Below are 53,240 nucleotides of genomic sequence, written 5' to 3' on the forward strand. Positions count from 1 at the left end.
TGAATTTGAACATTTACTAAAAATAGAAAAGAAACGTTACGAAACACTATCTTATCCATATTCCTATTTTGAGTTCAATGCTCCACAAGATTATTTAGGAATGATAAATTCTATTTTAAAAGATCATTTGCGAGATATCGATATATTCGGTTATAGTACGACCGAGCAGAAAATCATGATTTTATTACCTGGCACTGAAAAACAGTTTTGTATACAAGTTCAAACTCGTATACAAAACGCTCTTTCTTCTAAAGGAGTGATAGTCTAATGATTTTACTCCTTCTTTATTTTATTTATGTTATTTTGGTTTTTCTTTTATTTCGATTTACGAAAAGTTTGATTACTAAAGATAAAAAAGGAATTATTGAATTTTGCTTGATTCTATCTCTTCTTTTCCCGCTTATCGGACTTATTGTATCAGCAATCATGTTATTACTTAATATAAGACGTTCCAAAACCGAGTGGTTACAGCAATACTCTGATTATGTTGCCTTTCACGTTGATAATTACGAAGATATTTTGGAATCAGCAAAACAAGATATGGACTTAATTTCATTTTCTTCTGGATTAGAACTAGATAAGCCTGAATTACATAAACAACTCATTGTACAGTTAAGCTCCTCCTCTATTGCTAATGAAGGAGGCTTATTGAAAGAAGCCATTCACCATAAAGATCCTGAAACTGTGCATTACGCAGCGACTACTATTAATTTACTAAATGAACGGTACGAAAAACAAATCGAATACTTAAATAAGCAATTTCTACAAAATCCACAAAATGAAATTGCAAAAGAATTGGTTTCTAACTATTTAAGATATATAAACAGTGGTCTTCTTTCTAATCAGCAAAAAGAAAAAATAATCGCTGAATTTATGAATTTTATTACACAAGGTGTAGAACTATTCCCTAACGAACCTCTTTACCCTTTCCATCTTGGAAATCTGTTTCTACACACAAAACAATATGCAAAGTCTGAAGAACAATTTTTAAATCTTATTCATTTCTATCCTGAATCATATTACGGTTACGTTGGTTTACTTGAAATATATTATGAGCAACAGTTATGGGACGAGCTCTATAACTTAATCAATAATCTAACAGATGCAAAAAGAGTTCATATACTACCGCGTAAATATCAATTATTTGTAAGGCAGTTTGGAGGCGCACACATTGAAAAAGGGGATTAATATATATATCGGGATTATTAGTATCATTTTATTTCTCTTAATTTTATCCATCCTTATATATCGAACAGAAAATTTTTATCAAAAGTTTTCTGTTCCTAAAACTAAAGAAACAGATACTGTTAAAACACTCAAAGCAAAAGATGTAGCTCAAAATGGACAAAAAATGCAATTATACGTTTTAAAAACGGATAATACCTTAGGGCAACAAGTCGAATTTAATACGAAGAAAGCAATGGATTACGCACACCTACACTATAAAGATATTACAGCTAATGAAATTAAGGGACTTACTCCCTCTCCCTATACAGGGATTATTATTACAGGTGAAATAATGGAGCAACTTCCACAAGCTGATATTCAAAATTTTGTACAAATGGGCGGAAGAATTATTATCGCAAACCGATTTGATTCAGATCCTTCCTGGAACACATTATTTGGTATTACCAAAAAAGAAGGTTTCAAAGATGCGAAAGGATTAACCTTTGAAGAAGTTTTATTCCCTGGTTATCCAGATCTCTCAAGTTCTTCTCCACTGTTTACTCATAGCTCACTGAATATTACGCTAGATGAGAATACAACTAATACTTGGATTACAGCAGAAGATACTCCCATCCTTTGGACCAATGACTACGGTGAAGGAAAAGTCTTATATTGGAATACAACAGCATTGAACGATAAATTAGGTAGAGGTATGTTCGTTCAATCACTGGGTACTATTTTCCCAAATTTCGCTACAGCACAACTTGGAGCGGAGATTATGTATATCGATGACTTCCCATCTCCGATTCCAAGTGGAGAACTAAAAAACTTAACGAAAGAAAAAATTTCTGTTGAAGAATTTTATAAAAAACATTGGTGGAAAAATATGAAGGATATCTCTGAAGATCTTGATATTAAATATACGGGTGTTGCCATTGGGACGTACCAAAATAAAGTAACGCCACCCTTTGAAGATTTCACAGGTAAAAATAGAAATACCTATTTATTATTTGGGAGAGAATTACTAAGTCACGGCGGGGAAATAGGCATTCATGGCTATAACCATCAACCTTTATTATTACCACCAGATCCAGTAGATAAAGCACTTGAATATGTTCCATGGAATTCAAAAGAGGATATGGAGAGCTCCTTAGATGCTCTGCAAAAACTCGTGTATAACTTCTTTCCAAACGAAAAATTAAAAACCTATGTACCACCATCCAATATTATAAATACAACTGGATTAAGTGCATTAAACGACGCGGTTCCAACTATGGAAACAGTTGCTTCTCTATATATGGGAAGTAAAAGTAACGGTAGTTTAATTCAAGAATTTGGACCAGATGAACATAATAAAAACATTTATCACTGCCCGCGCATTACGAGCGGCTATGCTATAACAGATGAAGAGCAATTTATCTTAACTGATGTTACCGCAAATTTAGGGGTTATCTCACATTTCGTCCATCCAGATGATATCCTTGATGAAAAACGCTCAGGTAATTTAACATGGGAAGAATTATTTAAAGCTTATAAAAAGACAATTAAAGAAATACGAGAAAGATATCCTTATATAAAAAGTATGACCCAAAGTGAAGCAACTGCTTCTATGAAAATTTATCAAACTGGTGACCTAGATGTTTCTTATGAAGATGATGCTGTTCACATTGCATATAAAGGGTTACCAAACCATACTTCAACAATTATACGTGTAGAAGAAGGTAAGAAAATACAACCTGGCTCATTCTCTTACGGTACAGTTAAAAAGCTTGATTCCCAAATTTATAGCGTTACGTTAACGAAAGCCAGCGCTACGATTCCAATTAAAGGAGCATAACAGATGAGAATAGGTTTGGTCGTTGAAGGCAGCTATCCCTTTGTAAGTGGAGGGGTAGCAAGCTGGGTTCAAATGATTATCCAGCAGTTTAAAGAACATGAATTTACGATTTTCGCGATAGTCCCTCAAGTAAAAACAGAAGATGAATATCAATATGAAATTCCAAGCAATGTAAAAGACATCATTCTGATTCCTTTGCAATCAGAAAATGAAGCAAAATATATAAAAACCAATTTAACTAAACAAGAAGTACAGACACTTCAAAAATGGTTTACATTTCAAGCTAACGATACAACAGCATTACAAATATTAGGAAATAAACAAAAGCTAGGAACACTCCATTCCTTCTTCGAAAGCCGTGAGTTTTATGCAATCGTTAAAGAAAGCTATTTATATGAAGAAAGTAGTGGATCCTTCTTAAATTACTTTTGGATGTGGAGATCTATGTTCACACCAATCATTCAAATTTTACAAATTGATTTTCCTGAATTAGATCTTATTCATTCTGTATCGACAGGGTATGGTGGATTGCTTGGTGCTGCAATTAGTGCCAAGTCCGATATACCATTTATTCTAACTGAACACGGTATTTATTCTCGGGAGCGTGAAGAAGAAATACTACAATCTACTTGGATACCAATTGAATATAAAAAAAGATGGGTTTCTTTCTTTCATCACTTGTCTCATCAAGCATATGAACAAGCCGCTGATGTAATTACGTTGTTCGGCCGAAATAGTGCATATCAAAAAGAATTAGGTGCTCCGGCCCATAAACTAAAAATCGTTCCAAATGGCGTTACTTTATCTGACTATAAAGGGTTACGTAAACCAAAATACAATTCGGATAAACTCATCATTTCCACTATTATACGAGTTGTGCCAATTAAAGATGTAAAAACAATGATTTATGCAGCTAAATTATTATTAGAAAAAGATATTCCATTTATATTTTACTTACTAGGTCCTGATACGGAAGAAGCAGAATATGCTCAGGAATGTCGTGATTTAATTCAACAATTAGGATTAGAAGAGCATGTAATAATGACCGGCAAAGTAAATATTAAAGATTACTTAAAACAAACAGATATTCTCGTATTAACAAGTATATCTGAAGGACAACCATTAGCTATGTTAGAAGGAATGGCAGCAGGATTACCATGGGTTGTTACAGATGTCGGCTCTTGTAAGGAATTAATTTACGGACAAGATGAAGATCCTTACGGACAATGTGGATTTGTTGTACCACCTGTATCTCCTGAACAAGTTGCCATTCATTTAGAGTGGTATTATCGTCACCCTGAATCCATTCAACAATTTGGGGATAACGGGCGCAATCGTATTGAAGCGCACTATCAATTATCAGGTGTCGTTGATAGTTATCGTAAGCTTTACTTAGAAAGAGGTAAAAAAACATGGCAGGGATAGGATTTCGTTTACAAAAATTATTCCAAGAAGACTACTATTCTTCCAGAATAAAAGCGTACGGATTTTCATTATTTGTTACAGCTGGTCCTTGGTTAGTCGTTATTTTAGCAGTAACAGCTATTCGATACATTTTAAGTTTGTTCCATTCTATTTCAATTGAGGAACAGCGCCTTTTTACAATTTCAATTTCATACTGCTTCATTTTTTCTCAAATCATATATGGTGCCTTGCAGCTCATCGTAACTAGATATGTGGCCGACCTTTTATATGAGCAAAAAGCTGATAAAGTATTTTCTTCCTTTTTAGGAATGACGAAAATCACACTTTTTTTAGCTATTATCTTATGGCTTTTGTTTGCAATTTTTACGCCATTAGCCTTGTATTATAAAATCGTGATGCTATTTTTATTTTTAGCTTTAAACATCATTTGGATTCAATCCATTTATTTAACAGCAGCTAAAGATTATCAGTCCATCGCTCTTGCATTTTTAATTGGTTCCATTTTCTCCTTATCTGGAATTGCGCTTATCGCTTACTGGCATCCAACACTTGGAATAGAACACGGATTGGCCCTATTACTTTTAATTTCTTTTACAATCGGGACTTTCATTACATTAGTGTGGTTAAGTATAGTTATTGTACGAATGTTTCCAAATAGTGATGCTACTGAACAATTTACCTTTCTTTCTTATTTAGATAAATATCCAGAACTATTTTGGTCAAGCTTACTTTACAATATTGGCATTTGGGTATGTAACTTTGTTATTTGGTTCGGAGAAGGGCGAGGAAATATTGAAAACACGTTTATTTATCATCAAATTTATGATACATCTGTTTTCTGGGCTTATTTAAGCATTATCCCAACCTATATTTTCTTCGTAGTATCCATTGAAACAAGGTTTTATGAACGGTATAAGAAGTTCTTCGGTTCAGTTAACAATGGGGCGACATTAAATACAATTTTACAATTAAAAGAATCAATGAACTTTGTCCTAAAGCAAGAAATGGAACGAATACTTCGTAATCAAGGTATTTTTTCTTTACTTATTATTTTTATAATATGGATGTTTAGTTCACAATCTGGGAACGTAACACTTGAATACTCTATTTTGCAGCTGACTATAATTGGTGCTTATGCAAACGGGATGGTCCTTGTTATCACGTTACTACTCTTATATTTTGAAGATCATAAAGGGGCATTTCGAACATCAGCCCTGTTCTTTTCTGCAAATTTGTTATTAAGTCTTCTTCTACTTCCATTTGGGTTCAATGGTTACGGTATTAGTTTTGCACTTGGATCTTCTATTACATTCTTATATGCTATTTCTAGACTCTTTACTTACATTAAAGATATTGATTACTATACGTTTTGTCAGTCAAATACTCCTATAAAACGGCGAACTTTCTTTACTAAATTTGCTAATAAACTTAATGGAAATAAATAAATAAATAAAAATGACCTTTTGCTCCCGCAAAAGGTCATTTTTTTATCTGTTTATTAAACTTCTAGATAGCCATTTTTGTTATTTGATTGCCATCTCCAAGAGTCTGCACACATCTCTTCTAATCCGCGTTTTGCTTCCCATCCTAATTCACGCTTCGCTTTCGATGCATCTGCAAAACATACTGCCACATCACCAGGTCGACGCTCCGTAATTTTATAAGGAACTTCTTTGCCCGAAACCTTTTCAAATGCTTCAACCATTTCCAACACACTATAACCAGTACCTGTACCGAGATTGTATGCATCTATCCCAGTAGTGCCAAGTACCTTTTCAAGCGCCTTTACATGGCCATTTGCTAAGTCTACAACATGAATATAATCACGGACACCCGTGCCATCTTTTGTTGGATAGTCATTTCCAAATACACTTAATTCCTTTAACTTCCCTACTGCTACTTGTGTTACATATGGCATTAAGTTATTTGGAATTCCGTTTGGATCTTCTCCAATACGTCCACTTTCATGTGCACCAAATGGGTTGAAATAACGAAGTAATGTGATACTCCATTCTGCATCCGCAAATGCTACATCACGCATAATTTGCTCAATCATTAATTTCGTTTGACCATATGGATTTGTTGCACTTAATGGAAACTCCTCCGTAATTGGTGATATTTCTGGAATACCATACACTGTTGCAGATGAACTGAAGATCATCTTCTTCACATTATGCTTCTGCATCACTTCACATAGCACTAGTGTGCTTGTAATGTTGTTATGATAATACGTTAACGGAATTTCTACTGATTCCCCTACAGCCTTAAAGCCTGCAAAGTGAATAACAGCTTCAATTGTATTTTCTTCAAAAATCGTATCAAGTGCTTCTCGATTTAAAATATCTTCTTTATAAAATTTAAACTGTTTTCCTGTTATCTCTGTCACTCGATTTATAGACTCTACTGAGCTATTCGAAAGATTATCTACTACTATAATTTCGTAACCGTTTTTTAGTAATTCTACGCATGTATGACTACCAATATATCCTGCTCCACCTGTTACAAGTATTGCCATAATTATAGTCCTCCATATTTCATTCATTATAAACTTCTCAAAGTATATCACATATTTCTTATCATATGTTTATTATGCGAACACAGAAACTTACATTTTATCCCATGATTTTTAGTACAATACACGATTCAAATCAGGTAATAAAAAAACGCCACATAACAGACATCGCGTGGCGTTTTTTGATCAAATTACGTAACAATATACACTTAGAAAATGTGCAAGACTACCTAACAATACAAAAACATGAAAAATTTCATGGTGTCCCATATATTTAAACTCCAACCATTTTGGCTTCGCACCGTAAATAAACCCACCAATTGTATAAAAAATGCCTCCAAGTACTAAGAAAATAATACCTCCTGTACTTAGATTCTCAGCTAGCGGTGCAAAGAATAGAACAATTAACCAACCCATCAGAAGATAAATTGCTGTCGATAACCATCTTGGACAATTAAACCAAAACATTTTAAAAGCAATACCACAAATTGCCGTTGCATAAACTAAACAAAATAATAGTAAACCATTTGCCGAATTTAATGTAATTAAGCAAAAGGGTGCATATGTACCTGCAATTAATATGAAAATCATAGAATGATCTAGCTTCCTAAAGAAATAAATAACACGTTCACTGGCTACGACACTATGATACACAGCTGATGCCATATAAAGGACCATCATCCCGATACCGAATAAAATAACAGCTGTAATTGCAGCAACAGATGGCATCTTAACAGAAACTTTCACAAGCATAGCTAATAATGCAATAAATGATAATACAGCTCCTCCTAAGTGAGTAAATGCATTAACCGGTTCTCTTACATAAACATTCATATAAACACCCCTCATATAATTACATGTAGTTTTCATAACTACATGTAATTATATACATATTATCCGTGCGGGTCAACATTTACAATTCATTTGTTTCGTAATACCATATTTAAAGATATACTAAACATTAAGTTCCACTAAGTTATAAAAGTGAGGGGTTCTACGTGGAAAATATAAATAAATTACTTGAATCATTACATTTAGAAAAAAGTATTAAACTTGAGGACATCCCAAATGTCGACTTATATGTAGACCAAGTTGTCCAACTATTTGAGAATACTTATGCGGATACAACGAGAACTGATGATGAAAAAGTATTAACAAAAACAATGATTAACAATTACGCAAAAGGGAAATTATTCATCCCTATCAAAAATAAAAAGTATTCAAAAGAACATATGATTTTAATCAGCTTAATTTATCAATTAAAAGGAGCTCTTTCCATTAATGATATAAAAAGCTCCTTAGAAAATATAAATGCACCGTTAATAAACGATGCTACATTCGAATTAAACACTCTATATAAAGATTACCTTTCTCTTACTGACACCAATGTGGAAAGCTTTAAGCAAGACGTGAATAACCGTGTTAAGGAAGTAAACGAGGTTTCTTCCTTAGAAGATCCAAAGCTAGAAAAGTTTTTATTACTAACATCCTTCGTGACTATGAGTAATATGTATAGACGTTTAGCAGAGAAACTAGTTGATGACCTCAAAGAAACTTAAACAAAAAAACTATCCACGTTGATGACCTCAAAGAAACTTAAACAAAAAAACTATCCACCTGTTAGAGGTGGATAGTTTTTTTGTTTACTTAATTGCTTCATGAACCTTTAATTGTTTCCCTTTAATCGTTGTGTTTTTCATATTTTTTAAAACAAGTGGTCCTTTTCCATTTAATATTTCAACGTAAGAAACATTGTCTTGTATTGTAATAATTCCTATATCTTCTGCTATAACACCTTTAATTTTAGCAATTGTACCGACGAAATCTACCGCCCTAATTTTCTTTTTCTTCCCGCCATTAAAGTACAATTTCATAATTCCTTTGTTTAGGTCTGCATTTTTATCTTTCTTTATAATTGGTTTAGCATGTATCTTTTCCTCAAATACTGCTTTCCCTTTCATAACTTCTTCTTTTGAAGGTGCAAGTGCCTTTGGAATTTCAAAGCCAATGTACTCCTCAATCTCTTCTAAAAATCTATTTTCATACGGCGTCATGAATGTAATAGCTTTCCCGTTATTACCAGCTCGTCCCGTTCTTCCCGTACGATGTACATAACTTTCTTTTTCTAATGGAATATCATAGTTAATAACATGTGTAATATTATCAATATCAATTCCTCTAGCAGCTACGTCTGTCGCTACTAAATAACGGAACTTTCCTTTTCTAAAATCGTCCATAACTTCAAAACGATCTTCTTGTACCATACCACCATGTATTTTGTCACAAGGATAGTTAACCCGCTTTAACTGCTGAAATACGTGATCTACATTTTCTTGCGTACGGCAAAAAATAATACAACTATCTGGATTCTCAATCGTTGTTACATCTTTAAGAAGTGAAAGCTTCTCCTCTTCTCTCATCTCAAAAAGTGTATGTTCAATTTTATCTGTTGTAATCCCGGTAGCCTTAATTTCAATATGCGTTGGCGAATCCATATACGTACGAGATAACTTTTCAACATCTTTTGGAAGTGTTGCTGAAAATAGCATTGTCATTCGTTTTTTAGGTAATTCGTCAATAATTGCCTCTACTTGATCGATAAAACCCATATTCAGCATTTCATCCGCTTCATCAATAACTAAATACTTCAAACACTCTAAAGAAAGGGTACCTTTTTCAATATGATCTAACACACGGCCAGGAGTCCCAACTACAATATGTGTTTTTTGCTTTAACTCTAATTTTTGACGTGCAAATGGAGATTTACCATAAACTGCAGCGGCCTTAATTCTTTTGAAACGACCTATATTCGTAATATCTTCTTTTACTTGCACCGCAAGCTCTCTCGTCGGTGTTAAAACTAAAGCTTGTGGCTTATTCTCTTCCCACTCCACCATTTCACAAAGTGGTATGCCAAATGAAGCGGTTTTTCCACTTCCAGTCTGTGATTTCACGACAAGGTCTTTCTTTTGCAAGGCAACTGGAATAACCTCTCCTTGCACTTCCGTTGGATGTTCATATCCTAAACCAGTAAGTGCTCTTACAATTTCTTTACTTAATGCATAATCGGTAAAACTTCTTTTACTCATGTAATAACCTCATTTTATTCTGTATTTAATAATTATATTTTTTATTCCCCTACATTTAATTATACTAAGAGGATATATCAAACTAATATTTTTAATTCGCTAAAATATCAACTTAACCTAAGTATAACTCTTTTTATATTGTTTTTTAAAACAACATAATAAAGGACAGTCTTAATAATAAGCCTGTCCACCTACATAACGAAAAATATTTTATTTTCAGATTTTTCCTTTACGGAACTAGCCTTTTTACAACCGGTATTCTTTGCAATACTAAAGTTATTAACATACTAAGGACAAGTGTAATAATTACATTTATAGGTATTGCCAATATTGCATGTACATGTGCATTCACCTTTGGAATGACTATGTATAGATAATTATTTAATAAGAAAAAGTGAAGAATATAAATCCCAAGACTTGCTTGGTTTATGCCACGTAATAAAAATGGCAATTGCCTTTCTGAATTTTGGAAAGCATATTTAAAAAAGACAAATAACCCAATTGCCATAAGTACAACACCTGGCGCAAAATATTCATACCAATATTGATCCAGCTGTCCATTTGCTTTCAATGTATAATGGTATGTCATAAAGAATGTACCAATACATCCTACAACTCCCCCAATATAAGAAATATTCCGCCATTTTTTCGCAATATCATAATTTGATAAGTAATAACCAAGTAGAAAATATCCTACATAATTTGTAACATAAAATAATTCAATATTAAAGTTGATAGGATAATAATAGTTTACTAGTTTAACTATTACAGATGCATATAGCCATAAAATTAAAAAATATTCTATCTCTCTCTTCTTAGCATTCTTCACAAATACTTTCAGTAAAGGTGCGATTAAATATATTCCTACAATCATATATAAGAACCATAGATGTAACCCGATACTATTTGTTAAAAAGTACTTTATCCCTTGCTTTAAAGAAGCCGGAAAATATCCTACGCAAGCCCCATAGATGTAAAATATAGCACTCCAACCTATAAAAGGTATAATCACTTTACTTGCACGTTTCTTTAAAAATTCCCCAATAGAAGTATCTTTTGTTCCCTTTAATAATAGGGCTCCACTAATCATTACAAAAATTGGTACACTAGCACGCGAAAGTGAGTCGTAAAAATTACCAGCCAGCCAACGCGACACGTTATTTGAATCTAACGTAGAAACATAACCAGCAGCAACGTGAATTGTAACGACCGCAATTGTCGCTAATACACGTAGCCAATCCATATACACTAATCGTCCCATAAAATCTCCCCTAAATTAATATATTTCTCTATTATTCTCCCTACATAATTCTACAATAATCGATTACACATTAAAATACATTGTAGCCATATAAATCCAAAAATATTAAATAAGCTTTATTTTTTAAAATTAAACATTAAAACCTTTGACTTATTACTAAAAATACTGTAAATTATCATTTGGACGAACGTTCTTGAGTGAACTATGTAAAATATTCGTATTTTAGGGGTGTAAATGATGGAAAACGTATTTGACTATGAAGATATTCAATTAATTCCTGCAAAATGTATTGTAAATAGCCGATCTGAATGTGATACAACTGTCACTTTAGGAAAACATAAATTTAAATTACCTGTCGTACCTGCAAATATGCAAACGATTATTGATGAAAGAATCGCAACTTATTTAGCTGAAAATAATTACTTCTATATCATGCATCGTTTCCAACCAGAGAAACGAATTTCATTCATTAGAGATATGCAATCACGTGGATTAATTGCTTCAATCAGCGTTGGTGTTAAAGAAGACGAATACGAATTCGTACAACAATTAGCTGCTGAGCAACTTTCACCTGAATACATTACAATCGATATCGCACATGGTCACTCTAACGCTGTGATCAACATGATTCAACATATTAAAAAACATTTACCAGAAAGCTTCGTTATCGCTGGAAACGTTGGAACTCCAGAAGCGGTAAGAGAATTAGAAAACGCTGGTGCTGATGCAACAAAAGTTGGCATTGGACCTGGTAAAGTTTGTATTACTAAAATTAAAACAGGCTTTGGAACTGGCGGTTGGCAGCTAGCTGCACTTCGCTGGTGTGCAAAAGCTGCAAGTAAGCCAATTATCGCTGACGGTGGTATTCGTACACATGGCGACGTAGCTAAATCAATTCGATTTGGAGCAACTATGGTTATGGTCGGTTCTCTATTCGCAGGTCATGAAGAGTCTCCAGGGGAAACAATCGAAAAAGATGGCAAACTTTATAAAGAGTACTTCGGTTCAGCTTCTGAATTCCAAAAAGGTGAGAAGAAAAACGTTGAAGGTAAGAAAATGTTCGTTGAGCATAAAGGTTCTTTAGAAGACACTTTAATCGAAATGGAACAAGATCTTCAATCTTCTATCTCTTACGCTGGTGGAACAAAATTAGACGCAATTCGTACTGTAGATTATGTAGTCGTGAAAAACTCTATTTTCAACGGTGACAAAGTATATTAATTTATAAATTTAACTAGAAGGACAAGCATTTTTTATGCTTGTCCTTCTTTTTCATGTATAAAAATGTAAAATATTTTCATTTCACTGAATTTTCTAGTATCATGTTTTTAGATACTTATAATAAGGGGGATATAACAAATGAAAAATGTAATTGAGAAACGCCTTATTCGCGCGGAAGTCTCTACTGAATTGACATGGGACCTTTCTGATTTATACGAATCTGATAAAGAGTGGGAAACTGCATTACTTGTATTAACAGACGATATAAAAAAACTTGATGCATTTAAAGGACAATTACACACTAGCCCCGCTACCTTATTAAATTGCCTACTTTTAGAAGAAGAGCTTTTAATGAAGTTAACAAAACTCGGCGCATATGCAAACTTAAAAGAATCCGTTGATCGTACAGATTCAGTTATTCAAGCGAACTCTTCCAAAATTTCCGCTCTAGGAACGAATGTACATACCGCACTTTCCTTTATTCATAACGAAATTCTCTCATTTGAGGAGGGAATAATTGAAAAATATTTAACTGAGGAAATAAAACTTGAACCTTTCCGTAAATCATTACTAGAGATACTCAAAAAGAGGCAGTACACTCTCTCTCCTGAAACAGAAGAAGCTCTTGCTGCACTCGGCGAAGTTCATAGTTCACCCTACAAAATTTACGGCATGACTAAATTAGCCGATATGGATTTCCCTTCTATACAAGATGAACAGGGAAATGATTTGCCTGTATCGTTTGCATTATTCGAAAGCAAATATGAATTTTCTCCAAGCGCATATATACGTAAAAAAGCATATTCATCATTTGTTTCCACATTGAAACGATATAAAAATACAGTTGCAACAACATATGCTACTGAAGTAAAAAAACAAGTGGCGCTTTCTCGTTTGCGCAAGTACGAGTCCGTTACCCATATGCTTTTAGAGCCTCAAAAAGTTCCACTTGAAATGTATAACAACCAACTAGATATTATTTATAACGAATTAGCGCCTCATATGCGCCGTTTTGCAGATTTAAAAAAGAATGTATTAGGGCTTGATCAAATGCTTTTCTGTGACTTACATGCACCGTTAGATCCTGAATTTAATCCAACAATCACTTACGAAGAAGCTGGCAAACTCATTCAAGATTCTTTAAAAGTATTAGGAAATGAATATAGTTCCATTATCGAAAAGGGCTTCAAAGAAAGATGGGTAGACCTTGCAGATAACGTAGGAAAATCAACAGGTGCCTTCTGCTCTAGCCCATACGGTTCTCACCCTTATATTTTAATTACATGGCAGGGTACGATGCGCGGGTGTTTCACATTAGCTCATGAATTTGGACATGCTGGTCATTTTTATTTAGCAAATAAAAATCAGCGTATTATGAATGTGCGTCCATCTATGTACTTCGTTGAAGCTCCATCAACAATGAATGAATTACTATTAGCCCAGCATTTACTTGCGACTACTGAAGATAAGAGAATGCGCAGATGGGTTATTCTGCAACTACTCGGCACATATTACCACAACTTCGTTACCCATCTACTTGAGGGAGAATATCAAAGAAGAATATACGCTCTAGCAGAAGAAGGGCAAGCACTCACAGCTACAACTTTAACTGAAATAAAAACGAAGGTCCTTTCGACATTCTGGGGAGATTCCGTAGAAATTGATGAAGGCGCCGGTTTAACATGGATGCGTCAACCTCACTATTATATGGGCTTATATTCTTACACATATTCTGCGGGACTAACTGCTTCTACCGCTGTAGCTCAAATGATTAAAGAAGAGGGACAACCTGCTGTTGATCGCTGGCTTGATGTACTCCGTGCAGGCGGTACAATGAAACCACTGGAATTAATGAAACACGCTGGAGTAGACATGTCAAAACCAGATGCAATCCGTAAAGCCGTTTCTTACGTCGGTTCCTTAATTGATGAATTAGAACGTTCTTATCAAGAATAAAAATAAGCCCTCGCTTTATGAGGGCTTATTCTATATTTACTTTCCAAATCTTTTGCGGTATCCGCACTTTCTACATAGTTCTTCTACTGCAACCCTTTTTGAAAATCCATCTACAATATTGTTTGCTCTTTCACCTTCAATAATATTAGAGAATGAATCATTATTAATATTTCCAAGATTAATAATTCCCTCACCATCTAGACAACAAGGAATAACCGTTCCGTTCGCTAAGATTCCAGCCTGATTTCGAAGACCATGACAGAATCCTTTTCCATCATCCTCTTCTTCATGCAATGCCGGCCACTGGAATTCATAGTCTTGATTAATAAAGACACGTTCCGCAATTTTTATACCTTTTCCCGGTGTAAGCTTCTCTTCAATTTGATAAGATAGATCAAATTCATTTTCAATTATAGATAATAAATCCCTATTTTTTTGGATTTCAGCATTTGTTTTATTATCCTGAGTTAAATTCCATAATCTTAGTGAAACGATTAAGTCCGATTGACTTGTTGCCTCTCTAATGAAAGAAAGTATACTCCTTACATAGCCCTCTTTATCTTGCGAACCTGGGTGTCCATCAAAACTATGCAGTGAAAAATTCATTTGTCTTAACGCAGGCTTATTTAACAGTCTATGCCTTCTCTTATTAATTAACGTTCCGTTCGTTGTAATATTAACTTTAAACCCTTTTTCATGGCTTAAATCTAATAGTTGATCTATTTTCGGATGGAGCAACGGCTCACCCTTCACGTGCAAATAAATGTAGTCTGTGTGAGGTTTAATTTGGTCTAATCTTTTAGCAAAATCCTCTACAGAAATGAATTGCTTCTGCCTTTCCGTCGGCGGACAAAAGCTGCACGCAAGATTACATACACTCGTAATCTCCAAGTAAAACTTCTTAAACTTCTTCACCTTTAATTCCTCACTTCTATGACTACTTATACTTTTTCCCTCTTCATATTACAGCATATTTTTTTAGAAATAGAAACATACTTATTTTAGGAAATCTACATACCATCTATTAATGTTTAAAAGACCATCGGTGATTTTTGTCCAATGGTCTTTTTTACTCTTTATATACAAATGAAAAATTTATTTATGATACGGTTCACCACGATTAATCCGAAACGCTCTATACACCTGCTCAAGCAATACTAATCGCATTAATTGATGTGGTAATGTCATCTTCGAAAAAGAAAGAGATTCGTTTGAACGCTTCATTACTTCAGAACTAAGCCCCAGTGATCCACCAATTACAAATGTAATCTTGCTCTTTCCATATGTAGCAAGGCGATCTATACTTACCGCAAATTCTTCTGATGATTTTTGTTTTCCTTCTATAGCTAACGCAATGACATGCGTATCATCAGAAATTTTATCCAGTATACGAATACCTTCTTTTTCTTTTACAATTAACATTTCTGCTGCACTTAAATTTTCTGGTGCCTTTTCATCTGGCAATTCAATTACTTCTACTTTTGCGTAAGAAGATAATCGTTTTAAGTATTCTGCTATACCTTGTTTTAAGTATTTTTCTTTTAATTTTCCGATTGAAATAATCGAGATATTCACATTTATTCCCCACCTTACAAACACGTTATCCACAGGACTTATCCACATATCCACAAATGTTACCCACATATTGTGTGAGAATCTGTGTTCGATACAACATATGTCGCCTCATTTTGACAAAATTCACATGTTTTTTTCTCTTCTTTAGAGTTATCCACATTGTTAATAACCGGTGCGACTTCACACTCATCCACAATAATATCTAATGCTAATTCAACATGTTCTAAACAACAAGGTAAATTCATATTCCTCACCTCACTTTTCTACAATAGAAAACAGGAGGTAGGCCCTCCTGTTTTTAATACTTTTGAATGCCTAATTTCACCGTTGTTGTCGCTCGTTTTGTACCACGATAAAACGTAAGAGTCATTTTATCATTAATTTTTTTATTATATAAGGCCGTGCGGAACCCAATAATATCGTGCACCGCTTTTCCATCTACCGCCACAATAACATCATGTTCTCTAAGACCCGCATCCGTACCTGGCGAAGGACTTTTCACATCTAAAATGCAGACTCCTTCTGTTACGTTACCTGGTAAGTGTAATGTTTTTGACCAATAGTAACTCGGAATCTCATTTAATGATCTTAGTTCAATCCCAACGTAAGGTCTTCTTACTTTACCGTACTTTTCTAGTTCATTCATAATAGGAACAGCTCTCGTAACTGGAATAGCTAATCCAATTCCTTCTACTTCTTTTGCTGCAATTTTCATTGAGTTAATACCTATTAATTGTCCCGCTACATTTACAAGCGCTCCACCACTATTACCTGGATTAATTGCCGCATCTGTTTGCAATACTTCTACTTGCCAATCGTAATGTCCATCTTGATCTAAATCTACAGGAACAATACGCTCATTAGCCGAAATAATACCTTGTGTGACAGTTCCGGAAAATTGTAACCCTAGTGGATTTCCAATCGCAATAACTGGTTCTCCTCTACGAACGGTATTAGAGTCGCCAATTTCAATCACTTTCTTCACATGCTTCGCATCTATTTCTAGTACAGCTAAGTCCGTGACTACATCGGTTCCTAATACTTTACCTGGAATTTTCTTACCGTCACTTAAGCTCACTTCAATACGATTCGCCCCAGCAACAACGTGGTTATTCGTTACAATATACGCATGTCCATCTGTTTTCTTATAAATCACACCAGAGCCTGTACCAGCTTCCGAATCAGCCTCCGAAAAATTGTCTCGTTGAATATTAATAACACCAACAACAGCCTCTGAAGCACGATCCACAGCGTCTACAAAGCTAATCTGTTTAACAGGAACATTTCCACTTTGAGCTTCAGCCATATTTTTTTCACTTGCTTCAGCTTGCGGAAGCTTACCTGCATGATTTGAAAATAAAGGCGCTCCAAATGCAAATAATGAAGCCCCTACAATTGTCCCCGCTATGCTAGAAATGACAATACCTTTATGTTTCTTTTTGCCTGCACGTTTAATACGATATTTTTCTTCATCAATAAAGGACATATTTGTTCACCTATCTTCCTGAAAACAACTATATTCACCTTTATTGTTTACTAAAATGAAGAATTATACGTATTGAATTTTCGTAGGCATTTTTTGATCCGTATCATGTATTTCAAAGGATTTTCCAACCCCAAAACCTTTTTCTTCTAATACTTGTGATACAGACATACGCGCTAATTCTTTCATGTTATTATCTAAGCTTAAATGTGCTAAATAAATGTGTTTTGTCTCATCTGTAATAACATCAGCCATCGCTAATGCAGCGTCCTCATTACAAACGTGGCCAACGTCGCTTAAAATACGTCGCTTAATGCTCCATGGATAGCGTCCCATACGAAGCATTTCCACATCATGATTGCTTTCAAACACGAAAGCATTTGCTCCCTTAATAACACCTTTCATACGGTCACTTACGTAGCCCGTATCTGTAATAAGAGCTAACTTTCTATTATTGTTATGAAAAGCGTAAAACATCGGTTCCGCCGCATCATGAGAAACACCAAATGATTCAACTTCAATATCCCCAAATGTTTTCACGTCTCCTACTGAGAAAATGAATTTTTGATCAGTTGGGATATTACCTATTAAATGTTCCATTGCATTCCATGTTTTCTCGTTCGCATAAACAGGTAAATCATATTTACGCGCCAATACACCTAATCCTTTAATGTGATCACTATGCTCATGTGTTACAAGAATACCTGATATGTCATTTATATTCAGTTCAGCTTGTTTAAATAAAGCCTCTGTCGCTTTACCACTTAAACCTGCATCGACAAGCAGTTTTTTTTCATCTGTTCCTACATATAGCATATTCCCTGTACTTCCACTTGCAAGTACACTAAAATGCATGCTCATTCTTTCTCACTCCATTATGTTCTTCCGGCACTTGAGTTTCCCCTAATTCCATAACTTGTCCTTCAATTGCATTCACAAAAAAATCCTTTTTTTGTTCTGTCTTTAAGTTCCATGTTGGAGCAAGCACTTGTATATTAGAAGAAGACTCCGCAAGAGTCGCATATCCAATCTGCGCCTCTTTCACGTGCGTATTTTCTGCAATTTTATTTTTCAAATATATATTTTCTAAAGCTGTTTGAGCAGTAATAATTTCTTGTTCTTTCGTCTTTTCGCTTTCGCCCATTTCCTTCAAATCCGTTAACATTGTTTGTGTATATGAAATAAGCTCATTTTTTTCATTTAAATCTACAACAATCATCGCACGATTATTGTAGAAGATTGGTTTATCTTTATACTTTTGAAAGAAGTAAATTTTTGAGTCCTTTATTGCTCCAAACTCATATTTTTGTCCATCCAGCACATAATTTTTCAAAAACTCATTATACTTATCTTTTGACAATAATTTTGTATTTAAAAAAGGCTCTTTTAATTTACCCTCTATTTGATATTCGTCTTGCACATGCGCTGTCTGATTTTTTAAAGATTCCACATCTTCTTCTTTGAAACCCTTATTTTTCGCCATTATAAATGACTCTTTTTTCGGTTCTTTAGGAAAATTTCCCATAGTAATTTTTTCAGCTTTTAATTGTTGATCAATTTTCGTTTCCGTCACAAGTTCTAATTGATTACTATCTTGCTTTTGAATGAACTGAAAGATAAGAAAGAGGTCTAAAACAAAAAAGGTCACAATAAATATGGTCTTAATTCGATCCCAATCCATTTAGTCCCCCCTCACTCCACTCATATATTTGTTGCTTACCATCTTCTTCACATTTTACATACCATATCGGCTGTAAGACAGCGATTCTCACATCACTGATAGACGGTTCCAATGACATTTTATAACCAATACCAACATCCTGAATTGATTTTTTATCAATTTCTGGATTATTCTCTAGTGATGTCATCACTGTACGACCTGATGCTAGAGAAGTTGTTTGTTGTTTACTAGGCAAAGGAATACTGAACTCAAAAAAGGGTCTTTCATACTGCATAATTTCACCTGAACCCCATACTTGTTTTAATTCCGCTATTCCATTTGCATTAAATACAGGCAAACCATCCTCATATAAACGGAATGAAGTTTTCCTCCCATTAATATAATCAAAACGATAGGACTTCAAGGATCCACTATGCCCACTTACAAAGTCAAAACTTTTTTGTAAAATTACCGCATTATCCGTAGATTTATCACCATGTACAGCGGAATTTTTATATTTCAACATTGCATCCGACTTATCAATTTCCATAGAACGGATGCCATCTGTAAATGTTTCCTTTGTTTTCTCAGAAATAGGACTTAAATAACGTGGATCACTAAATAAAGCATTTTTAAATGGATCCACTTCTAGTTTAGCTGTAATATACTCTGCCTTACTTAATTCCGTAATTCCCTCTGGTAAAAAAAGTTTTTTTGTATCATTTATTTGATACTCAAAATATGGTCTTGCTACTGTTATAAGTTGATTTTGAGCATTTATAATATCCTTTATATAAGCACCACTTAATGTTGCTTGATATATTTTATGAGGAGTATCATAGGAAACAAAGCTAACTTTAATTTCTTGATCCTTACTTCTAGAAGGATCAATTATAATACGATTAAAACTTCTGTTACTTTCTATGTTTTTATCTTTAATATTAAACATATTTTTAATCGTATCTAACGGGATATTTGTAGGAAAAACAAATTCAATTTTTTCTTCTCCGTGTACATAAGACAGAAAATCACCTTTAGGGACTGTCCACGTTATTTCCTCGAAATTATGTAATTCTCCGTTTTCAAGAATTTTATAGATCGAATCCACATTTTCCTTCTTTTCGCTTACATAATGATTTTTCTCTTTATGAATAACGACAGAGGATGGGCGAACAACCTCCGAAATCTTTATCGTATTTATCTCTTCGTTACCTTGAACGAACTTTGTATTTTGCATAGAAGTAGAATCAGGAACATATGTCCACAAGTTAAAAGTAAGAAATAGACTAATGACAACCAAATTAATTAGAACTATCGTTTTAAAGTTTTCCATACTCATTCCCAATCGTCCTCTTCATCTGTCGCCATTGGCAATGTGAAATAAATAGTTGTCCCTTTTCCTTCCTCACTTTTCGCCCAAACCGAGCCGCCATGTGCCTCAATCATTTCTTTCGCAATGGCTAACCCAAGACCTGTACCACCCATTTGTCTCGAACGAGCTTTATCTACACGATAAAAACGTTCAAATATTTTATCTACATTTTCTTTCGGAATTCCCATTCCTTGATCACTCACACTAATCTCTAATAACTCCCCGCGGTCACGTAGACGATATGTTACTGTACCACCTTCTGGCGAATATTTTAGTGCATTGGAAATAATGTTATATAAAACTTGTGTAATTTTGTCTGTATCCATATCAATAAATCGAGATTTTTTAGAGAAAGATCGTTTGAAGCTTACATTTTGCTCTTTAGACATTTCAAAACGATCGATAACGTTATTAAAGAAATCAGTAAAGTCGACCCATTCCTTCATTAAGCGATGTTCTGTACTATCTAGTTTAGATAGTTGTAACAATGCATTTACAAGCCTGATCATTCTTTCCGTTTCTTCTTGTGTAACTGTTAAAAATTGCGGTGCAATATTGGGATCTTGCCATGCTCCATCAGTAAGTGCTTCTAAGTAACTGCGCATCGTTGTTAACGGCGTTCTTAACTCATGAGATACGTTCGCAACAAACTCACGGCGCTCTTGTTCTATCCGCTCCTGCTCTGTTACATCATATAATACAGCAATTAAACCATTTGCCTTCCCTGTTTCTTTTTGAATAACAGAGAAACTAGCACGTAAAATATATGGTTCATTTCTCGTACTAAAATCTAATAAAACTGAATCAGGCTCTTCATATAAATGATCCAGTGTAAATTCTTCTTGTATTCCTAGCACTTCTAACACTGATTGATCTAGCGCCGTTTCACGCGAAACATTTAACATCTTTTCCGCAGGATCATTTAATAAAATGATATCCCCTTTTCGATCAGTAGCAATTACTCCATCTGTCATATGTGATAAAACGGATGATAATTTTCGTCTTTCACTTTCTGTGGAGGAACGAGCTTGTTGTAATTTTTTAGATAAATTGTTAAAAGATAATGCTAATTGTCCAATCTCATCGTGACTATGCACCTTTACTTTTCGCGAATAATTTCCTTTCGCCATTTCAATTGCTTGTCTTCGCATATCTGAAATTGGTCTCGTAATTGTTTGAGCCAATAAAATTCCAAGTACAGCTGTTACTAATAAAGCAATTACTGTCCCCGTTGCAAAAATTTGGTTGATGTCCTTCATTTGTTTATACACATCTTCCATAGATGCAACGATATGAATGACACCAAGTACCTCTCCGCCAGGCTCTTTTAGAATAGGGGTAATCATAACTTGAACTCGATGACCTGTATTTCCATCTTTCTCAATCTTTGACTCTGGTTTCTTTTGTACCATTACCCGTTGTACAGCTGTATCTGCTGACGTTCTTCCTACCTTATTTTGCTTAGACCCGTCTGAAATTGCCATTAATTTTTTAGTAGCATCAATTACACTTACTTCTTGAATATCTTTCTTACGATCTGATGCGAATTTTTGAATCGAGTCATTAATAGCTTTATCTACTGATTCTGTTTTAGGACGTTCTTTTACAAACTCTTGCTTCAGGTTATAAGAAAGTAGATTTGTTTGCTGCGTTAAGGAATCTTGAAAGCCTTTTACAAGGCTTTTTTCTAATTCCCTGACGAAATATACACCAATTACTTGCATTGCTATTAATATTAACAGCATATATATGAGCACAAATTTTAAATGAATAGATTGAAAAAAACCAACTTTCTTCATATACTATTCCTGTTCTGGGTCACGCAAGTAATACCCTACTCCACGTCTAGTTACAATTAAAGTAGGATGACTTGGATTATCTTCAATTTTTTCGCGTAAACGACGTACTGTTACGTCTACTGTACGTACATCTCCAAAATAATCATAACCCCAAACTGTTTGTAATAAATGTTCACGAGTCATAACTTGACCTAAATGCTTCGCTAAATAATGTAGTAATTCAAATTCACGATGTGTAAGCTCAATGCTTTCTTCACGCTTTGTTACACTATAAGCGTTCGAATTGATAACGATTGGTCCAATAACCATTTCGGTATTTTCTTCTTTCTCTGCAGCACCACCCTGCTGATGGCGACGTAAATTCGCTTTCACACGAGCAAGTAACTCCCTCGTACTAAATGGCTTCGTTACATAATCATCTGCCCCAAGCTCAAGCCCTAATACTTTATCAATTTCAGAGTCTTTTGCTGTAAGCATAATAATTGGCATTTCTGAGCTTTTACGTATTTCACGACATACCTCTAAACCGTCTTTTCCCGGTAACATAATATCTAATAAAACCATATCTGGCTGTTCTTCATTTGCTTTTTCAATCGCCTCATCACCATCATGCGCCATTACAATTTCAAAACCTTCTTTTTCTAGGTTGAACTTCAAAATATCCGCAATTGGCTTTTCATCATCAACTACTAAAATTTTCTTTCCCATCATCGTCTATTTCCTCCTTATAAAAATATGATCAATAATCCTCAAACATATTGGTGTTTCTATAGTATGTTCCTATATGACAACAATCTTAGTCTAAGTATTTCTCCTCTATTCTCATAGACTCATGTATCATCCACTTTTACACAGAATCCTATACGATCTATAGAAAAACCTCTAGCTTCAACTGCTAGAGGCTCCTCATTCTATTGTAAAATAACTACCCACATTTGTAAAACTGGACAAAATAAAAAGGATATTAAGTGGGCCCACTTAATATCCTGAGAGTGGCTCGGGACGGAATCGAACCGCCGACACGAGGATTTTCAGTCCTCTGCTCTACCGACTGAGCTACCGAGCCAAAACTATATATAAAACCACTAATGGTGGTATAAACAAAAGTGGCGGTCCCGACCGGGGTCGAACCGGCGATCTCCTGCGTGACAGGCAGGCATGTTAACCACTACACCACGGGACCAAAAATGAACATAAAAAAAACATGACCCGTACGGGATTCGAACCCGTGTTACCGCCGTGAAAGGGCGGTGTCTTAACCACTTGACCAACGGGCCACGAAAAATAAAATGGTGAGCCATGAAGGATTCGAACCTTCGACCCTCTGATTAAAAGTCAGATGCTCTACCAACTGAGCTAATGGCTCATACTCACCAACGTCATATTTTCGTGACGACAAGACATATCATAACATGCTATCTTTCATTTTTGCAATATCTTTTTTTATTTTTTTATAAAAAAATAAGAAAAAACTCATAAAAATATGAGTTTTTTCTTAAAAAAATCAATTTTTTATATCAATTAAGCTTCGTATACATTACGAACGATATTTGTTTGATTACGATCTGGTCCAACCGAGAACATAGATAATTGGATTCCTGTTAATTCAGAAACACGCTCTACGTATTTTCTTGCATTTTCAGGAAGTTCATCCAATGATTTCACAGCAGTAACATCTTCTGTCCAACCTGGAAGCTCTTCATATACAGGCTCACATTTCGCTAAAATGTTTAAGTTAGCTGGAACTTCATCGATAACTTCGCCATTGCATTTGTAAGCAACACAAATTTTAACAGTTGGAATACCTGTTAATACATCGATAGAGTTTAATGATAAATCTGTTAAACCACTAACACGACGTGCATGTCTTACAACAACGCTATCGAACCAACCTACACGGCGTGGACGACCCGTTGTTGTTCCGTATTCACGACCAACTTCACGAATTTGGTGACCGATTTCATCATTAAGTTCAGTAGGGAATGGACCATCACCAACACGGCTTGTATATGCTTTACATACACCTACAACGCGAGTAACTTTCGCAGGACCAACTCCAGTTCCAACTGTTACACCACCAGCAATTGGGTTAGAAGATGTAACGAACGGGTACGTACCGTGGTCGATATCAAGCATAACACCTTGTGCACCTTCAAATAATACACGATTATTGTTATCTAGTGCATCATTTAATACGACAGATGTATCGCATACGTAATGTGCGATTTGTTGTCCGTATTCGAAGTACTCTTCAAAGATTTCTTCTACGCTGAAACCTTCTGTATCGTACATTTTTTCAAACAAACGATTTTTCTCCACTAAATTACGCTCAAGCTTCTCTTTAAATGCTTCACGGTCTAAAAGATCAGCCATACGGATACCAATACGAGCAGCTTTATCCATATATGCAGGACCGATACCTTTTTTCGTTGTACCAATCTTGTTATCACCTTTACTCGCTTCTTCTAATTCATCTTGTTTTAAGTGATAAGGTAAAATAACGTGCGCACGGTTACTTACACGTAAATTATCAGTACTTACACCACGATCGTGTAAGTATTTCAACTCCTCAAGTAATGCTTTCGGATCTACTACTAAGCCATTTCCGATTACACAAATTTTCTCTTTATAGAAAATACCAGATGGAATTAAGTGTAATTTATATTTAACTCCGCCGAAAACAATTGTATGTCCCGCGTTATTTCCACCTTGATATCTTGCAACTACTTCCGCATGCTCAGAAAGAAAATCAGTGATTTTACCTTTTCCTTCGTCGCCCCATTGTGTTCCTACAACTACTACTGAAGACATTATTAAAGCACCTCCGCAATTTTCAAACGATCTATTCAAACAATATAATTGTACCAAAACAGAAAGAGAAGTCAACCAAAAAGCGAACATTTTTTTATCGAAAAACGTTTTCGTTCGTAAGAATTACATATTCACCTTATGAAAGCCCTATCTTTTATATAAAAAAAAAGAAACACATCTTATTATAAGAAATGTGTTTCTTTTTTATACTGCCTTTATGCATGCGGTGCATGTCCATCCTCAAAGCGGCGTTCTAAGTTGACGAATTTATTAAATTCCTTAACAAACGCAAGCTCTACTGAACCTACCGGACCATTACGTTGTTTTGCAATGATAATTTCAATTGTATTTTTATTTTCTGTTTCACGGTCATAGTAATCTTCACGATATAGGAAGGCTACAATGTCAGCATCCTGCTCGATACTTCCTGATTCACGAATGTCAGACATCATCGGACGTTTATCTTGACGGGATTCTACACCACGAGATAACTGCGATAAGGCGATAACAGGTACTTGTAATTCACGTGCAATCCCTTTTAATGTACGAGAAATCTCAGATACTTCCTGCTGACGGTTTTCTCCTGATTTCCCACTTCCTTGAATAAGCTGTAAATAGTCAATCAAAACCATCCCAAGACCTTGCTCTTGCTTTAATCTACGACATTTTGCTCGAATCTCATTTACTTTAATCCCTGGTGTATCATCAATATATATACCAGCATTAGAAAGGCTACCCATCGCCATTGTTAATTTCGCCCAATCATCAGAAGTTAATGAACCGGTACGAAGTCTTTGTGCATCAATATTTCCTTCTGCACAAAGCATACGCATAACAAGCTGATCAGAGCCCATCTCTAAACTAAAAATCGCTACATTTTCATCAGTTTTCGTCGCTACGTTTTGCGCGATATTTAGTGAAAATGCAGTTTTTCCTACCGATGGACGCGCCGCCACGATGATTAAATCATTTCGCTGAAAACCTGCGGTCATCTTATCTAATTCAGTAAATCCAGTTGGTATCCCGGTAACTTCACCCTTTTGATTATGCAAAAGTTCAATTTTATCATAAGCATCTACAAGAACATCTTTAATGTTTTGGAATGCTTTTGCATTTGTTTGGTGAGATACTTCTAATATTTTTTTCTCAGCCTCATTTAAAAGGCCATCCACATCATCTTCTCGCTCGTATCCATCCGATACAATATGAGTTGCCGTTCGAATTAAACGACGTAAAAGTGCCTTTTCAGCGATGATGCGTGCATAATATTCTACATTAGCAGCTGTTGGAACAACTTCTGCTAACTCTGCTAGATAAGAAACCCCACCAACTTCTTCTAGTAATCCTTGATCAGCCATCGCTGATGTCATTATTACTAAGTCGATTGGTTCTCCCTTATCAGACAACCCAAGCATGACTTCAAAAATCTTTTGATGTTTCGTTCGATAAAATGAGTCAGGTACCAATAGTTCCGATGCTGACGTTAACGCATCCTGATCAATTAATATGGCACCTAAGACTGCCTGCTCAGCTTCTATATTATGCGGAGGGGTACGATCAGCCATTACATCACTCATGCGCAATCCTCCTTGCTTAATTTATTTTTATTGTTCACTAACATGAACTTTTACTGTTGCTGTTACTTGCGGATGCAATTTCACATTGACGTTTGTATAACCTAATGCACGGATTGCATCATCCATTTCAAATTTACGTTTATCAAGTTTAATCTTGTGTGACTTTTGCATTACATCTACAATTTGTTTACTCGTGATAGAACCAAATAAGCGGCCACCTTCTCCAGATTTCGCCTTTACTTCTACAGTTAATTTCTCTAATGTTTCTTTCAGCTCTTTTGCATTCTCAACTTCTGCTGCTGCATCTTTTTCCTCTTTGCGCTTTTGAGCATCTAAAGTTTTCATACTGCTGTTTGTCGCTTCGGCAGCTAACCCCTGTTTTAGTAAGAAATTATTTGCATAACCGTCTGGTACGTTTTTTATTTCTCCTTTTTTACCTTTACCTTTTACGTCTTTTAGAAAAATTACTTTCATGATTGTGTGCCTCCCTGTAAATAGTCATCAATAACAAATCGAAGCTTCTCCTCCGCTTCATCTACTGTAACATTTTTCATTTGTGTGGCTGCATTTGTTAAGTGCCCGCCACCTCCTAAATTCTCCATAATTAGCTGTACATTCAATTCACCTAAAGATCTACCACTAATTCCAATGAAATTTTCTCCGCGTTTTGCAATAACAAACGATGCAATGATACCTGTCATTGTCAATAATGTGTCTGCTGATTGTGCAATAAGTACTTGGTCATAATATTCATCACCATCAACTTTAGCAATCGCAATTCCATTTTTATAAATGTACGCATTTTTAATGGCTTTTGCAACTCGTAAATACTGACCCATATCTTCTTTTAAAAGTTCTTGTACAAGTACAGTGTCTGCGCCATGCGAGCGTAAATAAGAAGCGGCATCAAATGTACGAGCGCCTGTACGGAATGTAAAACTTTTCGTATCAACAATAATACCAGCTAACAATGCCGTTGCTTCTAACATTGTCATCTTTAAATTTTTCGGTTGATACTCAAGTAATTCTGTAACAAGCTCTGCCGTTGAAGAAGCGTATGGCTCCATATAAACAAGTAATGGATCTTCAATGAAATCTTCCCCGCGGCGATGATGGTCAATAACTACTACATTTTCAATCTTGTGTAACAGTTTTTCCTCCATCACCATTGAAGGTTTATGTGTGTCAACAACAACAAGTAATGAATCATCATTTGCAAATTCCATCGCTTGCCCTGGTGTAATAAAATGTGACCATAACTCTTCATTTTGTTTCACTTTATCCATCAAACGTTTGATTCCTTTATCAGAATCATTTTCATCTAATACAATATATCCTTTGCGCTCATTTAATTGAGCTACCTTTAAAATACCAATCGCTGCACCAATCGCATCCATATCAGGAGCTCTATGCCCCATTATAATGACATTACTGCTTTCTAATACTAAATCCTTTAATGCATGCGAAATAACCCTAGCACGTACACGAGTACGCTTTTCAACCGGATTCGTCTTACCACCGTAAAACTTAACTTTACCCGTTGCTTGTTTAATAGCTACTTGGTCTCCTCCTCGTCCTAATGCAAGGTCTAAACCAGATTGAGCCATCGCTCCAAGCTCTGATAAAGGTAAATCACCTGAGCCAACACCAACACTTAATGTAAGTGGTATATTCCTTTTTGATGTTTCTTCACGCACTTGATCCAAAATACTAAATTTCCCTTTCTCCATTTGCGCTAAAATACTTTCATTTAGTACAACGAAGAATCTTTCTGAAGATGCACGTTTCAAATATGCACCATACTTAACGGCCCATTCATTTAGACGTGACGTCACAAGACTTGTTATATTCGTACGTAATTGGTCATCTAATCCTTGTGTAACTTCATCATAGTTATCTAAATAAATAACAGCTAAAACAGTGCGTTGATCTTCATACATCTTTTCAATTTCTGTTTGTTCCGTTACATCAAAGAAATAAATTAGCTTTTCTTCTTTCCTTACAAAAACACGAAACTTTCGATTATTTAAAGAAACTATATCGTCAGAAGTTTCCCCCTTAATAAAAAGGAGTAGTGTTTCTGATACATCGTAAAGGTGCCAACCAGCTAATGCATGCTGCCCCAAACATGATGATAAATAAGGATTCGCCCAATCAATTCCATAATCCTTATTGTATAACAAAATACCAATTGGCATTTGGTTAAATGCTTCATTACTCACTTTCTTTACCCTTGTAATCATATCTGTCGTATGTTTTTCAAAATTCCTTTGAAAAGTAAGTTCGAATCGTATAACGAAAAAAAGTACAATACAAAAGATAAAAAAGGCTGATATCCCCATAATTAAATGAAAGTAACAGAGGAGTGAAATTAGCACGAATACAAAAAATGCCAATACGTAAACAGGATATAAAAACCACTGTTTCTTATAAAATTCAGGCATGTATACAACTCCTATAAAGTAAAACTAACTCACTTTCCAGTTAGTTAAACAAATTAAAATAGTGTAAGGAATATTATTTTATTCCCCTATTTTAGAACGCAATGAAATCCCTAAATCAATTATACCTAAGATTGTTACAAGAGGAAACATCATCGGAATAAACATGCAGACAATAAAACTAATAATAGGAACACCTTTCGTAAAACCTTTGCTATGCGCTATAAAAGCGATAAATGTCAGACCTTGCAGTACTAGTAGTAAAGCAAATATGACATATAAATTAGAAAATACCATATGTAAATATGATGTCGGTTCTACTTTTATAAAAGTTGATAGCAAAATAAATATAACGTAATACCAAACAATACTCTTTGGTAATTGTATATCTTTAAATTTAGGCCAAGGTATAACGTCATGCTTTAGTTTTCTCAAAACACTACCTGATATCATAACTGTAATCCAAGAAAAACATACAGAAACCATCACAAGCAAACTTGGGAATAACGTTTGTAACACATCATTAAATTGTGCAAATAATTCTTTTTGCTCTTTACTAATAGGCATACCCGCAGCAGTAACTATCTTTTCACTTTGCGCCATACTTTCATTAAACATATTTTGCATTTGCTTCATTAAATCTATGTTAAAAAACTTTATACTCGCAACATAAATGAGCATAATACCAATTAAGTACGCAAGCGTCCCCGCCATTAAAATTTCTACCGGCTTTTTTCGTTTTTTATACATATATCCTAAAACGATACCTATCAATCCAAACATAGTTGTCTTTACTAGGTTCATCGGCTGACTGACAATAACAGTAATAAAAAGCGCCGCAGTAAAAACTATAAAGGCGTTAGATAATCTATATCTTATCGTTAGCAATATAAATGGCAATGGCAACGCAAACGTTACAACTGTACCTAAAATTGGAACATACATAGATATAAGCAATAACATTGCATATATCGCTAACAGTGCTGCACCCTCAGTAATAAATTTCGTATTCTTCATCATCTAACCTCTCTTTCAAAAAAAGAAAAGCATAGCAAAATGCACAGTAGAGTCCGACTCTACTGTGCATTTCATACGCTATTATTCACCAACATATGGTAAAAGTGCCATTTGACGAGCACGTTTAATTGCAACTGTAAGTTTGCGTTGGTATTTCGCGCTTGTTCCTGTTACACGACGAGGTAAAATTTTACCGCGCTCAGAAACGAAACGTTTTAATAAATCAACATCTTTATAGTCAATGCGAGTGATGCCGTTAGATGTGAAGAAACACACCTTACGACGCTTCGCACGTCCACCTTTGCGTCCTGCCATGTCTATTCCCTCCATTCTTTGTTAAAAATAGCCGATTCACACCATTAAAATGGTAAATCGTCGTCCGAAATGTCAATCGGTTGACCAACATTCGAAAATGGATCGTCATTCTTCGTAAATCCAGAGTTACCTTGATTACCTTGGTTACCTGAATTACTAGATTGACCAAATGGGTTAGAGCTTTGGTTACCGAAACCAGCTCCTGATGGTTGCTGATTGAATGAACCACGTTGCTCCCCACCGCCATTACGCGGCTCTAAAAATTGTACGCTCTCCGCAAGAACTTCTGTTACATATACACGTTTACCATCTTGTCCATCGTAATTACGAGTTTGAAGACGTCCGTCTACGCCTGCTAAGCTACCTTTTTTCAAATAATTTGCCACGTTTTCTGCTTGTTTACGCCATATTACACAATTAATAAAGTCAGCTTCACGCTCACCTTGTTGATTCGCAAATGCGCGATTCACAGCTAACGTAAAAGTAGCTACTGCAACACCATTGGGCGTGTAACGTAAGTCAGGGTCCTTAGTTAAACGACCAACGAGGATAACACGATTCATCAATCGAACCACTCTCCCTTATATATCAATTATTTTTCTTCTTCTTTAACAACGATATGACGAAGGATATCTTCGTTGATCTTAGCTAAACGGTCGAATTCGTTAATCGCCTCTGAGTTAGAGTTCACGTTTAAGATCATGTAGAAACCTTCACGTAAGTCGTTGATTTCGTAAGCTAAACGACGCTTACCCCACTCTTTTGTGTTAATGATTTCTGCACCATTGTTTGTTAAAACACCTGCGAAACGTTCAACTAAAGCTTTTTGAGCTTCTTCTTCAACGCCAGGACGAATGATGTACATAATTTCGTACTTTCTCATTACACTTTCACCTCCTTTTGGTCTAAACGGCCCATAATGGGCAAGGAGCAATTAATTTATAGTAATTACTCACGAGTTTAGATTATATCATAGTAAGTTATATGAATCAACTCACCAATACGTAAAAAACTTGGCAAACACATAATATATTTGCCAAGTTCATATCTTTATTTTTCCTAGGAAATATTAAATTAAACGTTAAAGCGGAAGTGCATAACATCTCCGTCTTTTACGATATACTCTTTTCCTTCTAAACGTACTTTTCCAGCTTCTTTTGCAGCTGTCATAGAACCGTTTGTCATTAAATCATCATAAGAAACTGTTTCTGCGCGAATAAATCCACGCTCAAAGTCTGTATGAATTACGCCAGCACATTGTGGTGCTTTCATACCTTGTTTAAACGTCCATGCACGCACTTCTTGCACACCAGCTGTGAAGTAAGTAGCAAGTCCTAATAAGTCATATGCAGCACGAATTAACTGATCTAAACCAGATTCTTCAATACCTAATTCTTCCAGGAATACTTTTTTCTCTTCTTCGTCTAACTCAGCGATTTCTTCTTCGATTTTTGCACATACAACGATAACTTGAGAATTTTCATTTGCAGCAAATTCTTTTACCATTTGTACATATTTATTTTCAGAAGGATCCATAATATCATCTTCACTTACGTTTGCTACGTATAGCATTTCTTTCGTTGTAAGTAAATGAAGGCCTTTAACAATCTTCATTTGCTCTTCTGTAAATTCAACAGTACGAGCTGGTTTTCCCTCTTCGAAAGCTTCTTTTAAACGCACTAAAATTTCATGCTCATATACTGCTTCTTTATCTTTTTGTCTTGCTAATTTCGCAACACGCTCGATACGTTTATCAACTGATTCTAAATCCGCTAAGATTAGTTCTAAGTTGATTGTTTCAATATCATCAATTGGATCTACTTTCCCTGAAACGTGTGTAATATTTTCATCTTCAAAACAACGAACAACTTGGCAAATTGCATCTACTTGGCGAATGTGAGATAAGAATTTATTTCCTAATCCTTCACCTTTACTCGCACCTTTTACGATACCTGCGATATCAGTAAATTCGAATACAGTCGGAACAGTTTTTTTCGGTTCTACTAATTCCGTTAATTTATTTAAGCGCTCATCTGGTACTTCTACAATCCCTACGTTTGGATCGATTGTACAGAATGGATAGTTCGCAGATTCTGCTCCTGCTTGTGTAATTGCATTAAATAAAGTGGACTTCCCTACGTTAGGTAATCCAACAATCCCAGCCGTTAATCCCATATTTTTCACTCCTATGTCTCAATCTTTCATCATTATAGATAGTAACGAAAAAAATGACAAGTTTCCACCAAATGAAAAAAAGCAACGGCTGTCTACTGCAGCTGTTGCTTTTTCACTATTCTTCATGCTTCACAAGTATTTTTTTTACCTTACGATCAAACTCTCTTCGAGGAATCATTACCGAATGGTCACACCCCTCGCACTTAACGCGGATATCCATTCCCATACGAATAATCTTCCAGCGATTTTCACCACATGGATGGGCTTTCTTCATTTCCACAACATCGTACAAGTTATATTGCTTTTGCTCCACTCTCCAAACCCCTCTCCATACTAAATTGCTTTTCCACTAACCAATTCTTCACGATTATATAAAACCATACGTGGATATGGAATTTCAATTCCATGTAAATCCAGACGAGTTTTAATCTCTTTACGAAGAGCTCTTGCAATAACTGCATGTTGCATCGGCTCCACTTCAGCAATAACACGTAATATAACTTCTGATGCAGCTAATGTTTGTACACCTAACAATTGAGGCGTTGTTACCATCTTCTCGTACTTTGCAGGTAATTCTACTAATAACTCTTCAATTACTTGCTCTGCTTTTGCTATATCGGCCTCATACGAAATAGATACATCAACGAATGCTACACTATTACTAACCGAAAAATTAGTAACTTGAATAATACTTCCGTTTGGTAAAGTATGAATTTCCCCTGTCCAGCTCTTTAGTTTCGTTGTACGAAGTCCAATTTCTAAAACAACTCCCTCAAACTGACCAATTCTTACATAGTCACCAACTGAAAACTGATCTTCTAGCAAAATAAATAGTCCTGTAATGACATCTTTCACTAAACTTTGTGCACCAAATCCGACTGCTAAACCAATAACCCCGGCACCAGCTAATAGACCTGATGCATTAATATTGAACACGCCTAAAATCGCAATCAACATAATAAATATAACAACGTATGCCACAATATTTTCAAGTAACTTCGCTACTGTAACTGTACGACGTTCTGAAATTTGAATTGGCGAACGACTTCCCATGCGAAACGCATTTCGTACAATTGCCCTTGCAACTCGCACAACGATTGCACCAAGTATTAAAATAACGATTATTTTTAGTGACTTCACACCTATATTCGTCCAATCAATGGACTCAAACCATTTCAACGCTAAATCCATGTCCCTCTACCTCTCTAGCTAAAATTTCTTTTTAGTTATCCTTATTATTGTATCAGAACTCTCTCTGATTTCTGAAAAAAATTTATGACTTTAATTCCATTTGTTAACTTCCATTCAGGTATAAAATGAAACGAATATATATATACTAGTACTATTATTTCCGTTTTCATTCACAGTTTGTAAAAAGTATGCACTTATAATTTTCCATTTCACACACCATATAACATATTGTGAAAATTTATTAAAAGGATGGGTGCTTCATGAATATTAGAAGTTTTCGCTTACCTTTTTTTGAAAAAGAAACTCAAAATGTTATGCATCATGACTTAGAAGCCTCTGAGACAATCAGTAATTTCTTACTTTCCCATATTCCCGTTAAGACTAATATGCCACTCATTCTCGTTTGTATCGGAACAGACCGTTCCACCGGTGATGCACTTGGTCCATTAGTTGGTACTAAACTAGAACAAATTGAAATCAAAAACCTTCAAGTATTCGGCACACTAGACGAACCAATACATGCACTAAATCTAGAGGAGAAAATTCAGAATATACAGAAAGAAAATCCTACTTCATTTATTATTGCTGTTGATGCATGTTTAGGAAAATCTCAAAGTATCGGTTCTATAACTACCGGAAAGGGCCCCAGTAAACCTGGAGCTGCGATGAATAAGAAATTACCTGAAATTGGTGATTTGCATATTCATGGCATCGTAAATTTAAATGGTTTCATGGAGTTTTTCGTACTTCAAAATACAAGACTAAGTTTAGTTATGAAGATGGCCGATGTAATTGCACAAAGTATAAAAGAAACCGATCAAAAATTATCTGCATTAAAAAAAGCAAACCATCTATAAACAATAAGATGGTTTGCTTTTTAATTTCCCTTTGATAATAATTCTAAAATTCGATTTAAATCTTCTTTATTAAAAAATTCGATTTCGATTTTACCTTTTTCTTTTTTCGTTTCTTTAATTTTTACATCCGTACCAAACTTTTCTCTTAAAAACGTTTCACGCTCTACAAAAAATATATTTCTTTCTTTTTTCACTTGTTGTGTTTCACGTGAAACACGTTGATTAATTTCCTGGACAATTTGTTCCAATTGGCGAACATTCAGTCCTTCTTTTTCAATTCGCTTCAATAAAGATTTCAACTGTTCTTCATCTTTTATTGTAAGTAAAGTTCTTCCATGAGCCATTGAAAGTTGACCGTTTGCAATCATATCTTGAACGAATGAAGGGAGGCTTAACAAACGAGTATAATTTGCGATATAAGGCCTGCTTTTACCAAGACGTTTTGCTAATTGTTCTTGTGTTACATTTAGCTCGTTCATTAACATCTGATATGCCATTGCCTCTTCCATAGGATTTAAATCTTCTCGTTGTAAGTTTTCAAGCAAAGCAAATTCCATCATTTGCTGCTCATTTAATTGCCTTACGACAGCAGGCACTTTCTCAAGTCCGGCCTCTTTAGCAGCACGATATCTTCTTTCACCTGCAACTATTTCATATCCTTTAATACTCTTTCGAGCAATTAAAGGTTGCAATATACCGTGCTCTTTAATAGAAGCCGCTAATTCCTGAATCGCTTCTTTATTGAAATATTTACGTGGTTGATATGGATTCGGCCTTAATTCAGTTACTATAATCTCCTGAATTGTTTCTTCTTCTTTCACATCTAAATCTGGAAAAAACACGTTGATTCCTCTTCCTAATCCCTTAGCCACCTGCAATCACTTCCTCTGCTAAATCTAAATATACTTCTGCTCCTCTTGATTTAGCGTCATACTGCATAATTGGTTTTCCATGACTTGGTGCCTCACTTAAGCGAACATTACGAGGAATAATCGAACGATATACTTTATCTCTAAAGTATTTTTTTACTTCATCTATAACTTGAATTCCTAAATTTGTACGAGCATCCAACATCGTTAACAATACACCTTGAATTGCTAAATTTTTATTTAAATGCTTTTGCACAAGTCGAACTGTATTTAATAGCTGACTTAACCCTTCCAGCGCGTAATATTCACACTGTACAGGAATAATAACAGAATCTGCTGCGGTTAATGCATTAATCGTTAATAACCCTAAGGATGGGGGACAGTCAATAATAATATACTCATATTCATCACGAATTGGCTGTAACGCTCTTTGCAAGCGTACTTCCCGGGAAATGGTTGGTACCAATTCAATTTCAGCACCAGCCAATTGAATTGTAGCGGGTAGAACATCTAAGTTTTCAGTTGCGGTTTTCCGTATGGCACCTTGAACATCTGCATCTTCTACAAGAACATTATAAATACATTGATCTAATTCAGACTTTTCAATCCCTACACCAGTCGTTGCATTTCCTTGAGCATCAATATCTACGAGAAGGACTTTTTTTCCTACTTGTGCCAATCCAGCCCCTAAATTAACGGATGTTGTTGTTTTTCCAACACCGCCTTTTTGATTAGCAATAGCAATGATTTTTCCCATGATGTCACCTACTTTCAACCTTTCTTTCTTATTCTAGAAACAATTACGTTTATTGTAACATGAAATAAAAGTTTTTCTTTTACGTCCTTATTAAACTTCAAAATTTATTTCTAAACTCCTTCTTGCTTTAACAAGAAAATATAGTAAAAGAGACCTCTCCAATAGGATAAGGTCTCTAGCACGTAATTATTTTTTCTTCGGAATTTTAATCGTAATTTGATAGTATTCATCAAACTCTTCTTCCGCAGAATTAACATTCAAACCACTATTAGCAACCATTTGTAATGATTGTCTAATCGTGTTCATAGCAATTCTCGCATCTCGACTTACTGCTTTTTGCTTCGCTTTGCGCTTTGGTTTTACTTCTTCTAATAACTTTGCAATTCGTTCTTCTGTTTGCTTTACATTCAATTGCTTCTCCACAATCTCTTGTAAAACCTTCAGTTGTAATTCCTCATTCTTCAAAGGAATAAGGGCGCGAGCATGCCGTTCTGTAATACTTTTTTCTAATAATGCACTTTTGATTTCTTCAGGCAATTTTAATAATCGCAATTTATTTGCGACTGTCGATTGTCCTTTTCCAAGTCGTTGTGCCAATGCTTCTTGTGTTAAATTATGTAACTCAATCAGCTTTTGATATGCCACAGCTTCCTCAATTGCTGTTAATTCCTCACGTTGCAAATTTTCAATTAACGCTACAGAAGCTGTCTCAGTATCATTTAAATTCTTTATTATTGCAGGAACTTTTTCCCACCCTAACTTTGTTGCTGCGCGGAAACGCCTTTCCCCGGCAATAATCTCGTACTTATCATCCTCATACTGTCTCACAACAATCGGCTGGATAAGCCCATGTGTACGAATCGTTAATGCTAGCTCCTCAATACGTGCATCGTCAAAAACTGTTCGTGGTTGATAACGGTTAGGGGTAATGTTTACTATCGGAATTTCCTGTATTTCTTCATATACCTTTTTAGCTATTTCTTCATGGCTTTCGTCTTGTAATTCGAATTCGCTCTCTTTATCTCCAAAGCCAAATAAACGAGAAAACGTATTTTTCATACATATTCCACCACCTTTTAGGCCTATTGACTGTTCTACATAAAATGTTTCCTATGAAACATTTACGTTTTCATTTATATAATTTAATCTTACGTCTAATAAGATTTATTTTTCAATAGGTAATTTATTGGGCGTTCCCGGTTTGCGTGGATATTTCTTTGGTGTCTTGCGCTTTTTCTCGATTAATAAAATATTACGCTCGCTTTCTTCAAACGGTAATTGGAACGTAGACATTTCTTTCAATTCTCCGCCAAGTACCTCTAAAGCATATTTGCCATTTTCGATTTCTTCGTTCGCCGCTGCACCTTTCATTGCAATGAATGTTCCCCCTACTTTTACAAGTGGTAAACATAGCTCACTTAATACAGAAAGACGTGCAACTGCACGTGCCATTACAATATCGTATGCTTCACGTACACCTTCTTTTTTTCCAAATGTTTCAGCACGATCATGACAAAATGCAACATCACTTAATTCTAACTTTTGCGCTAAGTGATTTAAGAAATTAATACGTTTTTGTAATGAATCTACAATTGTTACTTTTAAGTGTGGGAAACAGATTTTTAAAGGGATACTTGGGAATCCAGCTCCTGCTCCAACATCACAAATAGAAAATGGTTTCGAAAAATCATAATAAAAAGCCGCTGTAACAGAATCAAAAAAGTGTTTTAAGTATACTTCTTCTTTCTCCGTAATAGCCGTTAAGTTCATTTTTTCATTCCACTCTACTAATGTTTCAAAATAGATTCCGAACTGCTCTAACTGTCTAGAAGAGAGGGAAATACCCTTCTCTTCTAGCATAGATTGAAATTGTTCTATGTTCATCTAGCAATATCTCCTTACTATGTTATTGGTTCGATACTCGTGCAATTTTTCCTTGTTCAATGTAAATAAGCAAAATGGAAACATCAGCTGGATTTACGCCAGAAATACGTGAAGCTTGCCCCATTGAAAGCGGACGAACATCTTTCAATTTCTGTCTCGCTTCTGAGGCAAGGCTAGAAATCGCATCATAATCAATATCCACAGGAATTTTTTTGTTTTCCATTTTCTTCATACGTTCTACTTGCTGTAAAGATTTTTCAATGTATCCTTCGTACTTGGTCTGAATTTCAACTTGTTCCGTAATTTCATCACTTAATGGTACTTCACTTGGTACTAAAAGATGAATATGCTCATATGTCACCTCTGGACGACGTAATAAGTCACTTGCACGTATTCCATCTTTCAATTCACTTCCGCCAATACTACGAATTAATTCTTGAACTTCAGGACGCGGTTTAATAAAAATACTCTCTAACCGTTCCTTCTCCTGTTCAATTTGTAACTTTTTATTTGTAAATCGCTCATAGCGATCTTCTTTAATTAAGCCAATTTCACGACCAACTTCAGTTAAACGAAGGTCAGCATTATCATGGCGTAATAATAGGCGATATTCTGCACGAGACGTTAATAAACGATATGGTTCATTTGTACCTTTCGTTACAAGGTCATCAATTAAGACACCAATATAAGCATCAGCACGACCTAAAATAACTTCTTTTTTACCTAAAGAACGACACGCTGCATTAATCCCAGCCATAAGCCCTTGTCCTGCTGCTTCTTCGTAACCAGAAGTTCCGTTAATTTGTCCTGCTGTATATAAATTTTTAATTTTTTTCGTTTCAAGTGTTGGCCATAGTTGAGTTGGTACGATCGCATCATATTCAATTGCATAACCCGTACGCATCATTTCAACATTTTCTAGGCCAGGAATTGTTCTAAGCATTGCACGCTGTACATCTTCTGGTAAGCTCGTCGATAAGCCTTGTACATATACTTCTTGTGTATTACGTCCTTCTGGCTCTAAGAAAATTTGATGACGTGGTTTATCATTAAATCTTACTACCTTGTCTTCAATTGAAGGGCAATATCTAGGCCCTGTTCCTTTAATCATACCAGAATACATAGCTGAGCGATGTAAGTTTTCATCTATTAAACGATGTGTTTCTGTACTTGTATACGTTAACCAACATGGAATTTGATCCATAATAAATTTTGTCGTTTCAAAAGAGAAAGCACGTGGCTTATCATCACCTGGTTGAATTTCTGTTTTACTATAATCAATCGTATTACTGTTTACACGCGGAGGTGTACCTGTTTTAAATCTAACAAGATCAAAACCAAGTTCCTCTAAGTGTTCAGATAATGTAATAGATGGTTGCTGATTATTTGGACCACTTGAATATTTTAAATCTCCCATAATAATCTCACCACGTAAAAATGTTCCCGTTGTAATTACAACTGTTTTCGCTGTGTATTCAGCACCAGCTTGCGTAATTACCCCTTTACATACACCATCTTCAATAATTAAACGCTCTACCAGACCTTGAAACAACGTTAAGTTTGGTGTTTCTTCAATTGTTTTCTTTAATTCATGCTGGTAAGAGAATTTATCAGCTTGTGCACGAAGCGCGCGTACAGCTGGTCCTTTACCCGTATTTAACATACGCATTTGAATATGTGTTTTATCAATATTGCGTCCCATTTCTCCGCCTAATGCATCAATTTCACGAACAACAATCCCTTTTGCTGGTCCACCAACAGAAGGGTTACATGGCATGAACGCTACCATATCTAAGTTAATTGTTAACATTAATGTTTTTGAGCCCATTCGTGCTGCCGCAAGACCAGCTTCACATCCTGCATGACCTGCACCGATTACTATGACATCATATGAACCGGCATTGTATCCCATTGTTTATTCCTCCTAATAACCTCTATCTTACTAAATCATCTCTGATTAAAGTTTTACTTTATTTTCCTAAACAAAATTGAGAGAACAATTGGTCAATTAAACTTTCATGGACAGTATCACCAGTAATTTCACCAAGTATTTCCCACGCTCTTGTTAAATCAATTTGAACCATATCAATCGGAACACCATTTTCTATCGCTTCAATTGCATCGTTAATTGTTCTTCCTGCTTGTGTTAATAATCCGATATGTCTCGCATTAGACACGTATGTCATATCCGCAGAATCAATTGTTCCTTCAAAGAATAAATCAGCTATTGCCTTTTCAAGCTCATCTATTCCTTGCTCCTCAATTAAAGATGTTGTAATAACACGATTGCCTACCGCTAAATCTGTAACACGTTCCATATCAATTCCTTGCGGTAAATCTGTCTTATTTACAATGACAATGAAATCTTTTCCTTGTACAGCACGGAATAGATCCTCATCTTCATTTGTTAAAGCCTCGCTATAGTTCACTACAATTAACACTAAGTCTGCTTGGCTCATCATTTCCTTCGAACGCTCTACACCAATTCGTTCAACAATATCTTCCGTTTCACGAATTCCGGCTGTATCTATAAGTTTAAGTGGTACACCACGCACATTAACGTACTCTTCAATAACATCACGAGTTGTTCCTGCAATATCAGTTACAATTGCCTTTTTCTCCTGAACAAGACTATTTAATAGCGATGATTTCCCAACGTTAGGTCTACCGATAATCGCGGTAGAAATGCCTTCACGTAAAATCTTTCCTTGCTTCGATGTTTCTAATATCTTTGCAATTTCAGCACGGACATGTGTAGCTTTCTCAATTAAAATATTATGCGTCATCTCTTCTACATCATCATATTCTGGGTAATCTATATTCACCTCAATATGGGCTAATGTTTCTAATATTTCTTGACGCAGATGGCCGATTAATTTAGATAATCGTCCTTCCATTTGGTTAATCGCTACATTCATAGCACGATCTGTTTTCGCACGGATTAAGTCCATAACAGCTTCTGCTTGTGATAAATCAATACGTCCATTTAAAAAAGCACGTTTTGTAAATTCACCAGGCTCTGCCAGTCGTACTCCTTGCGCTAAAATAAGCTGTAATACTTTATTTACCGAAACAAGTCCACCATGACAGTTAATTTCTACTATATTTTCACGCGTAAAAGTCCTTGGTGCACGCATAATGGACACCATAACTTCTTCAATAACTTGATTTGTATCTAAATCGACAATATGACCATAATGAATTGTATGAGAAGAAACCTGTGTTAAATCCTTCCCTTTAAAAATACGATCGACTTTCTCAATCGCATCATCCCCACTTACTCGAACAATGGCAATTGCACCTTCCCCAAGTGCTGTGGAAATTGCGGCAATTGTATCAAATTCCATGTCCTTTCACCTCACTTGCTTATTTATCTCTATTTCAACATGAATTTTTTCCGTCACTAAATTATTAGGATACCATAACGAACCTATCTACAAAAGAATAATAACTCATTTTATTATGTCCTTATGTAAAAAACACTAAACTTATTCACAGTGGATAAGTTTAGTGTTTTTTAGTTATCCACATTTATTTTCTCCTCAAAAAAACCGGCACTCAATTGAGTAACCGGTCACTTGGAAGATATTACAACATACCGATGTGGTTCTTTCCCTTCAGAAGTTGTAATGATATTTTGATGATTAGATAATGCTTGGTGAATAATTTTTCGTTCGAAAGAAGGCATTGGTTCTAGAACAACTCTTTTTTTCGTACTCACTACTTGTTTTGCTAATCGATAGGAAAGAGTTTCTAACGTATTTTTTCTTTTACTACGATAGTTTTCAGCATCCAGTGTAATACCAATATATTGCTTTGTATTACGGTTCGCAACAAGCTTTGTTAAATACTGTAAAGAATTCAACGTATTCCCTCTTTTGCCAATTAAAACACCAATATTTTCACCAGAAATTGTAAATTCAACTTCGCGTCCTTTTACAATTTTTCTAATCTCAACTTCCACACCCATATTTTGAATAACATTTTTTAAATATTCTTCACATTCTTGGATTGGATCTTTTTTCAATACAACTTCTACAACAGCGGGGCGATTCCCAAATAAACCTAGGAACCCCCTCTTACCCTCATCGATAATATTTATATCTACTCGATCTTTCGAAGCATTTAATTGTCTTAAAGCATCTTGTACTGCCAGCTCGACTGTTTGTCCTTTAGCAGTAATCATACTCACTTGCTTGATCCTCCTGCCTTACTAGCCTTAATTTCAGGCCCTTTGATCATATACATTTGAGCGATACCAAAGATATTACCAACTACCCAGTACAATGATAGTGCTGCTGGGAAGTTAATTGCAAAGACTAAAATCATAATTGGCATAAGCCAAATCATCATTGCCATTTGCGGATTTTGTCCAGCCGTTCCTGCCATTGCAAGCTTTTGCTGAATAAACGTCGTAATAGCTGCAACAACTGGAAGGATATAGAAAGGATCCGCCTGTCCTAAATCGAACCATAAAAATGTATGTTCACTAATTGCTGTTGTTCTCATAATCGCATGATAAAACGCGAATAAAATAGGCATCTGAACAAATATTGGTAAACATCCTGCTAATGGGTTTACACCATTCTTTTGATATAACTGCATCATTTCTTGTTGTAGTTTTTGCTGTGTTGCTTGATCTTTAGAACTATATTTCTCTTTTAATTTCACCATTTCTGGTTGTAACGCCTGCATTGCTTTCGTACTCTTCGTTTGTTTAATCATTAATGGTAATAATGCAAAACGAATGATAAGAGTTGTAACAACGATTGCTAAACCGTAATTACTACCAAATAATTCTGCAAAATACGTGATTAACTGAGAAAGCGGGTATACGAAATATTCATTCCAAATCCCAGTGCTTTTCGGTGTAATCGGTTGATTTGTTTCACTACAGCCGGTAGCAATTGCCATTAGCATAATAACCATGGCTAATAAACCTATTTTCTTTTTCAAAGCCTGCTCCTCCTTGTTTCGGTATGTATATAGTGTAATTCATTTCCTTACGCTACTTTTTTATTCTTTTCATACCAGAGCGTTTAAAGACATGAATTAAGCTTTTCTTTAACTCTTCATATGTCATCTCTGCACAAGGCTTCCTTGCTATTATAACAAAATCTTTTCCAGAATCTATCTCATCTTTTAATTCTATAATCGATTGGCGAATCATACGCTTAATTCGATTACGCACTACTGCATTTCCTATTTTCTTACTAACAGAAAGACCAATGCGAAAATGCGGCTGTTTTTCTTTATCTAATTTGTATACAACAAACTGGCGATTGGCATTCGATTGTCCTTTTTGGAAAACAGCCTGGAATTCATCATTCTTTTTTATACGATTTTTTTTCTTCATATCATTTGACACTCCTGTATTTCATCAGCGGAAACTCATTATTATTAGAAAAAAAGACCACTGAACGATCAGTGGTCTACGCAGATAATACTTTTCTTCCTTTACGACGACGAGCTGCTAGCACTTTACGTCCGTTTGCTGTGCTCATACGGCTGCGGAAACCATGTACTTTGCTGCGCTTACGTTTATTTGGTTGGTAAGTTCTTTTCATTATATGACACCTCCCTGAGGAATATCTGTTAAAGACAGTCTAATAAATTATAGTAAATCAAATAGGAAAATGTCAATGGTTCTCGAAATTTTCATCAAATATTCATTTTTAACCTATTCACACACTTTTTCACAGTCCCTATATTTCCTTGTGGATAAATATATTTTCTCTTTTTTGTATCCACAAACTCTTTTTTTACTTTTACACAGTATATCGTATTGTGGACAAGTTTATTCCACAAGGTATTGATTTTGTGGATAACTTTCTTAAATTCATTGCTATAGCTGCTTTTTTTTGATATTATAGTTGTGTTTTCACTTTGAATAAGTTTTCCACACCTTTATTTTATCCACAATTTGTGCATAACATGTGGATAGTTTAAATCACATGTGAGTAAATAGTTGTCCACATGTGTTATTTTGTCGAAAACTCTATCTCGGATACTAACGACGTTTTTATATTTTAAAATACGTTTCGTATAAATATGCATTAGAAATATTTACAGGTTGTACAATTGTTGCGCAACCTTATTCTTTTACCATCTTTGTAAAGGAGGGACACCTTTGGAAAATATCTCTGATTTATGGAATAGTGCCTTAAAAGAATTAGAAAAAAAGGTAAGCAAACCAAGTTATGAAACCTGGTTAAAATCAACAACTGCTCATAACTTAAAAAAAGATGTATTAACTATTACAGCTCCAAATGAATTCGCTCGTGACTGGCTAGAATCTCATTATTCGGAACTAATCTCCGAAACACTTTATGATTTAACAGGGGCAAAACTAGCTATTCGTTTTATCATTCCCCAAAGTCAGGCAGAAGAGGATATAGATCTCCCTTCTGTTAAGCAAAAACACGCACATGATGAGTCTAATCACTTACCACAGAGTATGTTAAACCCAAAATATACATTTGATACATTTGTTATTGGCTCTGGTAATCGTTTTGCACATGCTGCTTCTTTAGCTGTAGCTGAAGCACCAGCTAAAGCCTATAATCCGCTCTTTATTTACGGGGGCGTTGGACTTGGAAAAACACATTTAATGCACGCAATTGGGCATTATGTAATTGAACACAACCCAAATGCAAAAGTTGTATATTTATCATCTGAAAAATTTACAAATGAATTTATTAATTCAATTCGTGATAATAAAGCTGTCGATTTTCGTAATAAATATCGTAATGTAGATGTCTTATTGATAGATGATATTCAATTTCTTGCTGGAAAAGAACAAACACAGGAAGAGTTTTTCCATACATTTAATGCGTTACATGAAGAAAGTAAACAAATTGTGATTTCAAGCGATAGACCACCAAAAGAAATCCCAACTTTAGAAGATCGCCTTCGTTCTCGCTTTGAATGGGGGTTAATTACGGACATTACGCCACCAGATTTAGAAACTAGAATCGCAATTTTACGTAAAAAAGCAAAAGCAGAAGGTCTTGATATACCAAATGAAGTTATGCTTTATATCGCAAATCAAATCGATTCAAATATTCGTGAACTAGAGGGTGCACTTATTCGAGTTGTAGCTTATTCATCTTTAATTAATAAAGATATGAATGCTGATTTAGCGGCTGAAGCGCTTAAAAATATTATTCCAAACTCTATACCTAGAATTATTTCTATTTCTGATATTCAAAAGGCTGTTGGGGGCGTCTATCAAGTAAAATTAGAAGATTTCAAAGCAAAAAAACGGACAAAATCCGTTGCATTCCCTCGCCAAATTGCGATGTATTTATCACGTGAACTTACGGACTCATCTTTGCCAAAAATAGGTGAAGAATTTGGTGGCCGCGATCATACAACAGTAATCCATGCTCACGAAAAAATTTCGAAGCTATTAAAAACGGATACTCAATTACAAAAACACGTTGAAGAAGTTAAGGATATTTTAAAATAGTAGTAGCTGAATAGTGTGAATAACTTAGCTTATTTTACGCACAGTCTATCCACATGTAGATAGACTGTTTTTACATCTTTAAACAGGGTTATCCACATATCCACAAGCCCTATTACTATTACTACTACTTTTTTATCTTTATTAAATAAATAAAATCTTATACTTACCGGAGGTTTTTCGTTATGCGTTTTACAATACAAAAAGACTATCTTGTAAGAAGTGTACAAGATGTAATGAAGGCAGTTTCTTCTCGTACAACAATTCCAATTCTTACAGGGATTAAAGTTGTAGCAACTGAAGAAGGAGTTACTTTAACAGGTAGTGATGCAGACATCTCTATCGAATCATTTATCCCAGTCGAAGATGCTGGAAAAGAAATTGTGGAAATTAAACAATCAGGAAGTATTATTTTACAAGCAAAATATTTTAGTGAGATCGTAAAAAAATTACCTAAAGAAACTGTCGAAATTTCTGTGGAAAATCATTTTATGACAAAAATAAAATCTGGAAAATCAGAGTTCAACTTAAATGGTTTAGATGCTGCTGAATATCCGTTATTACCACAAATCGAAGAACATCATGTATTTAAGATTCCAACAGATTTACTAAAGCACATGATTCGTCAAACAGTATTTGCAGTTTCAAGTTCTGAAACAAGACCGATCTTGACAGGTGTAAACTGGAAGGTATATAACAGTGAGCTAACTTGCATTGCAACAGATAGTCACAGACTAGCACTTCGTAAAGCAAAAATCGAAGGGTATAATATTGCCGATGAATTTCAAGCGAATGTCGTTATTCCTGGTAAGAGCTTAAGTGAATTAAGTAAAATTCTAGATGAATCTGAAGAAATGGTAGATATCGTTATTACGGAGTATCAAGTATTATTCCGTACAAAACATTTATTATTCTTCTCAAGATTATTAGAAGGAAATTATCCAGATACAACGCGTTTAATTCCAGCTGAAAGTAAAACTGATATATTTGTAAATACAAAAGAATTTTTACAAGCGATTGATCGTGCGTCGCTGTTAGCAAGAGATGGTCGTAACAACGTTGTTAAATTATCGACATTAGAACAACAGATGTTAGAGATTTCTTCGAATGCACCAGAAATCGGAAAAGTAGTAGAAGAGGTTCAATGTGAAAATGTAGATGGAGAAGAATTAAAAATATCTTTTAGTGCAAAATATATGATGGACGCATTAAAGGCTTTAGATAGTACAGAAATTAAAGTTAGTTTTACTGGAGCAATGAGACCGTTTTTAATTCGCACAGTAAATGATAATTCCATTATCCAATTAATTTTACCAGTCCGTACTTACTAAGTAAGGATTAAGGGTTGCTAGTGTAAAGGTACTAGTGACCCTTATTTGATTTGTGGGGTATTACTTTCCTAATGCTAGTTTATTTAGTACAATGAAAGAATGAACACTTTCAGAAAGTGAGCGATTTTATGAAACTTATTAAGATTTCAACAGAATACATTACACTAGGACAATTTTTAAAGTTAGCTGATGTAATTGATACAGGTGGCGCTGTGAAATGGTTCTTACAAGAATATGAAGTATACGTGAATCAAGAACTTGAAAATAGAAGAGGCCGAAAGTTATATGCAAATGATATTGTTGAAATTCCGGGAAGCGGAACTTTCCAAGTTCAGGCATAAAGGGGGATCCCTTTGTTTATTACAGAAATACAATTAAAAAACTATCGCAATTATGAGCATTTAGAGCTTTCCTTTGAGGATAAAGTCAATGTAATTATTGGTGAAAATGCGCAAGGGAAAACGAATCTGATGGAAGCTATTTATGTATTGGCGATGGCGAAATCTCATAGAACTTCGAACGATCGTGAACTCATTCGTTGGGATGAGGATTATGGTAATATAAAAGGTAGATTACAAAGGCGAAATAGTTCAGTATCCTTAGAATTAAATATTTCGAAAAAAGGTAAAAAGGCAAAGTTAAATCAGTTAGAACAACAAAAATTGAGCCAGTATATTGGTGAAATGAATGTTGTTATGTTTGCCCCAGAAGATTTAAATCTTGTAAAAGGAAGCCCTCAAGTACGAAGACGCTTTTTGGATATGGAACTTGGACAAATAGCTCCGGTCTATTTGTATGAATTAAGTCAATATCAAAAGGTACTCACGCAACGAAATCATTTACTTAAGAAGATGCAAGGGAATAGTAAAAATGAGGAAACGATGTTGGATGTATTTACACTTCAACTTATTGAGCATGGTGCAAAAATTTTGCGAAAACGTTTTGAGTTTTTGCATTTACTACAAGAATGGGCTGCTCCAATTCATCGCGGAATTAGCAGGGGATTAGAGGAGTTAGAAATCGTTTATAAACCAAGTGTAGATGTATCAGAATCAATGGATTTGTCGAAAATAAAGGAAGTATACTATGAAAGTTTTCAATCTGTGAAACAACGTGAAATTTTTCGGGGTACAACTTTACTTGGTCCTCATCGTGATGATTTACAATTCTTCGTTAATAGTAAAAATGTTCAAGTCTTTGGTTCACAAGGACAACAACGAACAACCGCACTATCCCTAAAATTGGCTGAAATTGAATTGATATACTCAGAGGTTAAGGAATATCCAATTCTTTTACTAGATGATGTGTTATCAGAATTAGATGATTATCGTCAATCGCATCTGCTAAATACAATTCAAGGAAAAGTACAAACCTTTGTGACAACGACGAGTGTCGAGGGAATTGAACACGAAACATTGAAAGAAGCGAAAACAATTCATGTAACGAACGGCACGGTAGATTGTGAAATAGACAGAAAATAATTTCTGTTTAAATGGAAAAGTAGGTGATCTTTGTGTCAATGGAACAAAAGCAAATGCAGGAAAATGCATATGATGAAAGTCAGATTCAGGTGTTAGAAGGACTGGAGGCAGTTCGAAAGCGTCCTGGTATGTATATTGGTTCTACAAGTGGAAAAGGTCTTCATCACCTCGTGTGGGAAATTGTTGATAACAGTATTGATGAAGCTTTAGCAGGATATTGTGATGAAATTAATGTCAGTATTGAAGAAGATAATAGTATTGTTGTAACAGATGATGGTCGTGGTATCCCTGTTGGTATACAAGAAAAAATGGGACGTCCTGCTGTAGAAGTTATTATGACGGTACTCCATGCCGGTGGTAAATTTGGCGGTGGTGGTTATAAAGTTTCTGGTGGTTTGCATGGTGTAGGTGCATCTGTTGTAAATGCTTTATCAACAGAATTAGAGGTATTTGTACATCGAGATGGAAAAATACACTATCAAAAATATGAACGCGGGGTCCCGGCTGCGGATTTAAAAGTAATAGGTGAAACTGATCGTACAGGAACGATCACACGCTTTAAGCCAGATTCAGAAATTTTTACAGAGACGACAGAATACGAATTTGATACATTAGCGACTCGTATGCGTGAGTTGGCGTTTTTAAATCGTAATATTAAATTAACAATTGAAGATAAGCGTGAACATAAGCAAAAGAAAGAATTCCATTATGAAGGTGGAATTAAATCATATGTTGAACATTTAAATCGTTCAAAACAACCGATTCATGAAGAACCTGTATATGTTGACGGTTCAAAAGATGGGATTCAGGTTGAGGTTGCTCTTCAATATAACGAAGGCTATACAAATCATATTTATTCATTTACAAATAATATTCATACGTATGAAGGCGGTACACATGAGGTAGGTTTTAAGACTGCTCTAACACGTGTAATTAACGATTATGGTCGTAAAAATAATATTTTAAAAGATGCGGATAGTAATTTAACTGGTGAAGATGTTCGTGAAGGCTTAACAGCAATCGTGTCAATTAAGCATCCAAATCCACAATTTGAAGGACAAACAAAGACGAAACTTGGAAATAGTGAAGCGAGAACGATTACAGAGTCTGTATTCTCAGAGGCGTTTGAAAAGTTCTTACTAGAAAACCCCAATGTTGCACGTAAAATTATAGATAAAGGGACTATGGCAGCGCGTGCACGTGTAGCGGCTAAAAAGGCTCGTGAACTAACGCGCCGAAAGAGTGCTCTAGAAGTTTCAAGTTTACCAGGGAAGCTAGCTGATTGTTCTTCTAAAGATCCAGCAATTAGCGAAATTTATATCGTGGAGGGTGACTCTGCGGGCGGATCTGCAAAACAAGGACGCGATCGTCATTTTCAAGCGATTTTACCACTGAAGGGTAAAATTATTAACGTTGAAAAGGCACGTTTAGATAAGATTTTATCAAATGATGAAGTTCGTACAATTATTACAGCAATTGGTACAAATATTGGTGGGGATTTTGCTATTGAAAAAGCTCGCTATCATAAAGTTATTATTATGACAGATGCCGATGTTGATGGTGCACATATTCGTACCCTATTATTAACGTTCTTCTATCGTTATATGCGTCAAATCATTGAGTGTGGATATATATATATCGCACAGCCACCGTTGTTTAAAGTACAACAAGGTAAAAAAATTCAATATGCTTATAACAATAAAGAACTTGAAAAAATACTAGCTGAATTACCAGCTCAACCTAAGCCCGGGATTCAGCGTTATAAAGGTCTAGGGGAAATGAATCCAACTCAGCTGTGGGAGACGACAATGGACCCAGAAGTACGTTCGTTACTTCAAGTTTCCCTTCAAGATGCAATTGAAGCGGATGAAACATTTGAAATTTTGATGGGTGATAAAGTAGAGCCGCGTCGTAACTTTATCCAAGAAAATGCAAAATACGTGAAAAACCTTGATATTTAAGTGAGTAATGACAGGAATCTAAGTATTCCTGTCTTCTACATATAAATCAATGTATGTGTAACGGAAATGTAAGAGGAGGTGCTCGTTGATGTCAGACAATCAACAACAAGCACGAATTCGAGAAATTAATATTAGTCATGAAATGCGTACCTCATTTTTAGATTACGCAATGAGTGTTATCGTGTCTCGTGCATTACCAGATGTTCGTGATGGATTAAAACCAGTTCATCGTAGGGTTTTATATGCGATGAATGATTTAGGAATTACAGCTGATAAAGCATATAAGAAGTCGGCGCGTATTGTCGGCGAAGTAATTGGTAAGTATCACCCGCACGGTGATTCAGCTGTTTATGAAACAATGGTACGTATGGCACAAGATTTTAGTCAACGTTACATGCTTGTTGATGGACATGGTAATTTCGGTTCTGTTGATGGAGATTCAGCGGCAGCAATGCGTTATACAGAAGCAAGAATGTCTAAGATTTCTATGGAATTAATACGCGATATTACAAAGAATACAATTGATTATCAAGATAACTACGATGGTTCTGAAAGAGAGCCAGTTGTATTACCAGCGCGTTTCCCTAACTTATTAGTCAATGGTACGACGGGTATTGCGGTTGGTATGGCAACAAACATTCCACCGCATCAACTTGGAGAAGTAATTGATGGTGTGTTGGCATTAAGTCATAACCCTGATATCACTATCGCGGAATTAATGGAATATATTCCTGGGCCAGACTTCCCAACTTCAGGTTTAATCTTAGGGCGAAGTGGAATTCGAAGAGCTTACGAAACAGGTCGCGGTTCTATTATACTTCGTGCTAAAGTTGAAATTGAAGAGAAAGCAAATGGTAAACAAACTATTATCGTAACAGAACTACCTTATCAAGTTAATAAGGCGCGATTAATTGAAAAGATCGCAGAACTAGTTCGTGATAAGAAAATTGAAGGTATTACAGATTTACGTGATGAATCAGATCGAAATGGTATGCGTATTGTTATGGAAGTACGTCGTGATGCCAATGCCAATGTACTATTAAATAATCTATATAAACATACAGCACTCCAAACAAGTTTCGGTATTAATATGTTGTCTCTTGTAAATGGAGAGCCACAAGTCTTAAATTTAAAACAAAATCTATATTATTATTTAGAGCATCAAAAGGTAGTGATTCGTAGACGTACTGCTTATGAATTAGAGAAAGCAGAAGCGCGTGCTCATATTTTAGAAGGCTTACGAATTGCTTTAGATCATCTTGATGAAGTTATTACTTTAATCCGTAGTTCAAAAACAGCTGATATTGCAAAACAAGGTTTAATGGAACGTTTCGGCTTAAGTGAGAAACAAGCGCAAGCGATTTTAGATATGCGTTTGCAACGTTTAACTGGATTAGAACGCGAAAAAATCGAACAAGAATATCAAGATTTAATGAAGATAATTGCAGAGTTAAAAGCAATTTTAGCAGACGAAGAAAAAGTTCTTGAAATTATTCGCGAGGAATTAGCTGAAGTAAAAGAGCGTTTTAATGATAAGAGAAGAACAGAAATTACAATTGGCGGTATGGAAGCTATAGAGGATGAAGATTTAATCCCAGAACAAAATATCGCAATTACACTTACTCATAATGGTTATATTAAGAGGTTACCGGCTTCTACGTACAAAACACAGAACCGTGGGGGACGTGGTGTACAAGGAATGGGTACGAATGATGATGACTTTGTCGAACATTTATTAACAACGTCTACTCATGATCATATTTTATTCTTCACAAACAAGGGTAAAGTATACCGTACAAAAGGATATGAAATTCCAGAGTATAGTCGTACAGCAAAAGGTATACCGATTATTAATCTATTAGGGGTAGATAAGGGTGAGTGGATCAACGCTATTATTCCAATTCGTGAATTTGGTGACGACCAGTTCTTATTCTTTACAACGAAACAAGGTATCTCTAAGAGAACACCACTTTCATCATTTGCCAATATACGTACAAATGGTTTAATTGCAATTTCTCTTCGTGAAGAGGATGAATTAATCTCTGTACGCTTAACATCTGGTGATAAAGATATTATCGTTGGGACAAGTAACGGTATGTTAATTCGTTTCAATGAGCAAGATGTGCGTTCAATGGGACGTAATGCGGCTGGTGTAAAAGCAATTACATTAGGTGATGAAGATCAAGTTGTAGGTATGGAAATTGTCGAAGAGGATGTAAATGTTCTAATTGTAACGAAAAATGGTTATGGAAAGCGTACACCGATTGATGAATACCGCCTGCAAAGTCGTGGTGGTAAAGGTCTGAAGACTTGTAATATTACAGATAAAAACGGTAAGTTAGTAGCGGTTAAGTCTGTAACAGGCGAAGAAGACATTATGTTAATTACAGCAGCAGGCGTTATTATTCGTATGCCGGTTGATCAAATCTCTCAAATGGGACGTAATACACAAGGTGTTCGTCTAATTCGATTAGAAGATGAGCAAGAGGTAGCGACAGTAGCAAAAGCGCAAAAAGATGAAGAAGAAGAATCTAATGAAGAGGATTCTTCTGAAGAGTAAGAGTGGGGATTTCTCCCCCTCTTATTTTTTTATAATAATACTTGCATAGCAATAGGAAAGTGTATATAATAGGAAAAGTCAGCAAATGAGAGATACAAGTTATCGAAAAAAACTTGTTGACGAAAATAATATACTATGATATATTATGAAAGTCGCTGAAACGCGATGTTGAACTTTGAAAACTAAAC

General features: G+C 35.2%; 49 protein-coding genes and 4 tRNA genes (1 of these 53 only partly in view). 15 read left to right on the forward strand and 38 right to left on the reverse strand.

Annotated elements, in window-relative coordinates:
- The 5 genes in view from DN408_RS06985 to pelG are tightly spaced (at most 3 nt apart) and all read left to right on the forward strand, a layout consistent with a single transcriptional unit that may run on beyond the window.
- Nucleotides 1-268, forward strand: the 3' end of a protein-coding gene (locus DN408_RS06985) for a GAF domain-containing protein (protein WP_147740017.1). 956 nt of this gene lie to the left of the window's left edge; only the last 268 of its 1,224 coding nucleotides appear in the window; the start codon falls outside the window, past its left edge; the stop codon is at nt 266-268.
- Complete coding sequence (locus tag DN408_RS06990; RefSeq protein WP_002035014.1) at nt 268-1,188, forward strand: tetratricopeptide repeat protein; 921 nt, start codon at nt 268-270, stop codon at nt 1,186-1,188. Before DN408_RS06985 ends, DN408_RS06990 begins: the two co-directional genes overlap by 1 nt.
- The gene (locus DN408_RS06995) at nt 1,172-3,004 is read left to right on the forward strand and encodes a DUF2194 domain-containing protein (RefSeq protein ID WP_147740018.1); all 1,833 of its coding nucleotides are present in this window, start codon (nt 1,172-1,174) and stop codon (nt 3,002-3,004) included. The genes DN408_RS06990 and DN408_RS06995 overlap by 17 nt, the downstream gene beginning before the upstream one ends.
- Before the next feature lie 3 nt (nt 3,005-3,007).
- Nucleotides 3,008-4,429: a GT4 family glycosyltransferase PelF gene (gene pelF / locus DN408_RS07000; RefSeq protein ID WP_147740019.1), complete on the forward strand. Its 1,422-nt coding sequence runs from the start codon at nt 3,008-3,010 to the stop codon at nt 4,427-4,429.
- Nucleotides 4,417-5,874, forward strand: coding sequence for an exopolysaccharide Pel transporter PelG (pelG, locus tag DN408_RS07005; protein WP_147740020.1), 1,458 nt, complete (start codon nt 4,417-4,419; stop codon nt 5,872-5,874). The genes pelF and pelG overlap by 13 nt, the downstream gene beginning before the upstream one ends.
- 53 nt (nt 5,875-5,927) lie before the next feature.
- Here pelG and galE read toward each other — a convergent pair whose 3' ends face one another.
- Together galE and trhA are read right to left on the reverse strand one after the other, a co-directional pair.
- Nucleotides 5,928-6,944, reverse strand: coding sequence for a UDP-glucose 4-epimerase GalE (galE, locus tag DN408_RS07010; protein ID WP_002130169.1), 1,017 nt, complete (start codon nt 6,942-6,944; stop codon nt 5,928-5,930).
- A gap of 183 nt (nt 6,945-7,127) precedes the next feature.
- Nucleotides 7,128-7,775, reverse strand: coding sequence for a PAQR family membrane homeostasis protein TrhA (trhA, locus tag DN408_RS07015; RefSeq protein WP_002016441.1), 648 nt, complete (start codon nt 7,773-7,775; stop codon nt 7,128-7,130).
- Between the two features lie 164 nt (nt 7,776-7,939).
- Between trhA and DN408_RS07020 the strand changes: the two genes are divergently transcribed.
- Nucleotides 7,940-8,500 carry a DUF1836 domain-containing protein gene (locus DN408_RS07020; RefSeq protein WP_002130171.1) on the forward strand — a complete coding sequence of 187 codons (561 nt, stop codon included), beginning with the start codon at nt 7,940-7,942 and terminating at the stop codon, nt 8,498-8,500.
- Between the two features lie 84 nt (nt 8,501-8,584).
- On the opposite strand, the gene DN408_RS07025 is transcribed toward DN408_RS07020, so the two are convergent.
- Both DN408_RS07025 and DN408_RS07030 read right to left on the reverse strand, forming a co-directional pair.
- Nucleotides 8,585-10,030, reverse strand: coding sequence for a DEAD/DEAH box helicase (locus DN408_RS07025; protein ID WP_078178412.1), 1,446 nt, complete (start codon nt 10,028-10,030; stop codon nt 8,585-8,587).
- A gap of 229 nt (nt 10,031-10,259) precedes the next feature.
- Complete coding sequence (locus tag DN408_RS07030) at nt 10,260-11,291, reverse strand: acyltransferase (RefSeq protein ID WP_002130174.1); 1,032 nt, start codon at nt 11,289-11,291, stop codon at nt 10,260-10,262.
- A gap of 237 nt (nt 11,292-11,528) precedes the next feature.
- On the opposite strand from DN408_RS07030, the gene guaC reads away from it, so the two are divergent.
- Both guaC and pepF read left to right on the forward strand, forming a co-directional pair.
- Entirely contained in the window at nt 11,529-12,512 is a 984-nt protein-coding gene (gene guaC / locus DN408_RS07035) for a GMP reductase (RefSeq protein ID WP_002068771.1), read from the forward strand.
- A gap of 138 nt (nt 12,513-12,650) precedes the next feature.
- Entirely contained in the window at nt 12,651-14,468 is a 1,818-nt protein-coding gene (gene pepF, locus DN408_RS07040; RefSeq protein ID WP_078178411.1) for an oligoendopeptidase F, read from the forward strand.
- 36 nt (nt 14,469-14,504) lie between these two features.
- Here pepF and DN408_RS07045 read toward each other — a convergent pair whose 3' ends face one another.
- From DN408_RS07045 to DN408_RS07160, 24 genes are all read right to left on the reverse strand, one after another.
- The gene (locus DN408_RS07045) at nt 14,505-15,383 is read right to left on the reverse strand and encodes a radical SAM/SPASM domain-containing protein (RefSeq protein WP_002016446.1); all 879 of its coding nucleotides are present in this window, start codon (nt 15,381-15,383) and stop codon (nt 14,505-14,507) included.
- Between the two features lie 180 nt (nt 15,384-15,563).
- Nucleotides 15,564-16,043, reverse strand: coding sequence for a 23S rRNA (pseudouridine(1915)-N(3))-methyltransferase RlmH (gene rlmH, locus DN408_RS07050; RefSeq protein WP_002130178.1), 480 nt, complete (start codon nt 16,041-16,043; stop codon nt 15,564-15,566).
- A 59-nt stretch (nt 16,044-16,102) separates the two neighbouring features.
- A complete protein-coding gene (locus DN408_RS07055; RefSeq protein WP_002035001.1) occupies nt 16,103-16,288 on the reverse strand; it encodes a CxxH/CxxC protein in 186 nt (61 codons plus the stop codon).
- Nucleotides 16,289-16,341: 53 nt separating this feature from the next.
- On the reverse strand, nt 16,342-17,529 hold the full coding sequence (locus tag DN408_RS07060) for a S1C family serine protease (RefSeq protein ID WP_078178410.1): 1,188 nt from the start codon (nt 17,527-17,529) through the stop codon (nt 16,342-16,344).
- 63 nt (nt 17,530-17,592) lie between these two features.
- Entirely contained in the window at nt 17,593-18,387 is a 795-nt protein-coding gene (locus DN408_RS07065) for an MBL fold metallo-hydrolase (RefSeq protein WP_002130181.1), read from the reverse strand.
- Nucleotides 18,371-19,207 carry a two-component system regulatory protein YycI gene (locus DN408_RS07070; RefSeq protein WP_078178409.1) on the reverse strand — a complete coding sequence of 279 codons (837 nt, stop codon included), beginning with the start codon at nt 19,205-19,207 and terminating at the stop codon, nt 18,371-18,373. The genes DN408_RS07065 and DN408_RS07070 overlap by 17 nt, the downstream gene beginning before the upstream one ends.
- Nucleotides 19,188-20,525, reverse strand: coding sequence for a YycH family regulatory protein (locus DN408_RS07075; protein WP_002130183.1), 1,338 nt, complete (start codon nt 20,523-20,525; stop codon nt 19,188-19,190). Before DN408_RS07075 ends, DN408_RS07070 begins: the two co-directional genes overlap by 20 nt.
- The gene (gene walK / locus DN408_RS07080) at nt 20,522-22,357 is read right to left on the reverse strand and encodes a cell wall metabolism sensor histidine kinase WalK (protein WP_002130184.1); all 1,836 of its coding nucleotides are present in this window, start codon (nt 22,355-22,357) and stop codon (nt 20,522-20,524) included. Before walK ends, DN408_RS07075 begins: the two co-directional genes overlap by 4 nt.
- A 3-nt stretch (nt 22,358-22,360) precedes the next feature.
- Nucleotides 22,361-23,068, reverse strand: coding sequence for a cell wall metabolism DNA-binding response regulator WalR (gene walR, locus DN408_RS07085; protein ID WP_000971867.1), 708 nt, complete (start codon nt 23,066-23,068; stop codon nt 22,361-22,363).
- Nucleotides 23,069-23,350: 282 nt separating this feature from the next.
- Nucleotides 23,351-23,423: transfer RNA gene (locus tag DN408_RS07090), tRNA-Phe, on the reverse strand.
- Nucleotides 23,424-23,464: 41 nt separating this feature from the next.
- Nucleotides 23,465-23,540, reverse strand: a tRNA-Asp gene (locus DN408_RS07095).
- A 22-nt stretch (nt 23,541-23,562) separates the two neighbouring features.
- Nucleotides 23,563-23,634: transfer RNA gene (locus tag DN408_RS07100), tRNA-Glu, on the reverse strand.
- A 13-nt stretch (nt 23,635-23,647) separates the two neighbouring features.
- A tRNA-Lys gene (locus DN408_RS07105) sits at nt 23,648-23,723 on the reverse strand.
- A 155-nt stretch (nt 23,724-23,878) separates the two neighbouring features.
- Nucleotides 23,879-25,168: an adenylosuccinate synthase gene (locus tag DN408_RS07110; RefSeq protein ID WP_002034994.1), complete on the reverse strand. Its 1,290-nt coding sequence runs from the start codon at nt 25,166-25,168 to the stop codon at nt 23,879-23,881.
- Nucleotides 25,169-25,383: 215 nt separating this feature from the next.
- A complete protein-coding gene (gene dnaB, locus DN408_RS07115) occupies nt 25,384-26,745 on the reverse strand; it encodes a replicative DNA helicase (protein WP_002016457.1) in 1,362 nt (453 codons plus the stop codon).
- Nucleotides 26,746-26,772: 27 nt separating this feature from the next.
- Entirely contained in the window at nt 26,773-27,219 is a 447-nt protein-coding gene (gene rplI, locus DN408_RS07120) for a 50S ribosomal protein L9 (RefSeq protein WP_002130186.1), read from the reverse strand.
- The gene (locus DN408_RS07125) at nt 27,216-29,189 is read right to left on the reverse strand and encodes a DHH family phosphoesterase (RefSeq protein WP_002016460.1); all 1,974 of its coding nucleotides are present in this window, start codon (nt 29,187-29,189) and stop codon (nt 27,216-27,218) included. Before DN408_RS07125 ends, rplI begins: the two co-directional genes overlap by 4 nt.
- 78 nt (nt 29,190-29,267) lie before the next feature.
- Complete coding sequence (locus tag DN408_RS07130) at nt 29,268-30,203, reverse strand: YybS family protein (protein WP_147740021.1); 936 nt, start codon at nt 30,201-30,203, stop codon at nt 29,268-29,270.
- Nucleotides 30,204-30,284: 81 nt separating this feature from the next.
- Nucleotides 30,285-30,518: a 30S ribosomal protein S18 gene (rpsR, locus tag DN408_RS07135; RefSeq protein ID WP_000918874.1), complete on the reverse strand. Its 234-nt coding sequence runs from the start codon at nt 30,516-30,518 to the stop codon at nt 30,285-30,287.
- A gap of 44 nt (nt 30,519-30,562) precedes the next feature.
- Nucleotides 30,563-31,084: a single-stranded DNA-binding protein gene (gene ssb / locus DN408_RS07140; protein WP_000981963.1), complete on the reverse strand. Its 522-nt coding sequence runs from the start codon at nt 31,082-31,084 to the stop codon at nt 30,563-30,565.
- Between the two features lie 26 nt (nt 31,085-31,110).
- Nucleotides 31,111-31,401 carry a 30S ribosomal protein S6 gene (gene rpsF, locus DN408_RS07145; protein ID WP_001233782.1) on the reverse strand — a complete coding sequence of 97 codons (291 nt, stop codon included), beginning with the start codon at nt 31,399-31,401 and terminating at the stop codon, nt 31,111-31,113.
- 191 nt (nt 31,402-31,592) lie between these two features.
- Nucleotides 31,593-32,693: a redox-regulated ATPase YchF gene (gene ychF / locus DN408_RS07150; RefSeq protein ID WP_000524661.1), complete on the reverse strand. Its 1,101-nt coding sequence runs from the start codon at nt 32,691-32,693 to the stop codon at nt 31,593-31,595.
- A 115-nt stretch (nt 32,694-32,808) separates the two neighbouring features.
- Nucleotides 32,809-33,006, reverse strand: a complete 198-nt coding sequence (locus DN408_RS07155) for a DUF951 domain-containing protein (protein ID WP_000436054.1) — start codon at nt 33,004-33,006, stop codon at nt 32,809-32,811.
- Nucleotides 33,007-33,026: 20 nt separating this feature from the next.
- The gene (locus DN408_RS07160) at nt 33,027-33,884 is read right to left on the reverse strand and encodes a mechanosensitive ion channel family protein (RefSeq protein WP_078178407.1); all 858 of its coding nucleotides are present in this window, start codon (nt 33,882-33,884) and stop codon (nt 33,027-33,029) included.
- Between the two features lie 260 nt (nt 33,885-34,144).
- Between DN408_RS07160 and yyaC the strand changes: the two genes are divergently transcribed.
- On the forward strand, nt 34,145-34,741 hold the full coding sequence (gene yyaC, locus DN408_RS07165) for a spore protease YyaC (protein ID WP_002130189.1): 597 nt from the start codon (nt 34,145-34,147) through the stop codon (nt 34,739-34,741).
- A 20-nt stretch (nt 34,742-34,761) separates the two neighbouring features.
- Here yyaC and spo0J read toward each other — a convergent pair whose 3' ends face one another.
- The 10 genes from spo0J to rpmH form a co-directional block, all read right to left on the reverse strand.
- Entirely contained in the window at nt 34,762-35,613 is an 852-nt protein-coding gene (gene spo0J / locus DN408_RS07170) for a stage 0 sporulation protein Spo0J (protein WP_170935246.1), read from the reverse strand.
- Nucleotides 35,606-36,367 (reverse strand): sporulation initiation inhibitor protein Soj, encoded by a 762-nt coding sequence (soj, locus tag DN408_RS07175; RefSeq protein WP_002016469.1) that lies wholly within the window; start codon nt 36,365-36,367, stop codon nt 35,606-35,608. Before soj ends, spo0J begins: the two co-directional genes overlap by 8 nt.
- A 186-nt stretch (nt 36,368-36,553) precedes the next feature.
- Nucleotides 36,554-37,426, reverse strand: a complete 873-nt coding sequence (gene noc / locus DN408_RS07180) for a nucleoid occlusion protein (RefSeq protein WP_002016471.1) — start codon at nt 37,424-37,426, stop codon at nt 36,554-36,556.
- A 105-nt stretch (nt 37,427-37,531) separates the two neighbouring features.
- Nucleotides 37,532-38,251: a 16S rRNA (guanine(527)-N(7))-methyltransferase RsmG gene (gene rsmG / locus DN408_RS07185; protein WP_002016472.1), complete on the reverse strand. Its 720-nt coding sequence runs from the start codon at nt 38,249-38,251 to the stop codon at nt 37,532-37,534.
- 22 nt (nt 38,252-38,273) lie between these two features.
- Nucleotides 38,274-40,163, reverse strand: a complete 1,890-nt coding sequence (gene mnmG, locus DN408_RS07190; RefSeq protein ID WP_002130192.1) for a tRNA uridine-5-carboxymethylaminomethyl(34) synthesis enzyme MnmG — start codon at nt 40,161-40,163, stop codon at nt 38,274-38,276.
- A 58-nt stretch (nt 40,164-40,221) separates the two neighbouring features.
- Complete coding sequence (mnmE, locus tag DN408_RS07195; protein ID WP_002130195.1) at nt 40,222-41,598, reverse strand: tRNA uridine-5-carboxymethylaminomethyl(34) synthesis GTPase MnmE; 1,377 nt, start codon at nt 41,596-41,598, stop codon at nt 40,222-40,224.
- Nucleotides 41,599-41,825: 227 nt separating this feature from the next.
- On the reverse strand, nt 41,826-42,443 hold the full coding sequence (gene jag, locus DN408_RS07200; protein ID WP_002130196.1) for an RNA-binding cell elongation regulator Jag/EloR: 618 nt from the start codon (nt 42,441-42,443) through the stop codon (nt 41,826-41,828).
- Nucleotides 42,440-43,207: a YidC family membrane integrase SpoIIIJ gene (spoIIIJ, locus tag DN408_RS07205; RefSeq protein WP_002130197.1), complete on the reverse strand. Its 768-nt coding sequence runs from the start codon at nt 43,205-43,207 to the stop codon at nt 42,440-42,442. Before spoIIIJ ends, jag begins: the two co-directional genes overlap by 4 nt.
- 52 nt (nt 43,208-43,259) lie before the next feature.
- Nucleotides 43,260-43,607, reverse strand: coding sequence for a ribonuclease P protein component (gene rnpA, locus DN408_RS07210; RefSeq protein WP_002089963.1), 348 nt, complete (start codon nt 43,605-43,607; stop codon nt 43,260-43,262).
- A 76-nt stretch (nt 43,608-43,683) separates the two neighbouring features.
- A complete protein-coding gene (gene rpmH, locus DN408_RS07215; protein WP_000831901.1) occupies nt 43,684-43,818 on the reverse strand; it encodes a 50S ribosomal protein L34 in 135 nt (44 codons plus the stop codon).
- Between the two features lie 563 nt (nt 43,819-44,381).
- Between rpmH and dnaA the strand changes: the two genes are divergently transcribed.
- From dnaA to gyrA, 6 genes are all read left to right on the forward strand, one after another.
- Nucleotides 44,382-45,722, forward strand: coding sequence for a chromosomal replication initiator protein DnaA (gene dnaA, locus DN408_RS07220; RefSeq protein WP_002016481.1), 1,341 nt, complete (start codon nt 44,382-44,384; stop codon nt 45,720-45,722).
- Between the two features lie 182 nt (nt 45,723-45,904).
- On the forward strand, nt 45,905-47,050 hold the full coding sequence (gene dnaN, locus DN408_RS07225; RefSeq protein WP_002130198.1) for a DNA polymerase III subunit beta: 1,146 nt from the start codon (nt 45,905-45,907) through the stop codon (nt 47,048-47,050).
- A gap of 128 nt (nt 47,051-47,178) precedes the next feature.
- On the forward strand, nt 47,179-47,391 hold the full coding sequence (yaaA, locus tag DN408_RS07230; RefSeq protein WP_002016484.1) for a S4 domain-containing protein YaaA: 213 nt from the start codon (nt 47,179-47,181) through the stop codon (nt 47,389-47,391).
- Between the two features lie 12 nt (nt 47,392-47,403).
- A complete protein-coding gene (recF, locus tag DN408_RS07235) occupies nt 47,404-48,531 on the forward strand; it encodes a DNA replication/repair protein RecF (protein WP_002016486.1) in 1,128 nt (375 codons plus the stop codon).
- 38 nt (nt 48,532-48,569) lie between these two features.
- Nucleotides 48,570-50,492 (forward strand): DNA topoisomerase (ATP-hydrolyzing) subunit B, encoded by a 1,923-nt coding sequence (gene gyrB / locus DN408_RS07240; protein WP_002034986.1) that lies wholly within the window; start codon nt 48,570-48,572, stop codon nt 50,490-50,492.
- Between the two features lie 88 nt (nt 50,493-50,580).
- On the forward strand, nt 50,581-53,052 hold the full coding sequence (gene gyrA / locus DN408_RS07245) for a DNA gyrase subunit A (RefSeq protein ID WP_002016488.1): 2,472 nt from the start codon (nt 50,581-50,583) through the stop codon (nt 53,050-53,052).
- The last annotated feature ends 188 nt before the right edge of the window (nt 53,053-53,240 follow it).

Source organism: Bacillus sp. AR13-1 (assembly GCF_008042285.1).
GTDB classification, from domain to species: Bacteria; Bacillota; Bacilli; order Bacillales; family Bacillaceae_G; genus Bacillus_A; species Bacillus_A mycoides.

Bases quoted from the DNA above. Each gene is read 5' to 3' on its own strand.
- DN408_RS07055 (WP_002035001.1), bottom strand. From the start codon at position 16,288: ATGAATTTACCTTGTTGTTTAGAACATGTTGAATTAGCATTAGATATT.
- DN408_RS07060 (WP_078178410.1), bottom strand. From the start codon at position 17,529: ATGTCCTTTATTGATGAAGAAAAATATCGTATTAAACGTGCAGGCAAA.
- pelF (WP_147740019.1), top strand. From the start codon at position 3,008: ATGAGAATAGGTTTGGTCGTTGAAGGCAGCTATCCCTTTGTAAGTGGA.
- galE (WP_002130169.1), bottom strand. From the start codon at position 6,944: ATGGCAATACTTGTAACAGGTGGAGCAGGATATATTGGTAGTCATACA.
- ychF (WP_000524661.1), bottom strand. From the start codon at position 32,693: ATGGGATTAACGGCTGGGATTGTTGGATTACCTAACGTAGGGAAGTCC.
- DN408_RS07125 (WP_002016460.1), bottom strand. From the start codon at position 29,189: ATGCCTGAATTTTATAAGAAACAGTGGTTTTTATATCCTGTTTACGTA.
- mnmG (WP_002130192.1), bottom strand. From the start codon at position 40,163: ATGGGATACAATGCCGGTTCATATGATGTCATAGTAATCGGTGCAGGT.
- dnaB (WP_002016457.1), bottom strand. From the start codon at position 26,745: ATGAGTGATGTAATGGCTGATCGTACCCCTCCGCATAATATAGAAGCT.
- DN408_RS07065 (WP_002130181.1), bottom strand. From the start codon at position 18,387: ATGAGCATGCATTTTAGTGTACTTGCAAGTGGAAGTACAGGGAATATG.
- gyrB (WP_002034986.1), top strand. From the start codon at position 48,570: ATGGAACAAAAGCAAATGCAGGAAAATGCATATGATGAAAGTCAGATT.
- DN408_RS07075 (WP_002130183.1), bottom strand. From the start codon at position 20,525: ATGAGTATGGAAAACTTTAAAACGATAGTTCTAATTAATTTGGTTGTC.
- dnaN (WP_002130198.1), top strand. From the start codon at position 45,905: ATGCGTTTTACAATACAAAAAGACTATCTTGTAAGAAGTGTACAAGAT.
- DN408_RS07110 (WP_002034994.1), bottom strand. From the start codon at position 25,168: ATGTCTTCAGTAGTAGTTGTAGGAACACAATGGGGCGACGAAGGAAAA.
- pepF (WP_078178411.1), top strand. From the start codon at position 12,651: ATGAAAAATGTAATTGAGAAACGCCTTATTCGCGCGGAAGTCTCTACT.
- rpsR (WP_000918874.1), bottom strand. From the start codon at position 30,518: ATGGCAGGACGCAAAGGTGGACGTGCGAAGCGTCGTAAGGTGTGTTTC.
- noc (WP_002016471.1), bottom strand. From the start codon at position 37,426: ATGAAAAATACGTTTTCTCGTTTATTTGGCTTTGGAGATAAAGAGAGC.
- DN408_RS07130 (WP_147740021.1), bottom strand. From the start codon at position 30,203: ATGAAGAATACGAAATTTATTACTGAGGGTGCAGCACTGTTAGCGATA.
- gyrA (WP_002016488.1), top strand. From the start codon at position 50,581: ATGTCAGACAATCAACAACAAGCACGAATTCGAGAAATTAATATTAGT.
- rnpA (WP_002089963.1), bottom strand. From the start codon at position 43,607: ATGAAGAAAAAAAATCGTATAAAAAAGAATGATGAATTCCAGGCTGTT.
- DN408_RS07030 (WP_002130174.1), bottom strand. From the start codon at position 11,291: ATGGGACGATTAGTGTATATGGATTGGCTACGTGTATTAGCGACAATT.
- soj (WP_002016469.1), bottom strand. From the start codon at position 36,367: ATGGGAAAAATCATTGCTATTGCTAATCAAAAAGGCGGTGTTGGAAAA.
- rpsF (WP_001233782.1), bottom strand. From the start codon at position 31,401: ATGAGAAAGTACGAAATTATGTACATCATTCGTCCTGGCGTTGAAGAA.
- mnmE (WP_002130195.1), bottom strand. From the start codon at position 41,598: ATGGAATTTGATACAATTGCCGCAATTTCCACAGCACTTGGGGAAGGT.
- DN408_RS06990 (WP_002035014.1), top strand. From the start codon at position 268: ATGATTTTACTCCTTCTTTATTTTATTTATGTTATTTTGGTTTTTCTT.
- pelG (WP_147740020.1), top strand. From the start codon at position 4,417: ATGGCAGGGATAGGATTTCGTTTACAAAAATTATTCCAAGAAGACTAC.
- trhA (WP_002016441.1), bottom strand. From the start codon at position 7,775: ATGAATGTTTATGTAAGAGAACCGGTTAATGCATTTACTCACTTAGGA.
- yaaA (WP_002016484.1), top strand. From the start codon at position 47,179: ATGAAACTTATTAAGATTTCAACAGAATACATTACACTAGGACAATTT.
- walK (WP_002130184.1), bottom strand. From the start codon at position 22,357: ATGAAGAAAGTTGGTTTTTTTCAATCTATTCATTTAAAATTTGTGCTC.
- rplI (WP_002130186.1), bottom strand. From the start codon at position 27,219: ATGAAAGTAATTTTTCTAAAAGACGTAAAAGGTAAAGGTAAAAAAGGA.
- yyaC (WP_002130189.1), top strand. From the start codon at position 34,145: ATGAATATTAGAAGTTTTCGCTTACCTTTTTTTGAAAAAGAAACTCAA.
- DN408_RS07070 (WP_078178409.1), bottom strand. From the start codon at position 19,207: ATGGATTGGGATCGAATTAAGACCATATTTATTGTGACCTTTTTTGTT.
- rpmH (WP_000831901.1), bottom strand. From the start codon at position 43,818: ATGAAAAGAACTTACCAACCAAATAAACGTAAGCGCAGCAAAGTACAT.
- walR (WP_000971867.1), bottom strand. From the start codon at position 23,068: ATGATGGGAAAGAAAATTTTAGTAGTTGATGATGAAAAGCCAATTGCG.
- guaC (WP_002068771.1), top strand. From the start codon at position 11,529: ATGGAAAACGTATTTGACTATGAAGATATTCAATTAATTCCTGCAAAA.
- DN408_RS07025 (WP_078178412.1), bottom strand. From the start codon at position 10,030: ATGAGTAAAAGAAGTTTTACCGATTATGCATTAAGTAAAGAAATTGTA.
- rsmG (WP_002016472.1), bottom strand. From the start codon at position 38,251: ATGAACATAGAACAATTTCAATCTATGCTAGAAGAGAAGGGTATTTCC.
- DN408_RS07160 (WP_078178407.1), bottom strand. From the start codon at position 33,884: ATGGATTTAGCGTTGAAATGGTTTGAGTCCATTGATTGGACGAATATA.